Source organism: Paenibacillus sp. XY044 (assembly GCF_002257645.1).
GTDB lineage: Bacteria > Bacillota > Bacilli > Paenibacillales > Paenibacillaceae > Paenibacillus_AQ.
This window is the reverse complement of record NZ_NQMO01000019.1, coordinates 1-41,595: the sequence shown is the minus strand read 5'-3', so window position 1 is coordinate 41,595 and position 41,595 is coordinate 1. Positions and strand designations below refer to the sequence as shown.

Here is a 41,595-nt window from a genome sequence, read left to right as displayed (position 1 = left end):
GAGAACTTACTGACTATAGAGGTGCATATAGAACTCCCGAATAAACGGGGGTTTTATTTTTTTGCTATTAAACTGTCATGAATATCAAGATAGTTAATTGTTTGATTTTTTGGGTAAGTAAGTATAGGAGGATTATGTATTTTATTACCCTATATTCCCATTGCAATAAAATGGTAAATCATTAGAAAAATAAGGAATAGGATGATACATTTAACTTGCGAGGTATTAACAGCGCTGTTAGTTCTTCACCTAGAGTACTTTTCCTCCGGTCGTGAGCGGCATCGCCACTCATACCTTACTGTCTAAAGGAAACTCGTAGAGGTCATCAATATAACATCCAATAGCTTCGGCAATAGTTTTCGCTGTCCAAATCATCATGACTTTACGATTGTTGGCGTAATCAGAGATTTGGGTTTTGCTTATGCTGGTCTTTTCACTAAGCCATTGTTGGTTTTTGTTGATCTCTTTAAGCCTTTGTGACAGTAGGCATCGACCAGGTTTGTACCCCATGATCATGCCTCGCTTAACTATTTTGTTGTTGAATAAGAACGTTTGTTCGCTTAATATAGATATAACACGAGCGATTACTTACGAACGGAGCTGGACGCTATGTCAGACGAAGAAATAATAAGGTTCATACTTCAGACAAGCAAAGGCCAACTCATTGAACTACTCCAAGTTTCAACAGCAGATAATGAGTTAGAACAAGCAATCCTAAGAGTTGTAAACTTAATGGATTAATTTAGTCTGAGCCGGTCTTACCCGGGGAGATCGGTTTAATTATTTTTATTTTGTAATGTTCTAATCATATCCTCGATTAATCTTCTCTCATGTTCCGGCAGAGCTAATATTTGCTCCGCTAATTTCATCTTTTCCTCAATTATCAATTCTTCTTTTGTTTTCTCTCCGTACTTTCTTTGGCTTTCGTTCTCATCGAATCCAGTAAGGTAGTCTACAGATACCTCATATAAGTCTGCTAACAATTTTAATGTATCGATATCTGGCTCAGTTCCACCATTTTCATATCTACTTAATGTCTTGTTGTTTATTTTTGTTCTTCGGAAAACTTCAATCTGGCTTAGACCCTTTTTATCTCGGGCAGCCCTAAGACGATCTCCCAATACACTCATGGTTTCCCTCCTCTTGAGAAATATTATCACATTACTCATTTTTTAAGAAATCTAATCTCAAAAAATAAGAATTATATATTGACATCTCATAAAATGAGAATTATATTATAAATATAAAATCTCACAAATTGAGAAAAGAGGTGATATGAAATGAAGATTAATGAGAAAATCAAGGAGTACATTAATTCAAACGGTTTAATTATGAAAGTAGTTGCTAAACGTTCTGGTATTGGTCTTCAACGTTTTTATCGTATCGTAAACGGGAATTCTTCCATGACTGTTGAGGATTACGAAAAAATTTGCAGAGATGGATTGGAAGTAGACCCCTCGATTTTTTTTAAGAAAAATATCTCAAAAATTGAGAAGTTAAAAACAGCTTAAATAATCCAGATAAATTATACCTTCCGTTCAATTAATTGTATATAAGGAGGCCCACCATGAAAGCGACAATGACGATCGGCCCGATGGCAGAACAAATCAAGAAGACCATCCTTAAAGACTTCGGAAATAACAAGAAAGCTGATTATGTGAAGCTGATGACCAAGCTGCCGAAAGTGGTGAACCAATGAAGATCACGGAAAAGCCCGGCCCTAACTTCAAAGAAGCAATTATTCAAGCTCTTCGTAAATTTGGACAAGCCAAGTCAGACAAAGAAACCAAAACAGGAGGTAAGAAAAGTGGCTAAAAACCTGAGAGATATCGAAAATCCAATGTTGGCTCCAGTTGTTCCTTTAAATTCCTTACCGGTTCGCTTCTGCACATGCGGCTGCCGGGACCAGATCAACATTTACCATGACGAATACATCGTAATCGACGGGGATTTCTTCAGCACGGATCGGTGCGTATCAAACTTCTTCATTAAAGAGGCGGGAGGTCATCGATATGACGGCGGCGCCATCATCAGCTAATCAGTTAACAGAGTTCAGAGTTCAAACGGAATGCGGTCGGCTCTTTGGATGGTCTGCAATAGATGAAGAGAGCCTGAGACGAGAGATGAAGGAAAAGGGCTACCAGATCATAGAGGTGCAACCCATGAAGGAATGGGAGTTGAATAAATCAGCGTGAAGGTCAAGACGTTCAAAAGCTTGGAAGATGTACTAGCCTACTACGGCTGGGGAGGTGAAAACAAAAAGGAGGATAAGAACGATGACAACCACAAGGACATTCCTAGAGCTGGCGAAGATTGCGAAAACACGAGGGACACTGGACAACAAGCTTTATCGGATTTATAAGTACAACGCTTATCTGGCTCATAAACGATTACAGGCCGCTGCAGCAACAGCGACCCGGGAAATGCATTTTCAAAATGAAATTACTTCGATTATATCACAAAGGAAGGTTGGACGGTATGGAAATTAAATATCGGTACGTACCTCAGCATAAAGATGGGCATTTTGTAGACCTTCACTCTCAACCAGTAGAGGGTTTCATGGATGCGGTTTGGTTTTCTCGGATTGATGATTTGGAAGTGTGGCTTCTTGGAAGATACGGCCCAGACGATCCCCACAATTTTAGAACGGTTCCAGTCAAGGTCACCTATGAATTGGAGAGTGAAGCTCATGTGCAGTAAAAGCGAAACCATTAATAAGATCGCGGCGGCGCTGGTGGCCTTCAATGGAGAGGTAAAATCCATCTCTCACGACTCCACGAACCCACATTTTAAATCACAATATACATCTCTGGACCATATGATTGATGAAACCAAGCCCATTCTTCATAAGCACGGCCTAACGGTGATGCAGTTCCCGGGTGGGGACGGGGAGAAAATTACGGTTCGTACCATGATTCTCCACGACTCAGGAGAATGGATTGAGACTGAGCCCCTGACGCTTAAACCGGTCAAACTCGACCCGCAGGGCGCCGGATCTGCAATCACATATGCACGACGTTACAGTTACGCTGCGGCCTTGTCCCTATCTCTTGGAGACGATGACGACGGCAATGCAGCAAGCGCAGGTCCGGCACAGACATCCAGACCAGCTGCACCACCAAGCGCACCGCGGACAAGCCAACCGCCAGCAGGTAACAACCTGATAACTGAGGCCCAAATCAAATATTGCCACAAACTGAAGAACGACAAGCACATACTCGAAGATGACTTCCGTCGAATGATTGAGGAAATCAGTGGTCAAGAGAGCTTGAAAGAACTGGGCAAAAGCCAAGCGCATGAATTCATCAATCTTCTTACCAACTATGTAGGAGCGTGATTGTATGGCACTCCAAAAGAAAAATAAGTCAGTAGCCCCATGGCGGAAAAATATCCTGGACCATCACAACCGGAAACCAAGTAAGGCAATGCGCAAAGTGTTAAATAAATCAAGCAAAGAGAAGACCCGGGCCATCGTGCAGCAGAGAGACGGAAACCACTGTCTGCTGTGCGGAGAGCCCGGCCCGGGCCTTCACCTTCACCGTGTTGTATACGGCGGTATGGGAGGCGGTGGAGGCGTCTATGAGCCTGATAACTGTGTGCTCCTCTGCTATAACCATCATGCCATGGTACACAGCAATAAACGGATATGGCAGCCCATTTTACTGGACAAGATCGCAAAGGCGAATAAAAGAACCGGAGGCATAGCTTGAACGCCAATCCACCGGTTATTAAAAAAATATTTGGTTTTGATGTCCCAAAAACAAAAATTCTTGTCCCTATATTTACTGAAATCGCTCAAAGAAGTGTACGGAATCGATTCGGGCGGTGTTTAAAGGGACAAATCACAAAAAAAATTACTGAAAGTGTACGGAATCAAATTTGATGACGGCATATCAGGTAAATAAACCAAATGGAGGGCTGCCCAATGGGAGCATTAAAACCAATTAGTAGAATCGACAAACGGATGGATGACCTTTTTATCACGATCGACAAATCAAATCGGATATGTTTAAACGCGAATCTTCAAAAGGAACTGGCATTGAAAGGAGGCAACGACGAACTTTATCTGTTTTACGATGAGGCGGAACGAAGACTAGGGATTTCGAAGTCATGCCCTGACAAAAGCGTCGTACCTTTCACGTTTGATACTCGCGGTTACTGCTCGCAGGCTAAAAGCTTCCTGACCTGGTGCGGAATAGCCACAAGCAGATGGTCTTTATAGATTAGGAGGGATACAAAGATGCGTGAAATTAAATTCAGAGCGTGGGATAAGAAATTCAATATTATGTTGGATCCGGAGGCGTTCAACCGGAATGACATATGGATTAGTGGTGAAGGCAGTATCTACGAAATCGAGGAATGGTGTACTTTCGGTGGCGGTGGGAAAGTGGAAATAGATTGTTCTGAACAGTATGTCCTCATGCAGTCTACAGGCCACATAGACCGTAACGGAAAGGATATCTATGAAGGGGATATAGTCCAAATTCAAGGACATCCATTCGAAGGGCCGATGCAGATAAACGGAAATTACGAAGTCGGATACAACGATCGAATGGAGCTATGTTGTGGCAGCTTGCTTTTACATCGAGAGAGGCATTATGCCGAGGTCATAGGTAACAAATTCGAAAATCCATCTCTACTGGAGGTAACCAATGAATAAAGAAACCAACATTTTAGATGACATGGACCGGATATTCACCAAGATCGGAGAAATGCAAGGCGATTGGGACGGACAATGCTCCTGCACTGAATGCTATTGGAACATGTATCACCCAATCCGAAACGAAGATAGGAATGAATGCGTGTCAGAAAGCCTCAGTGATACCAAGATGGCTCCAAATAGCAAAGAGTGCCCATCGTATTGGTCTTATGAAGAAGCCTGTGGAGAGCCAAAGGAGGGCCGCTAAGATGTCAGATAATCGGGACTGGCAAGCAGATATGACACGGGAAGAGATAAAGGTCGGTGACATCATTCCAATGCAAGAAGAGAACGGGCGCTATGACTGGACTGTTCGCTGCAAGGAGTGGCACGAAGAATCTGAACAACATATTTACTTGATGACAAGACCGGGGTTTGAAGGATGGTATACTCGTGAATTTCTATTAGCAGTAATGGATAAGGAGGCTGAAGCATGAAAAAGAGATGTGAAGACTGCGGAGTAAAAGAAGCACTTCCTAACGATGATCTATGTCAAGAATGTCGGGAAGACATGAACGAATTTTCCGATCGAGTGAAAGTAGTATATAAAATACCTTGGAAAAAGTATGATCCAAAGAATCCACCGGAAATAGGAAGATCATATCTTGTCTCAGATGGGCATGCTGTCGATGTTGCCTCTTTTGAACGCTATTGGGATGAGGAACCTCCTAGATGGTTTCCGCCTGATAGAAGTGGAATTGATGAGTTTTCAGTGTTTTATTTCGCGACTATTAACCTCCCAGGGGAGGATGAAGTATGAACAATGAAAAGCAGGAATGGTTGAAATCACTTAAAGTAGGCGATGAAGTATCGTATTCAACGAGATGGCGCGGGGATGTTATTACGAAAATCAAAAAGATTACACCAAAAGGATGGATCAAAACTGAGGACGGTAGAACCTTCATAAACGGATATAGCAAACTCGACAATTGGGAGGGAATTTTTCTTTATCCAGTTACAGAGGAATTAAAAGCTAAATTATACTATATAGCACTTTTCAATAAAGTGAGCAAAACCAATTGGAATGAAGTCGAACTAGATAAAATCGAACAAATAGCCGGGATCCTGGGATACATCAAGGAGGCTGAAGCATGAGCGAAATCAGAGAAGTAAGCGACCGAATCAGGACTGAACATAAATCATTCTGGATCAATGACGATCTGTATACCAAATACTTCCCTAAAATCATCGTCAATGGCAAAGAGGCATTCATAACTGATAAATCCACCCCAACAGGCTTTATAGAATGCGATACAAGGGATGATGCCAGGCAGTTGGCACGAGAATATAGGGACAGGGCGAAAGCGCGTCTAAAGAGCCGTGAGGAGGCTGAAGCATGATTAACTGGATCGGCAACATGGCAATCACAGTCATCCAAGCATCAGCCGTTACGATCGGTATCGCATTATTCGTTTACGCATTCATCATTTTATTAGTACTTTAGGGGGCAGCCCATGAATAGAGAGCAGATCAGAAAAGATATCGCCGCATGGAAAGAAAACCAGACGTATTGGGAAGGCGAACTTGAAGAGTCGAGGAAATACGGAAATGTAGGACAGCGTGAAACTGCTGAAGAGATGATTAGGTTCTCACAACAACGGATTGACGAGCTCGAAAGGAGTTTGGTTAGGCGCCTCGCCTAATCCGGAACGTACTCCAGGAGCTCGCCAGGCTGACAGTTGAAGAAGGTGCAAAGGGTGTTGAGCGTAGCATACTCAATACCTTTACCTTCACCATCATATAGTTTTGTGAGCGCAGCCCGAGAAATTCCCGTTTTCTCAGACAACTGCCGGATGCTTTTAATTTTATTTTGACCCATTAATATATGCAACTTTGGTTGTATCATATCAAAATTTCAATTCCTCACTGTTTTTTCTTCACTATAAATTATGACAAAAAAAGAATAAACAAATGATATCAAAATTGCAATGAAGTAGTAGCAATTTAGTAACTAACATGTTACAATCTAATTACCAAATTGATACGAGGTGGTTACCAATGACTCCTAACAAAATTAAAACATTTCCACTCCGGATGGATCAGTACTTTCACGAAGAGATTCAAAAAGCACTTGAAAAATCAGTAATCAAAACTAAACACGATTATATTGTTAAAGCCATTGTTGAAAAGATCGAAAGAGACAGCCACAAGGCGGTGTAAGCCATGGCAGAAAAAAGAATGATTAGTAAGAGCATCAGCATATCGGAGAAGGTAAACACATTGCCTAATATTTTTGACATGCTGCTGTTCACGTGGATCATCCCACACACTGACGATTTCGGTAGGTTGACTGGGTCACCGGCAAAAGTTAAAGCTCTTGTCGTTCCGATGCTGGATAAAACCATTAAGGACGTTGAACGAGCAATACAATCTCTGCATGATGCTGGCTTGTTAATCTGGTACGAGGTTGGTTCTGATAAGTACATCCAAATCGTTAATTTCGATAATCACCAGCAAGGATTGCACAAAAGAACTAAGTCCAAATTCCCGGAACCACCTTCAAACCATAATGATATTCCTGGACTTTCCCGGAACTTCCCGGAATTTCCTCCTGAACAGAACAGAACAGAAGAGAATAGAACTGAAGAGAAGGGAACAGAAGGTGGTGTGTCTGATTCTGATAAAGTCATGACACTCGTTAATAAATACAACCTCATCTGCAAAGGTATTTTCCAACTCGAAGAGCTTTGTTCTTATCTCGGTGAGTTTGATTTTGAGGTAGTGGAATCAGCCATTAAGCAATCAGAGGGTAAGAACGTTGCTTATGCAATGTCCATCCTTGATCGGTTGAGAAGAGAAGGTAAGACAAAGAAAGAGTCTCTTGTAAAACTTGAGGTTGTTTCTAAAAAGGACAAGCTGAAGGAAAAAGAGATTAGTTACCAGCAGCATTTGATGAATCTGCAAAAGGAGAATGAGAATCGGAATGAATTCACAAACGGAGAAGCCGTTAACCTTTAATCAGTCAATCGAGGCCGAGAGAGGTATTATTGCGTCGATCCTGGTCAATTCAAAGGCGATGGACGAAATCGCCGCGTCTCTCTCTGATGATGATTTTATAACTGATTCATACCGGCACATTTGGTCAGCTGCAAAAAAACTCTATGATGCAAACGAACCGATTGACGTTATCACTATTTCAAACAGACTTCAGCAGGATAAAGTTTTGGAGGAAATGGGTGGCCTTTCATTTCTCACTTCGCTTGCAAATAGCGAGTATACAGCATCATACGCGCCACATTACGCCAAACTGATAAAGAGGGAGTCTGTTAAGCGCAAAGGAATGACTTTATCAGAGGACATCCGGCGCCTGACCTTGGAAGATGACTTTGAAACCATAGAAGAGTATATGCAACTCCTGGACTCGTTATATACCTACATGCGGCCGGATACGAGCGGAAAGATGAAAAGTTTTTCCGAGACCCAGGAAGATTACTTTGAATTTTTGTCGAGCACGACTGAAAACATCCAAACCGGATTCAGGAATTTTGATGAATGGTCCGGAGGTATCGGCAGGGGGTGGCTTTATATCCTTGCTGGCCGTCCGAGTATCGGTAAAACTGCAAAAGCTATGCAAATGGCGGCGAGTATATCCAAGCAGAATGTAGGTGATGTGTTGGTTTGGTCTCAAGAGATGACCTTCAACCAGCTAAAAAACCGGATCTTATCGACGGAGAGCGGAGTTAACTTCTCGAGAATCCGAAAGAAAACCCTTGACCCCTTTGAGGTAGATCGCTTGAAGGAAGCGCATGCCAAATTCAACAGCAACGCTTTCTATGTGGAGGATTCGGCCGGCGTAACGATTGATCATATCGTGGCTACTGCAAGACAGATCAAACGCAAGAAAGGGCAGATAGGGGCAATCCTGGTTGACTACTTAACGCGGATGAACATTAAGCAAAACAAAGGTGAAACCTGGAGCCGAGCAGTAGGCGAGGTGGCCAAGCGTTTCAAATGGCTAGCCCAGGAGATTCAATGCCCGATTATTATTCTGGCGCAGCTGAACCGGGAAGGCGCGGAAGGAGCCCCACAGCTCCAACATCTCCGGGACTCAGGAGAAATCGAACAAGAGGCAGACATCATTGAATTTCTTTGGCAGGATCCGGACGACCAAAGCCGGGATGGGGTCGTTGTTCAATCAACAATAGCCAAGGGCCGGGATACAGGAATACAGAGCTTTCGCTATCTGTTCAAAGGCTGGATTCAAAAATACGAGGACTACAACGGTTAGGAGTGACGTTATGGATCGATGGACTGTTTACGAATACCTGAAGCAGCACAGATACATGAACGAGTGCATTCCGAATGCCAAAATGTTGTACAACCTGTTTCCGGATGCCGGAATGCACGAAATTCAGGAGGGAATTGAAGAGTATAAAGCAGCTAGATGGATACAGAAGGATTTGAAAATCAGTTGAATGGAGGAGGCCGCATGATTATCAGACACGAGCCCGTCGAATATCAGCTGCTAGTGCAGGGGCGCGTTGTTGCCAAGGGCGATATGGATGCAATATCTGAGAAGGCAGCGAAATGGGCAAAGATTATTGTTGATGTTAGAACAGAGCCGGTCACAAAGGAGGGGCAACATGAGAGCAAACAAGTACGGCGCAAAAAGAACCGAAGTTGACGGCATTCAATTCGACAGCAAGATGGAGTCCGAGTATTACCGGCAGCTGATGCTCTTGCAACGTGCCGGGGCGATTACGGACCTGGAGCTGCAGCCGCGGTTCACATTGCTAGATTCATTCAAGAAGAATGGCAAGAACATTCAAGGCATCGTTTACCGTGCAGACTTCCAGTACAAGGAGGCGGGACAGACGGTGGTCATAGACGTGAAAGGGGTGAGAACAAAAGACTTCAACATCAAGAAGAAGTTGTTTGACTCTAGGTATCCGGATCTTGAGCTTAAGTTGGTCACCAAAGAAAACGGAAGGTGGGTATCGGCATGAGATACGGCCTCTATATTAACCATGGGCGAGATTATACGTTTGTGGACGAACGTGGGGCTATTACAGGCATCTTAATGACCTGGGACGACCGAATAGCCGGACGGGTACAAAAAGCCTACTATGGGCCTCCTAGCAAGTCTGAGAGGGAGGTGGGGAAAAAGATATTGGTTCCAAATTCATATTTGAAGATATCCTGAAGCAAGAAAAATGTACCAAAATCAAAGAAAATGTGGTAAAATTATAAGTAAATAAGAGTAATTCGGAGGAAATCGATAATTAGTTACACAAGGTGGTCGTAAATGAAAAATTCTTACGAAATAATAGGGAATGAAGCGATTATCACTGTGAAAGTTCCAAGAACTAGGATAGTTCTAAGGACCAAAATTGATCTATGCGATCTCGAAAAAGCGAAATCACTCGAAGGAACGTGGACTTGCACTTATTCAAGGAGAACAGAATCTTACTACATTGTTGGATGGGCGAAAGGATATGGCGGTAGGGAAAAAGGAATGACCGTAAACTTATCGCGTTATCTGTTTGATGAAATACCAGAGGGAATGGTAGTGGACCATTATAATCACGACACCTTAGATAATAGGCGCTCGGTTAATTTAAGAATCGTCACTCAACAAGTGAACAGAAACAATAGAAAACCAAAAAATCTAAAAATTCGGAAAACGGGGGATAAGAGACATGTCAATCCAGGAGCTTGAGCAAAAAGTCGAGGAATTGCGGTATAGCATCCATTCGGAATATCAACGTGGAGCCATGCGGGACGAAGATAAGATTGCAGACCTACAGCAACAACTGGATGATCTGACGCAGCAATTGGATGTGGAACAACGGCTTGCACAGCATGAGGAACGGGTAGAAGAAAACCAAACGCAAATTGCATATATCCTGGACAATCTGACGGTCGAAGACGTAAGCATGCGCGAGCTTTGCAATAATGAGGCAGCATATCAGTTGCTTCGCACTGTTGTTCAGCAAACGATGATGGATCGGGAAGAAAAGTTGCTCAGCGAGATCAAGAGTACGAAAGACCAACTGGACGCGGCCAAGACTGAAAGGGATAATACCCAGAAACAGTATGATGAAATGTACGAAGTGAGCGCCCAACAGGTGAAAGAGATTGCTAACCTGAAGGCAGAACTTGAAGATACGGAGCGCAAGCGTGATGCGGCAGCTGCTGAATTGGATGAAGCCAAGGCAGAGATTGCACGCCTGAACAGTCAGGTGGATGACCTCCGGAAGGAAATTGCTGTTGGTGCGGTAAATGCGGTCCAAGTTGTGGACGTGAAAGACGCTCTGGACAATTACAAGAAGCAAAAGCAGCTTGATGAGGCGTCTAAGCCGGCAATTTATGATGTTCAGCAAACAGATTTGAAAGGATCAACATTCACGGCTAAGCTTGCGGAAACGAACGAACAAATTACCTTCGGGTGGATCGAGAGAAACAAGTATAAGGAGGTAACTGCCCAAGAGGCAGAGGTGTTTCGCGCCGAGTACCTTGCAAGACAAGCCGAGAAAGAAACGGAACGTAATCAGGACGATTTGGCACTGGGCAGTGGGGCAGTTGTAATTCCAACTGATTCGCAGTTTCAAAAAGAAAGCGAAAGCCAGCTCGACGGAGTGGATCAAGGGGACACTGACGGAGCGCTGGAAACAGAAGCAGCTGGAAGCGTTGCGGAACGCCTTCAAGCGCTCGAGCAACGGGTAACATTACTTGAACAACAGGCACTTACGAAAGGAGAGGCGGCGTAAGCCGTCTTTTCTCTAGGGAGGACAATATGCTTGTTCACATACACAAACTTAAAAAGGTAAAGGTGTACAATGCACCAATGTACATGCGAGGGGCGCCGCCAAGCTTTATCGAATCACAAATTGAAGCAATCAAAAATGGCTTGGATTACTCGGAGGAAATAGATAATAACGATCCGGTCGGCTCTTTGATCGAGACCCAAGAAACGGACGTTCAGTACACTATGGGAGCGAAGGTTTATGTGCATAGCCTGGGGCGAGTATCGGATATAAAGTTTTTGATATTTGGTAAAGAAAAAGACCTCATATGCGTTGTTGATGAGGGAGAGGTTGTTGAAACGGAAAAAGCAGCGGTGACAATGAAATGGGCAATAGATAGACTCGAGATCATGTTAAAAATGGCAAGAGAACAGGAAAAGGCAAATGAGCAGTATTATTCCTTTCTGATGGACTTGCGGAAAGACGAAGAACGACAGAGCGACAAGGGATTTTGGAAAAGGCTTTTCATGGGGTGATGAACATGGAAAAGAAAGACCGGGTCAAGTTAAAGTCAGGCGCAGTCGGGACGGTCGCATCCATAACGAAAGATTGGGTATATGTTGTATTAGATGGTGGTAGATCGGCGTTCCCGTACAAAAAGGAATGGCTGACGAAGGTAGAGGAGGGAGAACATGAACCAGGACAAAGTCGTGGAGATGCTGAAGAATTACCGGAGCTATAAGTTCGCAATCAGCAACGGTATTGCTGGCTATGATCCATACGACAATACAGGGATGCCCAGAGCCGGAGGATACGGGAGCAGAGAGCCGCGTTTGGGTGGAGGAAATACATTACAAAGCGAAATGGATTACCGCCATTACACGCAAATTGTGCGCGTTATAGACGCCGCGGTAAATGAACTTCTGGATGATAATCAACGGACGGTTATCCAGCGAAAGTATATGGACCGGAACCGGCAGACATTGGAACAAATCGCAGAGTACGTCGACAAGGACGCACGGACAATCCGGAGATGGCACAAATCAGCCCTGAAGGAACTGAGCATAGCATTCGCACTAATCGATGTGCCGGAAATACTAAATCTGGACGATGTGGTTCTAAGAACCGCGTAAATGTCCGTAAAATGTCCTATATGTTGTATGGAAAATGTCCGGTACGATTCTGTAAACTGATAACATAGGAACAAGTGATGAATACGTGATGGCTACACGCGCGGTCCGTGTTCACATTGATTTCTACATCCATCTACCGGGCGTCGCGTCCTGCGGCGCCGAATAACACAATAATTAAAGTGACGGATACCAAATAGGAGAGGAGAACACTTCCTAATTGCGTAATTAGCAGCCGTCACTTTTTTTAGGTGTTTATGATGGAGATTCCAACATGGTAAAATATCCCTAAAGGGGGGTGGACATGCTGGATCATAAAGAGTGGATATATAAATTAGGACAATTTCAAGAACTTGTCAGATATGCTTATATGGACGCTGAAAATTCATATAAGGTAATCGATAAACATGAAAAATCTCAGAAATATCAACTATCACTGGGATATCTTAATTTGTCTTTTGCGAGTTATTTGGAATTAAAACGAATTTACAACGACTACGAAGATATTCAACACTATGAATACGAACCATTCTTCAAAGCATATGATCATTACATTTTTCAGTTAAAGAAAGTAATTACTGAAAAGGATGAAAATACTTCTTGGCTGTATAGCGCTCATGAAGATTTGAAAGAAAAGTGGATATACGTAAATGAATTTATGAACAATACAATAACAAAATCTTAACTCATCGTCCAAAATGTAAAATGACACATGGAGGGAGGTGAGTAAATGTCGGATGAGAGAGAAGTAGTGGTTGTATTTGATAAAGACCACAGAATAAACATTTCTACGGATGATCCGGAGGAACTACTTGATCTGATTCTATCTAAAGACACAGGGTGGGTACGGCATAATGATGTAGTTTTCAGAAGAGAACCGATTAAATATGCCGGAATCTCTAATAAGAAGTCGAATAAGATCAACCAATCCAATCATGCAAGAAATATAAGATCATCACTGTAGTTAGAAGCACCTTCGGGTGCTTTTTCTTGTTACCCGAAAGGCGGGTAGTACACATGTTTGTTAAAGTCTTTCTATACCTCTTATTTTGGTATGTGGTGGTAAAGGTACTGATGAAATGGATCAATAAAAAGTGAAAGGAGTGATAACCATGGCATTGACGGATAAGCAAATGAACTTCGTAAATGAATACATGAAGGACATGAATGGGACAGCTGCTTATCTGCGTGCTGGGTACAAATGTACCGAGGAGGCCGCAAGACGTGCTGCAAGTCGTTTGTTGACAAATGTAGACGTAATGTCCGAAATCGGACAAAGGACGGACAAAATGCAAGAGGAATCCGGCATGAGCGTTCAATGGGTATTAGATCAGTATAAGGAGATCATTGAAACCAACCTTAAGGCAGATCCAGCCGTGGCGAAAGGTGCACTGGATAGTGTGGCCAAACATTTCGGGATGTTCAAAGATCGGACAGAGATTGACCTGAAGGTAAGCAAGAAGCTCGAGGAGTTCTTCTCATGAAGACGTGCAGAGACATCATCAACCGGCGTAAGGAACTGTGGGACACAACCCACAACATCGAGCGTGACAATGAATTCGTCATGGCCGCGGTCAATTATATCGTTGATCCCCAAAACGCTGCGGTGAGAGAGGAGATCAAACGATACCCGGAATATTTGATCGAGATTTCCTTTGTCATCGTAGATAAGGACAAGAACACGATCCCGTTCTTCCTGAACGAGGTGCAGCAAAGCTTTCTTGCCGACATTAACAAGGCCAAAGACGGATACCGCGAGGGCAGGCGCCTACATCTGAAGTTCCTGGTGCTGAAAGGTCGGCAGCAGGGATTTACGTCATTTATCACGGCCTATCAGCTTTCGAATGCCATTATCAGCAAGAACTTTTCAGGGTTCACGCTGGCCGACAGTGGCGACAACACGAATACGATATTCGAGGACAAGGCCAAGTACATTTACAATCAGCTGCCGGATCCACTGAAGCCCACGGAGAAGTACAACAACCGCCGTGAGTTCCACTTTGAAAACCTAAATAGCCGCTGGCGAGTAAACACAGCCGGCAACAAAGAGGTTGGTCGTTCTAAGACGATCAACTTTTTTCATGGTTCTGAGGCCGCGTTCTGGGACTCTATAGACAGCATCATGACTGGTTTGGGTGAAGCCTTGACCAAGGACAGCATTCAGATCCTAGAAACCACAGCAAACGGCCTGAATGAGTTTAAGGACTTGTGGGACGGTGCTGAGAAAGGCGCCAACAACTGGGAGCCGAAGTTCTATCAATGGTGGCTGACGCCGGAATACATCCTGAAGTTTGAGGACGCCGAGCGTGAGGAACAGTTTAAGCATGATGTGCTGAATCCTCCCACTGAGTTCTTCGAGAAACTGAAGCTGCTGCTGGATCATGAGGGCCTGACCTGGAACCAACTGTATTGGTACTACGGTAAGTACAAGGATCTGAGGGAGAAACTTCCCCAAGAGTATCCATGTACACCAGAAGAATCATTCTTAGCATCAGGCAGACCACGCTTTGATGTGAATGTGCTCATGGAGTACCTGAAACATTGTGTACCTGGAGAGCTTGGAAGGCTGGAGAGCCATGGTGGACGGCCTGTGTTCGTGAAGGATGAGCATGGTAACCTGGAGGTTTGGAAACGGCCGCAACCCGGTAAGGAATACTTTATCGGCGCTGACGTTGCGAAGGGCAAGGCTGATGGTGACTTTTCATGTGCGCCAGTGTATGACGCTGACAAGAACCTAGTAGCCATGTGGCACGGGCATATTGATCCGGATGCCTTCGGTAATCCCATTCTGGTTAACCTGGGCAACTGGTACAACGAAGCCATGATAGCTGTAGAGGAAAACAATCACGGCCTAACGACAATCAACGCCATGAAGAATACGTATTGGAACCTCTATAAGCGCACGAAATACGACAAGGTGACCGATGTCGAGCGTCAAGAACTTGGATGGTGGACGGATGTCCGGACCAAGCCGCTGATGATCGATAACCTAGCAAAGCTCATACGTGAACGTACGCTTGGATGCAAGTCCGAACGAATGATTAAAGAATGCATTAAATACGTAGTCGGTGACAACGGGGACACCAATGCCGCAACTGGCAATGATGACACCGTAATGTCATCGGCTATTATTTTGCTCGTTATGGACGCCTACATCACTGAGCTGGCAGACATAACGGATACATCAACGGAAGTTACTGAGGCCATTGCAGGCAGTTCATATGTCCAATCAGGCGGCAACTGGGTTCACATTAGTGAGATCGAAGACGCCGCGGACGATGACGATGTTTGGTTTAGAAAGGCGGGATGGTAATGCTTTATACACTCTTATGTGTCCTTATCGTCGCCATACTGGCCGCTGGATCGTATTACGCAGCTCATAACATTGCAACCCTTCGGTTGAATCACAAGACTCTCACAGACGAACACAATCGGGCTGTAGAGTACATTCAGCAATTGGAGGATGACATCAAGCAATTGGTGTTTGAACGCGATCAGGGGCAGAGCCAGACGGCAGAGGAGACACAACGAAGTGGATGGGAAAACTTTAGATAGGAGGTGAGCATGTTGGCGAACGATCAAGATAAGCCAATTGATATCATAGACGAGCATCGAAAAGATGACGGTCTCATACCACGGCAATCTGAGGAGAAAGAAGAGCTAGCGCAGCGCGTGCAGCAATTATTCCGTGCGGCATGGGATGCTAAAGAGAACCTTGGATTACCAACGATGTGGCGTAAATGCGACGACTACAAGCAGAGCAGACAGAACCCACAGCAGAGCCATGACCACCCTGGCAGCGTAACCAATATGATTCATTCGATTATCGAGAGTCAGATTGGTGATCTGGTGGACAAACCTTTCAACGTTTCCGCCAAAGGCTGGGAGCCATCGGACGATATGTATGCAGAGCAGACCCAGAACCTTATGGACTTTGTGTTGTATCGCAATAAGTTCCCTACCAAAATGAACGTTGCTGAACATGACCGTTTGGAACTCGGGACCACAATCATCAAAGTGTGGTTCGATGATGATGAACTGGATGGGCGTGGCCTTCCTAAATTTGATCCGGTGAGCCCGGCCAACTTCTTCCCTGATCCTAAAGTAGCTCGTTCCGACCTGCTGCAGGATGGGGAATTTGTCATTCATGCCGTTCCGCGGCCTTTGAGCTGGATTAGGAAGAAGTTCGAGAAGTGGGGTAAATATGTACGCCGTGAGGTAACGGTTCCGTATGATCCTGAGTCCACCTTTGCGGACGCACAGTCAGACGAGGTAAGTCCTGAAACGTCTCAACGTGCTTTGGTGCTGGAATGCTATATGAAGGACGAAGACGGCGAACTGTACTGCGTTCATGTGGCTAATAACATCGTCCTGGAAGACAGCCGAGATAAGGATGTGAAGGTACAACGCCGGAATAAATATCCATTTGTCATGATCCCTTGCTACCTGAAGCGCGGTACAGCATGGGGATATGGTGACGTTGAGCTGCTGATGCCTACGCAGGACCTTATCAATGAGCTTGACGACCAAATTCGGATGAACAGCCGGCTATCAGGCAACCCACAAATCGTTGTGGGGCAAGGAGCCGGTAAAAGGTTCGACTTCCGGAAATGGGACAACAGACCGGGATTACGTATTCCTATGCGCGACCATAACGCTTGGTCGATCGTACCTCCGCAAAATGTTGGCTCAGACGTGATTGTTCGCCGTGAGAAGGCTTTTGCCGAGGCGGATATGGTAAGTGGACGGTCAGACGTTACAAGAGGCGAGAAGCCCGGTCAGGTTACGGCTGCAGCGGCTATTGTGGCATTGCAGCAGGCCGGACAGAAAGGCGTCATTCATAAGGCCAAGATGTTCAAGGATGGTTGGTCTGAGGTGCTGGAGCTTCTTTTTGACGAAGTAATCGAGAACTGGGATGACGAAATGTGGGTAAGGATCGACGGGGAGGAACCGGATTATCAGTTCTTCAACCCAGCCGAGCTTAAAGAACGTCCTATCCTGATTCCAAATGATGTCCCAGGCGAAGAGAGTCTGGTTCCTTTAACTGATTATGAGGAAGATGGGGAAGGCAACACGAATGAAAAGGCCATGACTCGTGATGCACAGTATGATTTCATGCTGAATATTGGTGATGGCTTGCCGACCGACAAAGCGTTTATTTACCAATCGCTGCTTGATCTGTGTAATATCACATATCCTGAGGGCCGAGTCATCAAGTACAACGAGCTGCGGGATTATCTCCGGAATCAAATGGGGCTGCCGCTTAAGAACGATGACGAGCCGGATGCAGCGCAACAAGCACCACCTGGAGCACCACCGGGCGCGCCTCCAATGGATCCTAGCATGATGCCTCAACAACCAATGCCGGAACCACAAGGGGCGCCACAAGTACCGCCTGAGGTGCTGCAAGCTGCGGCAATGCAATTACAGCAGAGTCAACAACAGCCGGCCCCTGTACCGGGAGGTGAGTTAGTTGGCTAACACAAGGTATATGACTTCAAAGGAAGAGCGTTATATGTATCACCTACTGAGCGGTGACCCTGTGATTGGTAGCTTCATACGTAATCAAATGCGGCATGGAGCCTCTGATCCACTGGCTAATTTGCCGGTTTGCCCTAAATGCGAACGACCAAGTCTTTATCACGAAAACGGAGCAATATGCCCGACATGCGGCACCTTTTCAGTAAAGGAGAAAACACACCGCGTCAAGGACCACATCAGACAAGGGTATTACCGATGACTGATAAGAAGAATACCGAAAGGTGGTGAGGACATGGCCGACAAGAAGACCAATGCAAGCACCACAACCCAGAAAGGGTACGGTGAGAACAATCGGACGATTGGGCTGAAAAAGGATTACAAGGTTACCGGAAAGGTTGACAACAAAAAAGCAGGTAAGTAGGGCTGTCCCAGAGCAGGGATGGCCCTTTTCTATACGCACAATTCGGTGCTGACCGGGCGAACAGTGCTCACGGGCATGACATGGGTTCTGATGCCGGGAACCAAACAAGGAGGAATTGGCAATGAATCTGCAAGAATGGCGTGAACAAGGTGATTCGGGCATGACCGCTGAGGACACTCAACCGGACGTACAGGATGCCGCTGTACAAGAGGAAATAGAGCCGGAGATCGTCGACGACTATGAACAAGTTGAAGACACTTCCGACTATGAGGATGACGATATCGATCCTGACGCATCAGAAGACACACCAGACGATTCTGAAGATGAGGGGGATATCAATCTACCCGAAGCGCAAAAGACAGCCTTCCAGAAGGCCCTAGAGCGTGAGAAACGTAAGCTTGCTGAGCGTGAGGAGCAGCTGAAAAAGGAATACGAGGAACAGTTCAATCCATACAAAGCATTCTTTGACCAGCTTGGTGTTGATCCTGCGACAGCACAGCAAGCCATTGAACGTAACAGAATCCAGCAGCAGGCCGCGCAGTTGGCTTATGAACAAGGTTGGGATGAGGATCAGGCGCAAGCTTACCTTCAAGGACAATTGGAACAGCAACGTCAGTCCGATGAACTGCATGACCTGCGAGTAACGGTTCAAATCGGTGAATTGGCAGACAAGCCAGAGTTTACCGGAATCAAGCAAATGAAAGAGCCCATCAAGCAGCTTATTAAGGATTCTGGCGGGCGCCTGACAGCCGAACAAGCGTATTGGGCTATTGGTGGTCCAGAGAGAGCCAAACAGCTGCAAAGGGAAGCTCAACAGCGAGAAATCGCTAAGCGTTCAAAAGCAAAGCGCACTGTCCAAAAGGACGAGACTGGTTCTATTCCGAGCGAAAAGCCATTGCCGCCTGAAATTCAACTGGCCGCAAAAGAAGCCGGTATTTCCGATAAGGAAGCACGGCGACTGATGGATATGCCGAATGACCTGGAATCGTACCGCAAATGGAAACAAAAACAAAGGAGGGCCTAATACATGGCACGATTTATTGAGATGATCGACGGCCGTAACCAGGCGGTAGTCAAATATTTTAACGTTGGTGCGAACCAAACCATCAAAGAAGGGGATGCGCTGCAAATTAATGCGGCAACAGGCAAAGTGGTTGTCGCTGCTTCCGGTTCTACAACACTGATCGGCGTAGCGAACAAGGACATTACGACTGGTGGAACGGTTTCATCCAATGACAATATTGGAGTGACGCTCTTTAAGAACTCTGTCTTTCGGTTCCCTTATGCGGGCACAACCAAGGCCTCCCTGACGGAAGCTGATCTTTACACCACAAAGTTTGATCTTGGAGGCAAAAACTCCATCAACCTGGACGATACAACCGATGGCATGTGCCAAGTTATCGCCTATGACAACACAAACAAAACAGCAGACGTGGTTATTTCCACTGGTCTGGTATTTTAAGGAGGATGATCCGATATGCCGATGAGCACAGGACAGTTTAACAACCTTTATACACGAAAAATTGACGAAGCATTCTTCGAGGGCTGGGACGAAGAGCCGGAACAATGGTCCCGGGTTGCCAATAACAAATCGGGTGACAGCAACAACCACACCACACAAATCATTGCCGGCATCGGTGCATGGCAATCCAAGAAAGAACTTGAGAACGCCAAGGAACAACGCTTTAAGCAAGGTCCATTGATCGTAACGGAGTACGAGCCATTCGGCGTTGAAGTGGTTATGTCGCGTGAGCAAATCGATGACGCCAAGTATGGTGAAGTTGCTGATATGGCTCGTGATGCTGGTCACGGTGGGCGTGAGACGGTCGAACAAAACTTTGGCCGATTCCTCAACGAGCTGTACGATCGGCCGTTTTATGATGGCGTTCCAATCATCTCTGACGTTCACCCTAACTTCGGTGACTCCGGAGGTACACAGGACAACAAGCTTACTGAGGAACTTTCTGATGGTTCTCTTAAGAATGCAATCATCCTTTTCCGTACACAGCGCGACGAAGGCGGAAAGAAAATTTCCTCTACGCCTCGTAAGCTGGTCGTTCCGGCAGCTCTTCAGTTCACAGCAGCAACAATCCTGCAATCTGCACTGGTGGCCGGTACAGTGAACAATGACAAGAACGTACTACCGGATATGGAACTGGTGGTCAACGACTTCTGGGATACAACGGACCGCTGGTTGATCATGGGCCCACGTCACAAGATCAATCACATCTGGCGCGTACAGCCTGAGTTTAAGAAAAAGGCAATCATGGAGGACAACGGGGCTCAGAAATGGCTAGGTTACTTCCGTGAGGCTAACGAAGCTGCCAACTGGCGCCACATCGTAGGTTCAGATCCAGTCTAAGGAGGGATGAACGTTGTCTAAGTTACCTGATCAATCAGCACCCATTCCAAAGTCGGCACCAACTGACTTCGAACGTCTTTTTGTTAAGGGTAAAGAAATCCTTCCCGGTCAGGGCGGGGAATCTTCTCCTAGCAAGAAGATCAAGCATATCAAACCCATCAATGTTAAAGGCGATGTAGACCCGGTATTTGTGGCAAAGAACTTCAATTTGCTGCTTACTGAACTACAGAATGCCGGTCTGATGGAAGATAAATAAACGTAGGGAGGGCTTCGGCTCTCCCTTATTTTTGTACTGTGAGGTAAAACATGAACCATTTTCGTGGAGTAACACCAGAAGAACGCTGGAAAAATGATTTGCTGAGCGAACTTCGACAACTAAACGTGAACTTGAACCAGTTGCTGCAGGGGGCAGAAGAACCTGAGCAATTGGAATTGATCGCTGAAGGACTGCAAAACAAAAGGGGTCGAAGAGGACGTGTCTCAAAGAGTGAATGAATAGTGAGGTGGTAACGTGAATTCAGTACCTTCTATGGTCAGCCAGCAGCTAGGTTTACTCAGATCTGGTGCAACGCCTGAGGATGTGCGAGAAGGCCAATCCTTCGTATCTCCGGGCTCTCTGGCGATCCAGACAGGGACGATGAAAGATAACGGGGATTTGGGCACCATCGTTCCCGGAACGGCTGATATTCCTATTCCAGAGGGATACACAGTAGGCGGAACGGTCGCGGGTGACCCTGACCTTGTAGCGGCCAACATCAAATCAGGCGTTGATATCTTCGGAGTGACAGGGAGTGCCATTCTGGCCGAAGGAAACGCGACAAACGCGGATGTACTTGAAGGCAAGACGTATTCAACTACATTGGGCGCCGGAACAGGGACAATGCCCAATAACGGTAGTCTTGGAACGATTACACCAGGAACCACAAACCAGACCATCCCAGCAGGGTATACATCCGGCGGCACCGTGGCCGGTAGCGACAAGCTTATTGCAAGCAACATCAAAAAGGATGTTCAAATATTTGGAGTGACGGGCAACGTCATTCAAGCAACCGGTTCTGCTACGGCTGACAAACTGCTTGCAGGGCAGACTGCATCGAATGCAGCTGGTTCTATCACGGGAACGATGCCTAACAACGGATCCCTTGGGACCATTACACCCGGCACCACGAATCAATCTATTCCGGCTGGATATACAACCGGTGGAACCGTGGCTGGCAGCGGTAACCTTCAGGCAGGTAACATTCGTCTTGGCGTTCAAATCTTCAATGTCACAGGTACGCTGGATCCGGGAACGCAAACCGGTGGTACGGCCAAACCTGATCAAGTCATTGCCGGCGAAACCTTCACCAATGATAACGGTGTTCAAACAGGTAATATGCCTGATAATGGCGCGGTAACAATTACGCCTGGAGCAACAATCAAGCCGATTCCTAAAGGGTATCACGATGGAAACGGGTCAGTTCAGGCGGTTACGTTTGACGCTTCCAAGGTTCTTACTGGAACAACGATTGCCGGGACGGCAGGGATGATGCCGAATAACGGGGCGTTGGGAACGATAACACCAGGCACTGCAAGTAAGAATATTGCAGCAGGATACACATCCGGAGGTATGGTAGCCGGTGATGCAAATCTTGTGGCAGCCAATATCAAGAGTGGAGTTTCCATATTTGGAGTCACTGGTACTTTGACTGGTGGAAATATAAAAAGCGTCCAACGTGGAGTCACGCGGTTTTACGGGGCTGGCATAATATCAATTGATGTTCCTGTGTCAGCAATAGATATTGCTAATACTGTCTTGAAAACAGATGTGGTTTCAGATACATCCTCTCCGGCACAAGCTGAGGTGCTTGGGGAAATAATTGATTCTACCACAATACGGTTTTCAATAAACTCTGAGACAACCACATTTGAAACAAGTGCACGGTGGGAATTGATAGAGTTCCAAAACTTGAAAAGTTTACAGAAGGGAACAATAGCAGGCTCAGGAAATAGTACCACAAGCGTGACTATTTCTATCGTTAATACGGCTAAAACGATTACTTTTATGAGTTATAAGTCTACAAACTCGTCAAGTTCAGCAGTTTTAAAGAGGGCTAGTTTCGTTTCGAACAGTAGTCTGACCTTATATACAGTCACTGGAGCGAGTACAATTAACTACTTTGTAGTTGAATTTCCATAAGGAGGAGATAGTCTTGGTAAATTTAGCACTTATTAATGAAAATAACGTGTGCATCGGTGTTCAACAAGCCCTTGGCATGATTGATGACGGTAAACATGTATTGATCGATAATTATGACTATGATTATTACGTTTACCGCAAATACGAAAACGGTCAATGGTCAGAAGAAAAATACGTTCCTGACGTTGCACAAGTCGAATTAACCAGAATGGAGAAGTTGGAAAAGTCTCAAGCCGACCAGGACGAGCTTATCATGCAAATCATATTAGGAGGCGCGTAAAATGAGCGATGCAGTGTATAACCTTTTCCTTCGTAACTGGGTAAACAACCGGGCAACCGTTGAACAGATTGACCTTGCAGTACAGAAGCAGCTGATCTCGGCTGAGCAAGCAGATACTATCAAGGCGACAGAACGTGCCCCAATCACAGGCGGTGAGTAACCATGTTGGCATCTGAACTGCTGCCGGATATCAACCTTCGATACCGGAATACATTCACTGATACCCAAAAGTACGGGTGGATGAACGACGAACAAAACGATATCTTCAATAACTTCAAGATCGAGCGAGACCCGGTGCCAATTCCCTTGGTTACTGGGTCTAAGCTTTATTATCGGCCTGATGAGCTTAAATACATCGATCAGGTACGGGCAGCGACGATTCAAATAAACGCTGACAAGGATAATCCGGTATTCGATGATCTTCCGTATTACCGGGATTTCAACAACGTCGTGGCGGAATACTCCCCATGGTACACGTTCCTGGGATCGGATAAAATCTACATCAACGTCCCTAACGCGGATTTGACCGGGCGCTATGTTTACTTCTTCTTGGATGCTAGTCCATCGCCCATCGTAGATGGTACTTCACAGATATCCGTACCTGATAAGTACTTGGAAATCCTAAAGTATGGTGTCCTGCGGCGGATTGCTGAGGCCAGAAAGGATATCGTGATGGTCAGCAATTACGCGAATTCAAGAGAGGAATTAATCAATGATTTCTTGTGGAAAGAGGTTACAGACGAGCCTGAGTGGATAACGCCGATCGACGTGATGCCTCGAGCCGGAAACCATGGATGTAGGTGGTGGAGATAATGGCACAATGGCAGATGTACCCTAGAAACCTTGATACCCGGGGCGACAGCCGGCAAGAGGTAATGTTATCGGGCGGCATCTTCACCGGGATCAACAGCTTTGACATCAAGGACGAACAGTCCGTAAATGAGTACGGATGGGACACAGACGAATTTTACCCGGCAAAGTCCACGGCCAAGGCGCCAGTTGCTTACGGTGCATCAGGGAATGCAAGGACGTACCTGTTAACCAACTTCGGAAGCACGCAGCTGGTCCGGGCGGTAGGGTCAACGCTGCAATACAATTCATCCGGAACATGGAACAATATCAGCGGATCATTCAGTTCAATTGACTGGAGCGCCGCAAACTTCGATATAAACGGCCCAGCGCTCATTCTGACGAACGGAAGCGACACGGTAAGGTATTGGAATGGGTCAACACTAAACACGCTCTCATCGGCTCCTAAAGGCCGTATCGTGGCAGCGGATAACCTTCGGGTGTTCATCTCCAATGTGCCAAGTGACGAATCGCAGGATCAGATTCATTACTGTGCGTTCCAAGATGCCACGGATTGGAGTTCAGCCGAGAACAGCGGCATTGTTCAGTATTACACGGCCAACGGCGGTCCGGTAACGGCCATGACCACCTTTGGCGGCTGCATATGGGTATTCAAAAAAGACGCGTTCGCATTGATCTACCACACAGGAGATGCGAGGGCGTTTTATCGTTTGGTGCCATCTTCGGATAATATCGGGTGCGTCAATCCCAAAACGCTGGTGGATATGGGCTCTTTCCTAGCATGGCTCGGGCAAGATGATGTTTATATAGGAGCAGCCGGTGCAGCGAACCGGATTGGTGAGCCAGTGCGCACGTTCATCAGCCGGATCAATCAGACCTATCTGAGCAAATGCTGTGCTTTCACGGACGGACTCCGGTATTACCTCAATCTTGTTATCGATACTGCAACAGAGCCTAATATCCGTCTGGTGTATGATACCCGATTTAAAACGTGGCAGGTGGCCGGAATTAACGAACAATACTTATACGGTGTCCGGTTCAATAATGCCGTGTACGCCGGGAATGTGGCTGGCATGACCTATAAGCTGAACGCCGCAACGACAACAGGCGCCTGGATGGTTGAGACAAAAGACTTTGACCGTTCTGAGGCTGAGAAGGAATATAATGAAATCCATGCCCAGATGTACGCGCCGACAGGAACAACGGTAACTTTCCAAGTATCGACGGACCAGGGGAACACATGGCAGACCATAGGCGATCCGATACAAGGTTCATCGTCAGCACAGAATCAGAACATCATTGTGCCATTGGACGTGGTACCTATCGCCAACTGGATCAGGTTCAGGTTCTCAGGTACCGGCCCATTCCGTTTATACAGCTTTGAACGTTACTTTAAAACTCATCCTGTTCAAATATAAGGAGGATATTATGGAAAATGTAAATACAATGGCGAAGAAGAATTACATTGAACTTCCGGCAGAGCAAAGAAAATCAATGATTGAGCAGCGTCTTATTCAATACAAACAGCAAATATTCAGCCTGCAGATGGACAGAGCGGCCTTAGAATCCGTTGAAGATTGCGAAGGCATCAAGTCCATTGACCAGCGCATTGAAGCGATCAGAAAGGCGTACAGTGCGGTTGAAAGGATGATGTGATATGCCAGTACCGGATTTATCGGGCGTACCTCCTTGGGCAGAGTTCCAGGACCTGAAGGATAAGATTAACGATATCGTATCCAAGTACAACAACCTGCTGGTTAACCTGGATTCATTGAATGTCGTATCGCTTACGGCTGACCACATAACAGCAGGAACCATAGATGCCAACGTTGTAACCATCCGTTCAGACCTAGCTGCCGGCGCCTTCATTCAGATTGACGGTGGCGGCATGCGGATTAATAACGGTTCGTATGACACTTTCACGGCCAACATAAACGGATATGTGACCATGACGGGAGCATTGATCCGTAGCCAAAGTGGGTATCCGATGGTCGTAATGGACCCCAACTCTGATTTGATTGGGGCTTATGCTTCGCCAAGTAGTTACATTACAATTAATCCAACGGCTTCTCCGGTGGGTTCGCCTCAGTTCCTTGTTGCAGGCGGCGGAGGTTCGATGTTCATGTATCAACAGTCATCGCAATCAATTATTTCTTCATCCTACGATCTAACAGTCAAGGCATCAAACGATATAAATCTTATCCCGGGAGTACCTGGAGGGCATGTCCGTGTCGGCTTTGACGAATTGCTTGATACTAATACGAGCAATACTCTCTATCAACAACTATTAGGTAAAGCATCATCTGGTGTACAGACGAGTTCGGCCGGTCCTTTTAACGGTGGAATCCCCACAGGAACTCAACTAATGGTTGCTGGTGGAGGAACTGTAACATGGGTTGGAATTGCTGCACATTCCCACGTTCAGAATTAAGTGCTATAATGGTGCCAAAATCTAACAATGAGGTGCGGTAGATGAAGAAGTTTCGCAATCTTTCATTAGTTTTGGCTGGTTTTGCATTGGGGGTTACGGTGGCTTTCTCGCCACAAATACACGCGGCTGCTAACAGTTTGTTGGGAAGTAAGGTTGGAAAAGTCCTTGATGTGAAAATCAATAACAAATCTATCGGTAGTGGGGCCGTGATTAACGGTACGACATATGTTCCGTTACGCGTAACTGCTAACGAAATGGGGTTGGAGGTAACCAAAGTGGATTCGAAAGAAGTCAATCTGTCTTCTGGAAGTACATCCACCATTCAAGATAACTCAGATCAAATAAGAGTGAAAATAAATGAATTGGATGGACAAATTGGCGAAGTGAAAGTCAAACTTCGCAACGCTGAAAATGTAATATCGAACAAACAAAGCAGCTTGAATTTCATCAAACAGTGCCAAGAGACGTTGGATGTTTTAGAGAAGCTTAAAGCTGAAGGTTCTCCAAGATATAGCGAGGCTGAGTATAATGGATATGTTCAAAAAATTGAGACCACTCAAACCAACCTCGACAATGCCGAACGCGACCTTCCAATCCTGAAACAACAACTCGCGGACCTGGAGAAGCAAAAAGCAGATCTCGAGGCTGAGCTGCAGAAGTAACATGAAAAAGTATGTTGCTTTTGTCGTATCCGGATTGATCCTGATGATTGCATTTGCATTCCTAATTTATCCTACGCCTTATAAGTACGTGGAATACACCAATGGAAGTGGATTCAAATATCCAGTCAGAGTAAATATTATAACGGGTAAAACAATGATATTCACAGTAAAAGATGGCTGGGAAGTAATAAAAAATTCAGGGCAGTGATGAATGGATGTAAGAAAAAAAGGACTCTCTATTGAGGGTCCTTTTGTGTTGGCTAAATTTCGTCATTAGAAAAATCTCTAAATATACCTATCAATCTTCCGACTATCTTAACTTTATCTTTATCAACTAAGAGAGGTGCCATTTTAGTAGTGGATGGTGAAAGTACAATCTTGTCATCTAAGTAAGAAATAGTTCTAACCAAGATTTCATCATCCAATTTAACAACAACAATATCTGACTCATTAATATCATTTGTCATCTTTGCTACTGCGAAATTTCCCTTATGAAGTCCCAACAATGTCATTGAGTTATCCGGCATTCTGTATATAAAAGTCGGCTCACCCTCTGTATATTCTTTAGGTAACGATAATGAGGAACTTTCATCGAATATCAATTTCTCGTCAATGACATCTTTAAGCATTGGCACAGCTTCGGTTTCAATACGTTGAGGTTCCTTGCCAAATAAATAATCTATACTGCAATTTAATATATCACTTAATTTATATATGTTTTCTAAGTTTGGTTCCCGAGTTCCATATTCATATTTCGAGTAGTTAGATTGAGACATGCCAAGCATTTCAGCCAATTCTTTTTGTGTTAAACCGGCCTGTTCGCGTAGCATTTTTAGGCGATCAGAAAAAATAGACAAAAAAATTCCTCCTAGCACTTGCAAGTATTCCTAATTGAGCGTATTATTATTTATGTAGTCCAAAACGAACTAAAAGGTGGTGATTAACATGAAACGTAATCTAAATAGGATTACTATTCTCCGATTAACTAAGGGCCTTTCACAAAAAGATATGGCGGATAAGTTGTCAATTTCTCAGTCTTATTATGGGAAGCTTGAAAGAAATCCGGAAAATGTTTCACTTGATGTCGCACGAAAAATAAAAAACATCCTGGAAGTAAGTCATATTGATGACCTTTTGGAAGAAGCGATGTAATTCAAAATGTGCGCACCACTATTTTACATTCCATTTAGGAATATAACAAGGAGGATTAAATGTGGTTGAGGCATTCAACGCTTGGTACGAAGAACGAAGAGCAGCATATGAGATGGAAAATGAAATTATCAAAGATAAACTGTCTCAAGGCGTCAATGGAGTCGAATGGCTAGTGATGCAAAAGGAAGTTAGACAAGAAGATATGATGGGTTTTGATCGCTGGATTGTAATAATTAAAGATATTGAGAAAAAGAACATGGATTCTTTAATGATTGACACACTGCTCATGAATAATGAGGATTTTTATGAAAAACATGAATTGAATTGGTGGATAAGTGTTAGCAACACGCTGACATACCTGAACTTACTGAAACAACGAAATTATGATAGGTATTCTGATTTTATTCAAGTTCTTAAAATGAGAGGAGAAACGCCATGAGTAAACATCCAATTATTTATAAAGAGCAAAGAGTCTTAACATCACATCAACTTGCGGAAGCTTATGGAACAGACAATAAATCAATCAGCAACAATTTTAACAATAACAAAGATCGTTATAAAAGAGATAAGCATTTCTATGTTTTACAGGGAGCGGAATTAAAATCGTTTAAGAGCAAATCCGAAAATTTAGGAATCGCAGTAAATGCAAATATTGTCTACCTATGGACTGAAAAAGGTGCCTGGATGCACGCGAAATCACTAAATACTGACCAAGCGTGGGAAGCATATGAAATGCTGGTTGATGAATATTACCGCGTGAAGGAAGTCACTCATTTACACTCGTATATGATTGATGATCCAATTATTCGAGCAGAAAAGTGGATTGAAGAAGAAAAAGAACGACGGATCTTGCTAGAGGGGAAATTGCTACTTGAGAGAAAGGTATCTGAACTTGCTCCGAAGATCGCGTACTATGACATCATCTTGAAGTCAAAAAGCACAGTGAACACGACTCAAATTGCAAAAGATTACGGACTGACTGCAAATGAACTCAATAAGATTTTGAAGGATCAAAATGTACAGTATAAAGTTGGTGATCAATGGGTTCTTTACAAAAACTATGCTGATAAAGGATACACACAGTCTGAAACATTTAATTTCACCCACAGAGACGGTGCGCCGGACGTTAGAATGATGACTAAATGGACGCAGAGAGGTAGAATCTTTATCCATCAAATACTAACAGAACTTGGTATCAAGCCGAATATCGAAAAAGAGTATCCTGATGCGAGATAATGCCGTACTTATTTAGGTATTTATCAACCCCTACATTGCATGATAAACTGTATAGTACAGGAAGGGAGTGATTACATGAAATGTTACAAATAAAAAAAGCCGCTATATAGCGACTCTTCTTGTTACCTAGTGCTTCTTGGCGGATCCACAGGGTAACAGACTGGAAAAAATGGGTAACACTTTTCTAAACCCAATTGTAACATATTGACTATAGGCAATGGAAGCATTGTAAATGCGGAAAATTGTCCCAAACACCTAGAGAATTACATAACAATTATGGAGTTGAGATCAGTGTTCCCCTAAAATTTAGGAGGTGCACATGAGCGAGGATGAATTACAGAAGTTCATCTCTACAGCATCACCAGAGCAGTTTATAGCTCTAAGAAATAAAATTGAGAAAGTAAAGAATACAACGTTTGAAGAATTTGTACTAACACTTAACAATCTTATTGATCTCATAGTTTAAATAACCCAAGGGTGTCCAGTTTAACTGGCTCCCTTTTTTTATGCCCTAGATTAAACCTAGACCGTCAGGAGATGATCCCATGAGAGCCAGAGACGGCCCCAAAATAGCGGATTTCAAAATAAAATTAAAGGGAGTGAACATATGGCAGTTAATGTATATGACCAAAGTATACGTCAGTCGCTTAATCAGAAAGGAATCGATAACAGCAAGATAGGATATTCCAACGGATATGTAACAGTTAACGGGCAGAACTTTATGAAGGCAGATAAGAACTATAATGGTTCTGCTTATACGAGCGCACAAAACTTCAACAATGCCTGGAATAGCTATTCCCAACCAAAGACACCAACAACGCCGACAACTACAACATCACCAACATATCAGGCTCCATCGTACTCAGCTCCTGCCGGGAGTGTGGCGGTGCGTTCGGCCTTGCAGTCTGCTGGCTATAATCCGAGCTCAATCGGGTATAGCAATGGCACTGTTACCTTAAACAATCAACCGTTTGTTACTCCATCGGCGAATGTCAATGGCACGACCTATGCTAATCAGAGCGTTTATAACAATGCTTTGGCTAATACAAGGATTGGAGACCTTCAAAACCAGATCGTTAACAATACGAAGCTCCCTGACAATCCATACAGTTCACAGATCGACGACACCATTAAATACTTGATGGATTATGCAAAGAATCAGCAGGTTTCAGATCCACGCAGCACACCGGAATATGAAGCTTATAAAGCACAGGCTGACAAACAGGCCCAGGCCGGCATACGAGCTGCACAAGAATCGATGGGTTCTTCCGGATTCGGACGCTCTACAGCGCTTGGCGAAAGGGCACAGGGCATTCAGAACGATGCGACTGCTTATCTGGAGACACAGGTAATACCTCAGATTCTAGCGGCTGAGCGTGAACGCCAACAGCAGCAGTACAACAACGTGATGAGTATTCTGAACCCACTGATGAGTCAGCAACAATACGCAGACACCCGTTCTCAAACTGAGCTTGGTAATGTGTATAACGCGCTGAACTCCGTAACGGGAGAGCAACAACGCGGTTATGATAACGCCCGGGCCGATGCTGCATTAACCGGTAATTATCTGACACCAGACCAACAAACAGCCATTAACACGCTGTTAGGACTGAAACAACAGGCTGAGACCAAAGGTATTACCAAGGAACAACGTGATGCACTGAGCGCTCAGGCTGATACTGTTCGTAATCAAATGAGAGCAATGGGCTTGGATCCTACTCAGTTTGGCGCTAATGTTTCCTATAATTCAGCAAGTCAGGTGAATCCAGGTAGAACGTTACAGGGACAACAGTTAGATATGCAGAAGAGTCAACAGCAGTTGGATCAACAGCAACGCGAATGGGATAACAACTTTAATTTGGAACAATTCGCTTATCAAAAAGCCCGAGATGCGATCACAGATCAAAAATGGCAAGCTGAATTTGATGAAAACAAACGTCAATATGGCCTTGATTATGCGCTTAAAGAACTTGCCCAGAATGATCAGAAATCATATCAAGATGCTATGCTTGCTATTAATCAGAGCAGCAACGATTTGGATTGGGAGAAATATAAGAGCTCATTAACTCAGGGTACACAACCAGTTACTGCTGAGGATTACGCTACAAGTTATTTGGATAAAGCAGCAAAATATGATCCTGATGACGGTTCGCTACTTAATGCAGATGCTATTGAAAAGCAGATTCTCACGGCGCCATTAAGTGAGTATGACCAATACAAGCTTTATCAACGGTATGGTTTGCCATGGGACGGACCAGCCCCAAGTCCAACGTCGGGAAAGTAGTAGGCCCCACTCTCCCGAAAGGCGCGGTAAGTGGGGCTAACTTGAATAAAACGTTGAGTGGCGCATTAAAAGGCCAAGGAAACGCTTTTGTTTCAGCAGGTCAAAAGTATGGAATTGATCCTGCATTACTTGCTGCTATTGCGATTCATGAGACAGGTAATGGATCTAGCAGTGCTGCAAAGAACAAGAACAATGTGGGCGGAATGATGGGTAAGAATGGACTGATGACCTTTAGCTCACTTCAAGACGGAATCGATAAGATGGCGTCCAATCTTAAGCGTAATTACATTGATAAGGGTCTGACGACGATTGAACAAATACAAAAGAAATACGCTCCGGTAGGCGCGTCCAACGATCCAAATAACCTTAACAGTAACTGGATCAACGGTGTGTCTAAGTACTATAAGATGCTTTCATAAGGAGGTGCAGCATGGCGGATTCGTTTATCGAAAAGAGAAAAAAACAGCTTGGATTATCTAGCGATAGTTCAACTGGCGGTGGTCTAAGCTTTGTTGAACAAAGAAAGATGGACCTTGGAATGATTCCAGATACTCGACCAAAGCCAAAGGCGCTTGAGCCTAACAAAGGTAAAAGTGTAGCTGAATTGAAAAAAACATTACCTCCACAGTTGACGGCAACTAATCCCGTTACTTCATCTACCCTTATGAGGGCAGTTAATGGCGATCAGGCAGCGAAGCAATCATATGAAAAGACCACAGGGGTTAAATTTCAGCCAAGCACTACCCCGAAAACAGAATACCAAAAAGCCCAGGAGGAGATTGATAAACTTCCTCCTGGTGTTAAACAATTCGCGACTGTAATGAATGCCGTTACTCGTGGATGGTCAGGAGGCAACCTCTTATCACGAGCAACTAATATACCAGGCGTTTCTATGAATACCGTGGATTCGACAGGTAATAAAACCGTGGATTCGGCTGCCGACTGGATTGGGCGGAACATTTCACCTATGTTGGTCCCATCTGGTGCGCCATTTGGCACCGGAACGGTGGCTGGACCATACAAGATCGTCGGAAACTTACTTGAGACAGGCAAAGGACAGAGGGCCGTTAATGCGCTCGCTAAAACGATACCAGGTGTAAGCCAAAAGACGGCGCAAGGCATTGCCAGAGGCGCATTAACTGAAGGGATCGCTGGTACCATTCAGATGCCTGCACAGAACTTGCTTAATGACGGTAATGCAAGCGGTAGGGAACTTCTCACGGACGCGGCTATCGGCGGCGTAGCAGGTCTGGGGTTAGGTGCATTAGGTGGTGGTATTGGAGCAGCACTTAACCGGGCAGGTTCAAGAGCAGCATCAAACGTAATTAATTCCGTCGATTCGGTGGAGCCAACGGTTAAAATACCGGAGATTGCAGAGCGGACGCCGGCACCACTTAAGACGCCGGAGGTGGTTAATCAAAATATTCCTCCGGCTGAAACGGGAATAATCACGGATCCACTGAGCATTAAAACGGAGGACATCCCGAGTTTCATGTTAAGACGAGGGGCAAATCAGGCGAATCCTTTGCCGGTTGAAAGCCAAGTTCCGATTATCGAAGGACAAGCGCCGATCATTAACAATTCACCGACGAAGCCGAAGGAAAGAGGATTTGCGGAAACATTGAAGGCATCTGAAAAGACGCCTGAGGAGTTTGTAAATCGTCTTCAGTCCGAATACACGCCAATCAACAATGCAGAAACGGTCCAAAAGGCAAACAGCAAGGTGTCCAAGGACATCGACGAGGCCACACGCTACGTCCTGAACGACTCCAAATTTGATGCAACGAAGTCAGCAACAGCCCAGCGTCTGATCGACCATTATAATCAGCAAGGCAATTATGACATGGCAGTATCCATCGCTGACAAAGTGGCTACGGAGGCTACAAAAGCCGGTCAATTTATTCAGTCTCTGTCTATCTATAACCGTTTGACCCCTGAAGGTGTGTTGATTCGGGCCAAACAGATAGCAAATAAGGCTAACGAGGGACTACCGGCAGGTAAGAAGGGCGTTGAGGTAACTTCCGATATGGCTGCTCGACTTACTGAATTAGCAGGCGTCACGCAAAAGATGACTGGTGTTAAGGGCTTGGCTAACGATGTGATAAGCATTCTTGAACGCGCTAAAACCGGGGAAAAGCTTACGTCTGCTGAAACAGACGCCCTTAAACGGTTTGTGAATGAGTCTAAACAGTTTATCAAAGAGACTACCAAGAAGACCCATCCTAAGCATGTTAAATTGCCCGGAGAGATGAAGGACAAGAGGGTAAGGGATAATGTTGTCTCCTTCCTTGAAGCCCAGGAACAGGCGGCGAGAGAGCGTCTGAAGGCGCGTGGTAATCGCCTAAGCTCGACCCCACTGGACGTATATGCAGACTACGCCATTATTGGAGCTTCAAAGCTCGGAAAGGGCATTGTAAAATTCGCTGATTGGTCTGAAGAGATGGTAAAAGAATTTGGTGAGGATATCCGTCCTTATCTTGCCAACATCTACAATCGGTCTGAAGAAGCATTGAGAATTTCAGCAAAGAAAATCACTAGTGAGACGGTAAGCAAGGCTGAGAGACTCACTGAGAAAGTAATCAAGACTAAGGACATTGACCCTGCAGAAGCAGAATCACTCATGGTGCTGGCCCGGAGAGTGTCCAGCCTATCAGGAGAAGAAAAGCGCTTGGCTTCTCAGGATCTTCAATCCATATTGCAAGCGCTAGATAACCCATCCATATGGAAGAAGATCAGTACGACCCAAACCATGGCACAGCTGCTTAACCCTAAGACCCAAGTTCGTAACGTATTGGGGAACGAGCTCTTTTATCGTGCTGAACGCCTTAACAAATTGCTGGCTACCCCAATCGATTTTGCCCGGTCCAAACTCACAGGCAGTGACCGTTACGTCACCTTCCGAACGCATAACCAGGGTCAATTCTGGAAGAACTGGTTTGAGGGAGCAAAGGCAGGGTGGAGAGGCGTCAATATCAACGGTCTAGAGACGCAATTTGACCTTTCTGGGCAAGCTTTCCGCGGAAAGTATAATCCAATGACTTACCTTGAAAAGTCTCTTGGTGCGGCTCTCAGAAGCTTTGACAACGCTGCTTATATGCGGGCATATAATAATACGTTGGGTGAACTCGGTACACTTGATGCAATTAATAAAGGCATCAAACCAACAAAGCAATATGTTCAGGATTTCATTACTCGAGCAGATGAAAACATACTACAAATTGCTGATAAATACGGTAAATATGTGACATTCCAGGACAATAACCTCATATCCCGTGGCATGACAACCTTTAAAAGAGGATTGAATAAGGCAACAACAGGCTCTATAGACTTTGGCGCCGGTGATTTGATCTTGAAATACCCTAAAACCCCGGGTGCATTGCTCATGAGAGCGTTCGAATATAGCCCAGCAGGATTTCTTCGTTCAGCATATATTCTCTATAAAGGAGCTCGTTATGCTGAAAATGATCCCGCCGAAGCAACGATGGCACTTACCCGTGCAATAGTCGGTACTGCAGGATTTACTGGAATGGGCTATTACTTGATGGATAACGGTATTTTGACTGGACAAGCGAGTAAGGACAAGGATATTAGGGCCTTACAGACATCAGCAGGACAAGGACAGTACCAAGTCAATCTATCGGCTCTTCAACGGTTTGTTGAGTCTGGATTTGATCCTAAAGCTGCTGCTCTCAAGCCTAATGATCTACTTTACACTTACGATTGGATGCAGCCGGTTTCCGTGGCGTTATCTATGGGTGCGAATATCAACAGCAACCTTAAGGATAATAAAGACGCCCAACAGACAACAACAGGGGCTCTTGGTGCAGCATTTAACAGCGTTGCTGGCGGGGTAAATACCTTGTCTGAGCAATCGCTCCTTAAGGGGCTTAATGACGCTTTTTCCGGTTATCCTGGACAGACTGTAACAGATAAGATTGTCGATATTCTTTCCGACATTCCATCATCGTTCGTACCAACTGCTTTTAATCAGGTCAAGCAGCTTGGAGATAACTACAAGCGCGAGACTTATTCGCCTGATAAGCTTGAGCAAACACTGAACAAGGCACAAGCCAAGATTCCAGGACTGGCCGAAAAGCTTCCTAAGCAATTCGATACCTTGGGACAACCTAAAACGCATTATCAGGACAACAGCTTGACTAACGTTTTCCTTAATCCAGGGTTTGCGTCCCGTTACAAGCTTTCTCCGGAAGCCCAATTAATTGTGGACCTTATCACTGAGACAGGCGATGATACATTGGCACCGCGGGTACCTGGAAAGACGGTTCAAGGTAACAAGCTTACTGGGGAACAATTCTCGAGATTGTCGCAACTGCAAGGTGAGGAAACGGCTAAACGAATCAGCAAAATCGATCCAAACAAGAAGACCTCAACCAAGGTTAAGAAGGTTGAGAAGGCCCTTGATAAGTCTGGTGAGGTAGCCCGTAAACAACTGATGGATGAATTTGGTTTACAGAAGATAAAATAGATTGACGCAATATCCCTAAAATGGTAAATTAAGAATACAAATCGCAAAGTATGCGTCGTAAAGAGCTCAGGGAAAGCGTCCCGGGCTCTTTTTGTGTTGGGGGAACGATGGAATACATTGAATTGGACGAATCAGAGTCTCTAGGCAGTACCGTTTCAGAGGGAACCCTCCGATTGGTAGCTGCCATACTCGGGCCCGAAATTAGAGACTTGCTGCTGTATCCGGTGGTGGAAGAGCTTGTGGAACCTCATAGAACTGCTATATGAAATCATTTATTACATCATTAAAAACCTGAATAACTGGAAATGGGAAGTGTTTCTGATCTATATTTTCTACCTCTTCGGCAAGCGTTCTGGCATGAAGATGGTACGAAAGTGGATGCAGAGCCACTTCCCTGTTTATTTTACCGATGACAATGAAGAATGGCGCAAATGGGCGACAGAAAATATAGAAAGTTTAGGTGGGTCTAAGTGGCAGTCGAAGAAATTAAGTGGTCCTATAAGACCATTAAGGAAAGTGGCTCGGACGAGCTTAAATACATCATCGAAATTATTACCAGAGGGAACGAGCCCGGGAGACCAATCAGAGAGGATGAACAGAATGAAAAGACTAATCGTCATTGATGCCGGCCATGGAGCTAAGGATCCGGGCGCCATCGGATACAGCAAGAAGAATCAGGAGAAGGCGTTCAACTTGTCCGTTGCTTTGAAAGTCAACGAGCTGCTGAAAAATGATACAAACCTTGAGGTTAGACTGACCCGAAGCACGGACGTATTCCTGGAGCTTAAAGAGCGTTCAGACTTCGCTAATAAGGCCAAAGCAGACGCCTTTATCTCTATCCATGCCAACAGTGCGAGCACAACTGCAACGGGCACTGAGACGCATTATACGCGTGCCGACAGCAAAGCCTTGGCCGAAGTCATCCATAAGCACGTACTCAAGGCAACTGGGCTGAAGGACCGCGGACTGCATACCGGAAACCTGTACGTCACCAAGCATACCAACATGCCAGCAATCCTACTGGAACCGGGATTCGTGAGCAATCCGACAGAAGAGGCCATACTGTTTGACGGGAATTTTCAAACCAAGCTTGCTCAAGAAATCGTGTCAGGCTTGAAGGAGTACTTCAGGGTAGATACCAAAGCACCAACGCCAAGCAATACCCCTTATCCTGAAATGACCGTAACGGTCGATAACCAGTCCTTTATCGGGTATAACATCAACAACTTCACCTGGATTCCTTCCCGTCCAGTTGGCGAAATGTTGGGAGGTACGATCGACTATGTCAAAGGTAAGGTTACCATCAATGGCAATGCAGTCGATACCAAACTGATTAACGGCGTAGGATTCGTGACGGCCCGGGACTTGACGGACCAGTTGGGCGCCCGCATTTATTGGGAAAAGTCTGAACCATATAACGTTATCATCTATCCAAAATTATAAGGAGGTCTTTATCATGCAAAGCATTTGGGATCAAGTTTCACCGTTACTGTCTGGTATTATTGTTGAAATCATCAAGCTGCTATGCGTCTTGGTTCTTGCCGGCTTCGGTTATCTCCAGATCAAAGCCAAAGCATCAATCGATACAATGAAAAATAAGGCGCAGCGCGAATTGTTTCATAAGATCGCTGATGAAGCCTTTGCATATGCTGAGGCGACATTCAAGAACGAGTCCAGCCGGAACAAACTGAACAAGGCCTTTACCTACGCATCAAGTAAACTGAGTGACGTAGGAATCAAACTGTCTGTCGAGGAAATCACCGCGGCGATTGAAAAGGCGTGCCTGGAGTACAATGCCAATAAGAATAAGACACTGAAGGATGGAGATAAAGCAAGCTAGGAATAATTTTCGGAATAATTTGACTTGATATTGACAAAAGCTTATTGCAACCATCTCACTAAAAAAACAAAGATTTTGCAACCGGCCTACCTACATGGTGGGCCCTTTTTTTTGTTGGATAATTGTCGGAGAATAGTCTTATTTTCCTATTATTTAAGAAATTATTCTTTCTTTTTTAAAAAACTAGTGTAATATGATAGGTAAGTTTGAGCCAAATTATGGGTTTTACTAACTGCCAGTTAGGTTAATGGGATATATATTTCCTTCATAAGGGTTAGACTTATGAATAAAATTAATCTAAAAAGGGCGGTGAATTCCATGGCTCGAATAATTTATATTGATAAGGTGAGGAAAATGACTACAGAAACAGCTTCTGCAGTGAATGTTCACAGCATAGCTAAGACCTTTCTGAACTTTGAGCCCATGACACCGAAAAAGCTTCAAAAGCTATGCTATTACGCTTACTCTTGGTATCTTGCCCTGAACGACAAACGCCTTTTTGACAATAACTTTCAAGCTTGGATTCATGGCCCGGTTGATCCCGATTTGTACAATACATATAAGAGTTACGGATGGAGCAACATCGAACGCGAACAATACATACCTTCTGAAATAGGCTCCGATCCGGAACTTCTTGAATTTATCGAGGAAGTATACGAATCTTACGGGGACCTTGATGGGAATCAATTGGAATATCTGACTCATCGAGAGTCTCCTTGGCTGAATGCACGTGGTGATTTGAAGCCGTATGAGCCATCTAACAACGAACTTTCTGATTACGATATTTCTACGTTTTACAAAAAGGAACTGGGATTATGAATAGACCGCGGCAACAAAGACAAAACAGAATCCCACGACCAAACCTTGACGGATATCGTCAAGGTTCTTTTGTAACCCCGTCTTTTAAGGAGTCATTAGAATCATACAGCAAAGAAAAAATCGTATTTTCATGGAGATACTTCGATGGAAAGCATGAAGCCTTTAATTGCGGAAACGCTGATAAAAGTTGGTTTATGGATCTTATGGAAGTAATGAAGAACGTATCCAACATGTCATTAAATGAGTACATGCAGTGCAAGCCATTAAGAGTACACTCGCATGATTGGAGCAAGGTAACTTATAAGTATGATCATTTGACAGCTGAGCAAGTAAAGCAAATAGAGAACGATACAACACAGTTTTCGATATCCCAAGCTAAAGGAAGAGTACACGGTTTTTTGATCGAAAACCTTCTGTTTGTCGTTTGGTTTGATCCTGACCATAATCTTTATCCAGGTGACAGAGATCTGGTCTTAGCAAGACAACCGTTATCTTCATACGAGATACTTCAATTGGAACATGATACACTTAAAGAAGAGTACGAGTCATTGCTTAAAGAAAAAGAAGCCCTTGAGACTAATTTACTCCAGTGTTTGTACGATAAGGAAGAAGGCGCATAAGGTGGTTATCACATCCCCGTTTATGTTGGAACTATGCGAATACATTGCCCAGCATATGCGAGCTAAAGGAGTATGGCCAGACTGCACCGGCGCAGACATAGCCAATGCAGCCGAAGATAATGATCAGGTAACTTCATGGTATTATGATGCTCTGGCGTACTTCAAAGAAAAGAATTGGTACTACTCATTGGATGAGGTCAAAGATCCTGAAGAGTTCATGACAGTCAACATTCGGACTAAGGGACGGGTAGATACGTATTGGTATCTTGGTGGAGTCTGGAAGCATGCAGGGAGTATGGACTATTAAAGAGTCGTGAATATCGGCTCTTTTTTTATTTGGGCAAGAGGACAATCCGTAACTGCATATCCTCAATCGAGGTGATGCAAAGGTGCATGTTGAATTTACGCTTGGAGAATCTCATGACAAGATTCGGTTAGACTGCTATCATTACCTTATCGAGAAGTATGGGAGGGTAATACATGATCGGCATTTACGGCAGGGTATCGACCGAAGAACAAGCAAGATCGGGATTCTCGATAGACTTCCAGATCCGGGAGGGGAAGAAGAAGGCCGGGACGGATGAAGTCAAAATATATATGGACGAGGGCATATCCGGTGAGTTTTTGGAGCGTCCAGACCTAAACCGGCTGCGGCAGGACGTGAAAGACGGCATCATTACAAAGATCATTGTCCTGGATCCGGACCGGTTAGCACGTAAGCTGATGCTGCAGCTTATCATAACAGACGAATTTGAGCGCCGCGGGGTTGAATTGGTCTTTATCAATGGTGACTATGCCAAAACACCAGAGGGCCAACTATTTTACTCCATGCGTGGTGCTATCGCGGAATTTGAGAAAGCCAAGATCAATGAGCGTATGACACGCGGCCGGCGAGAAAAAGCCAAGCAAGGGAAGGTCATTAAGGGCAGCCCTATATATGGATATAATTTCGACAAGCAAAATTACGAGTACGTCATAAATGATGATGAGGCCAGGGTGGTTCAACTCATATTTAACCTGTTCACTCGACCAAATGACATCGCCAGAGGTATCAACGGTATAGCTGTTTACTTAACTGATAACCAGATCCCTACAAAACGTGGCGGCAAGGTATGGCATAAGCAAGTAGTCCGGCAGATTCTCATGAATGAAACGTATACCGGCCGCTTTGCGCAAAACAAATGGAACACCGAGGGCATGCTCGGGAATAAACATAAGCCCAAAGGCGAGAAAGTTAAAATGAAACTACGACCTGAGAGCGAATGGATATACGTGGATTGTCCACAAATTATTAGCAAGCTACAGTTTGAACAGGCACAGAAGTTATTAGGGGAGTCCAGGCGCCGGTTTGCCAAAGATAGCCTTCGTCAGTATTTGCTTTCTGGCCTTGTGCGCTGCGGAGAGTGTCACAACACGATGACGGGACGCCGGTCCAAGAACTGGGGCAAGTATATATTAGAATATTCAGATGTCAAAAATACATCAGGCGCCAAATTCAAAGGCTGCGGCATGAAGGTTAAATGCGAGGACCTGGACAATGCCGTATGGGAAAAGGTTCATGAGTGGTTATCTCAGCCGGAAGAAATCGCAGCAGCCAGCTTGGAGGAAAGCCAGGATACATTCGCTGACAAAGAAATTGCCCGGATCGAACGGGACCTAGAGAAAACACGGGCAGCCCGGAAGAGACTCATTAAGTTGTTCTCCAGCGATATAGGCATGGGTGAGGATGAAATTCGGGAAGAGCTCCGGGAGTTGGCGGACAAAGAGGAACATCTGAAAGCTCAGCTGGAACAGCTCACTTCAGAACTTGATGAGATGCAGCAGATGGAAAGCAGCAGAAACTTGTTGCAGGAGACATTGGAGTATTACCTTACCTTGAATCCAGATGAACTTACATTTGAGGATAAACAAAATCTAATCCGGCGTGTGGTGAAAGAAGTCCGGGTATTTAACAATGAGGAAGTCAACATTATTACTTTTTAATGCTCATATGCACCTCTATTGTCATAATGATCGA

At 44.8% G+C, this 41,595-nt stretch carries 61 protein-coding genes; 57 read left to right on the top strand and 4 right to left on the bottom strand.

Annotated elements, in window-relative coordinates; all coding sequences use genetic code 11:
• Positions 1-288: 288 nt before the first annotated feature.
• Together CJP46_RS35550 and CJP46_RS35545 are read right to left on the bottom strand one after the other, a co-directional pair.
• The gene (locus CJP46_RS35550) at positions 289-510 is read right to left on the bottom strand and encodes a helix-turn-helix domain-containing protein (RefSeq protein ID WP_094600306.1); all 222 of its coding nucleotides are present in this window, start codon (positions 508-510) and stop codon (positions 289-291) included.
• Between the two features lie 266 nt (positions 511-776).
• A complete protein-coding gene (locus tag CJP46_RS35545; RefSeq protein WP_094600305.1) occupies positions 777-1,130 on the bottom strand; it encodes a helix-turn-helix domain-containing protein in 354 nt (117 codons plus the stop codon).
• Positions 1,131-1,280: 150 nt separating this feature from the next.
• Here CJP46_RS35545 and CJP46_RS35540 point away from each other — a divergent pair, with 150 nt between their 5' ends.
• From CJP46_RS35540 to CJP46_RS35470, 15 genes are all read left to right on the top strand, one after another.
• Entirely contained in the window at positions 1,281-1,511 is a 231-nt protein-coding gene (locus tag CJP46_RS35540; RefSeq protein ID WP_094600304.1) for a helix-turn-helix domain-containing protein, read from the top strand.
• Positions 1,512-1,567: 56 nt separating this feature from the next.
• Positions 1,568-1,699 (top strand): hypothetical protein, encoded by a 132-nt coding sequence (locus CJP46_RS37340; protein ID WP_256992671.1) that lies wholly within the window; start codon positions 1,568-1,570, stop codon positions 1,697-1,699.
• A 108-nt stretch (positions 1,700-1,807) separates the two neighbouring features.
• Positions 1,808-2,038 (top strand): hypothetical protein, encoded by a 231-nt coding sequence (locus CJP46_RS35535; protein WP_094600303.1) that lies wholly within the window; start codon positions 1,808-1,810, stop codon positions 2,036-2,038.
• A 238-nt stretch (positions 2,039-2,276) separates the two neighbouring features.
• Positions 2,277-2,489 (top strand): hypothetical protein, encoded by a 213-nt coding sequence (locus tag CJP46_RS35525; protein WP_094600301.1) that lies wholly within the window; start codon positions 2,277-2,279, stop codon positions 2,487-2,489.
• On the top strand, positions 2,479-2,700 hold the full coding sequence (locus tag CJP46_RS35520) for a hypothetical protein (protein ID WP_094600300.1): 222 nt from the start codon (positions 2,479-2,481) through the stop codon (positions 2,698-2,700). Before CJP46_RS35525 ends, CJP46_RS35520 begins: the two co-directional genes overlap by 11 nt.
• Complete coding sequence (locus CJP46_RS35515) at positions 2,690-3,337, top strand: ERF family protein (protein ID WP_094600299.1); 648 nt, start codon at positions 2,690-2,692, stop codon at positions 3,335-3,337. The genes CJP46_RS35520 and CJP46_RS35515 overlap by 11 nt, the downstream gene beginning before the upstream one ends.
• Before the next feature lie 4 nt (positions 3,338-3,341).
• Complete coding sequence (locus tag CJP46_RS35510) at positions 3,342-3,710, top strand: hypothetical protein (RefSeq protein WP_094600298.1); 369 nt, start codon at positions 3,342-3,344, stop codon at positions 3,708-3,710.
• A 215-nt stretch (positions 3,711-3,925) separates the two neighbouring features.
• A complete protein-coding gene (locus CJP46_RS35505; protein WP_094600297.1) occupies positions 3,926-4,222 on the top strand; it encodes a hypothetical protein in 297 nt (98 codons plus the stop codon).
• Positions 4,223-4,240: 18 nt separating this feature from the next.
• Complete coding sequence (locus CJP46_RS35500; RefSeq protein WP_094600296.1) at positions 4,241-4,660, top strand: YopX family protein; 420 nt, start codon at positions 4,241-4,243, stop codon at positions 4,658-4,660.
• Entirely contained in the window at positions 4,653-4,907 is a 255-nt protein-coding gene (locus CJP46_RS35495; RefSeq protein WP_256992670.1) for a hypothetical protein, read from the top strand. Before CJP46_RS35500 ends, CJP46_RS35495 begins: the two co-directional genes overlap by 8 nt.
• A 1-nt stretch (position 4,908) precedes the next feature.
• Positions 4,909-5,136 carry a hypothetical protein gene (locus tag CJP46_RS35490; protein WP_094600295.1) on the top strand — a complete coding sequence of 76 codons (228 nt, stop codon included), beginning with the start codon at positions 4,909-4,911 and terminating at the stop codon, positions 5,134-5,136.
• Positions 5,133-5,459 carry a hypothetical protein gene (locus CJP46_RS35485; RefSeq protein ID WP_094600294.1) on the top strand — a complete coding sequence of 109 codons (327 nt, stop codon included), beginning with the start codon at positions 5,133-5,135 and terminating at the stop codon, positions 5,457-5,459. Before CJP46_RS35490 ends, CJP46_RS35485 begins: the two co-directional genes overlap by 4 nt.
• A complete protein-coding gene (locus CJP46_RS35480; RefSeq protein WP_094600293.1) occupies positions 5,456-5,794 on the top strand; it encodes a hypothetical protein in 339 nt (112 codons plus the stop codon). Before CJP46_RS35485 ends, CJP46_RS35480 begins: the two co-directional genes overlap by 4 nt.
• Entirely contained in the window at positions 5,791-6,039 is a 249-nt protein-coding gene (locus CJP46_RS35475) for a hypothetical protein (protein ID WP_094600292.1), read from the top strand. Before CJP46_RS35480 ends, CJP46_RS35475 begins: the two co-directional genes overlap by 4 nt.
• Positions 6,040-6,153: 114 nt before the next feature.
• Positions 6,154-6,342 carry a hypothetical protein gene (locus CJP46_RS35470; RefSeq protein ID WP_094600291.1) on the top strand — a complete coding sequence of 63 codons (189 nt, stop codon included), beginning with the start codon at positions 6,154-6,156 and terminating at the stop codon, positions 6,340-6,342.
• Here the strand turns inward: CJP46_RS35470 and CJP46_RS37695 are convergent.
• Positions 6,339-6,545 (bottom strand): helix-turn-helix domain-containing protein, encoded by a 207-nt coding sequence (locus tag CJP46_RS37695; protein WP_094600290.1) that lies wholly within the window; start codon positions 6,543-6,545, stop codon positions 6,339-6,341. The two genes, CJP46_RS35470 and CJP46_RS37695, sit on opposite strands and share 4 nt — an antisense overlap.
• 152 nt (positions 6,546-6,697) lie before the next feature.
• On the opposite strand from CJP46_RS37695, the gene CJP46_RS36805 reads away from it, so the two are divergent.
• The 29 genes from CJP46_RS36805 (at position 6,698) to CJP46_RS35340 (ending at position 27,141) form a co-directional block, all read left to right on the top strand.
• Positions 6,698-6,859 (top strand): hypothetical protein, encoded by a 162-nt coding sequence (locus CJP46_RS36805; RefSeq protein WP_179281463.1) that lies wholly within the window; start codon positions 6,698-6,700, stop codon positions 6,857-6,859.
• Between the two features lie 3 nt (positions 6,860-6,862).
• Positions 6,863-7,657, top strand: coding sequence for a hypothetical protein (locus CJP46_RS36800; RefSeq protein WP_179281462.1), 795 nt, complete (start codon positions 6,863-6,865; stop codon positions 7,655-7,657).
• Positions 7,623-8,927, top strand: coding sequence for a replicative DNA helicase (locus CJP46_RS35455; RefSeq protein WP_179281461.1), 1,305 nt, complete (start codon positions 7,623-7,625; stop codon positions 8,925-8,927). Before CJP46_RS36800 ends, CJP46_RS35455 begins: the two co-directional genes overlap by 35 nt.
• A 10-nt stretch (positions 8,928-8,937) precedes the next feature.
• A complete protein-coding gene (locus CJP46_RS36795; protein ID WP_179281460.1) occupies positions 8,938-9,114 on the top strand; it encodes a hypothetical protein in 177 nt (58 codons plus the stop codon).
• Between the two features lie 14 nt (positions 9,115-9,128).
• Positions 9,129-9,323, top strand: coding sequence for a hypothetical protein (locus tag CJP46_RS36790; protein ID WP_179281455.1), 195 nt, complete (start codon positions 9,129-9,131; stop codon positions 9,321-9,323).
• On the top strand, positions 9,283-9,645 hold the full coding sequence (locus CJP46_RS35450) for a DUF1064 domain-containing protein (protein ID WP_256992669.1): 363 nt from the start codon (positions 9,283-9,285) through the stop codon (positions 9,643-9,645). Before CJP46_RS36790 ends, CJP46_RS35450 begins: the two co-directional genes overlap by 41 nt.
• Before the next feature lie 299 nt (positions 9,646-9,944).
• Complete coding sequence (locus CJP46_RS36925) at positions 9,945-10,358, top strand: HNH endonuclease (RefSeq protein WP_094600286.1); 414 nt, start codon at positions 9,945-9,947, stop codon at positions 10,356-10,358.
• Complete coding sequence (locus tag CJP46_RS35435) at positions 10,339-11,409, top strand: hypothetical protein (protein WP_094600285.1); 1,071 nt, start codon at positions 10,339-10,341, stop codon at positions 11,407-11,409. The genes CJP46_RS36925 and CJP46_RS35435 overlap by 20 nt, the downstream gene beginning before the upstream one ends.
• Before the next feature lie 26 nt (positions 11,410-11,435).
• Complete coding sequence (locus CJP46_RS35430; protein ID WP_094600284.1) at positions 11,436-11,921, top strand: hypothetical protein; 486 nt, start codon at positions 11,436-11,438, stop codon at positions 11,919-11,921.
• Between the two features lie 156 nt (positions 11,922-12,077).
• Positions 12,078-12,518 carry a hypothetical protein gene (locus tag CJP46_RS35425; protein ID WP_094600283.1) on the top strand — a complete coding sequence of 147 codons (441 nt, stop codon included), beginning with the start codon at positions 12,078-12,080 and terminating at the stop codon, positions 12,516-12,518.
• Between the two features lie 301 nt (positions 12,519-12,819).
• A complete protein-coding gene (locus tag CJP46_RS35420) occupies positions 12,820-13,200 on the top strand; it encodes a hypothetical protein (protein ID WP_094600282.1) in 381 nt (126 codons plus the stop codon).
• 45 nt (positions 13,201-13,245) lie between these two features.
• Positions 13,246-13,479, top strand: a complete 234-nt coding sequence (locus tag CJP46_RS35415) for a hypothetical protein (RefSeq protein WP_094600281.1) — start codon at positions 13,246-13,248, stop codon at positions 13,477-13,479.
• A gap of 148 nt (positions 13,480-13,627) precedes the next feature.
• The gene (locus CJP46_RS35410) at positions 13,628-13,999 is read left to right on the top strand and encodes a terminase small subunit (protein WP_094600280.1); all 372 of its coding nucleotides are present in this window, start codon (positions 13,628-13,630) and stop codon (positions 13,997-13,999) included.
• Positions 13,996-15,828: a terminase large subunit gene (locus CJP46_RS35405; protein ID WP_094600279.1), complete on the top strand. Its 1,833-nt coding sequence runs from the start codon at positions 13,996-13,998 to the stop codon at positions 15,826-15,828. The genes CJP46_RS35410 and CJP46_RS35405 overlap by 4 nt, the downstream gene beginning before the upstream one ends.
• A 251-nt stretch (positions 15,829-16,079) precedes the next feature.
• Positions 16,080-17,996 carry a portal protein gene (locus tag CJP46_RS35395; RefSeq protein WP_094600277.1) on the top strand — a complete coding sequence of 639 codons (1,917 nt, stop codon included), beginning with the start codon at positions 16,080-16,082 and terminating at the stop codon, positions 17,994-17,996.
• Between the two features lie 292 nt (positions 17,997-18,288).
• Positions 18,289-18,417 carry a hypothetical protein gene (locus CJP46_RS37335; RefSeq protein WP_256992668.1) on the top strand — a complete coding sequence of 43 codons (129 nt, stop codon included), beginning with the start codon at positions 18,289-18,291 and terminating at the stop codon, positions 18,415-18,417.
• A 121-nt stretch (positions 18,418-18,538) separates the two neighbouring features.
• The gene (locus CJP46_RS35390; RefSeq protein WP_094600276.1) at positions 18,539-19,441 is read left to right on the top strand and encodes a hypothetical protein; all 903 of its coding nucleotides are present in this window, start codon (positions 18,539-18,541) and stop codon (positions 19,439-19,441) included.
• A gap of 3 nt (positions 19,442-19,444) precedes the next feature.
• Positions 19,445-19,879: a hypothetical protein gene (locus CJP46_RS35385; RefSeq protein WP_094600275.1), complete on the top strand. Its 435-nt coding sequence runs from the start codon at positions 19,445-19,447 to the stop codon at positions 19,877-19,879.
• A 15-nt stretch (positions 19,880-19,894) separates the two neighbouring features.
• Positions 19,895-20,779, top strand: a complete 885-nt coding sequence (locus CJP46_RS35380; RefSeq protein ID WP_094600274.1) for a Mu-like prophage major head subunit gpT family protein — start codon at positions 19,895-19,897, stop codon at positions 20,777-20,779.
• A 13-nt stretch (positions 20,780-20,792) separates the two neighbouring features.
• On the top strand, positions 20,793-21,035 hold the full coding sequence (locus CJP46_RS35375) for a hypothetical protein (protein ID WP_094600273.1): 243 nt from the start codon (positions 20,793-20,795) through the stop codon (positions 21,033-21,035).
• A 50-nt stretch (positions 21,036-21,085) separates the two neighbouring features.
• Entirely contained in the window at positions 21,086-21,274 is a 189-nt protein-coding gene (locus tag CJP46_RS36345) for a hypothetical protein (RefSeq protein WP_143813082.1), read from the top strand.
• Between the two features lie 16 nt (positions 21,275-21,290).
• Complete coding sequence (locus CJP46_RS35370) at positions 21,291-22,958, top strand: hypothetical protein (protein WP_143813081.1); 1,668 nt, start codon at positions 21,291-21,293, stop codon at positions 22,956-22,958.
• Positions 22,959-22,971: 13 nt separating this feature from the next.
• Positions 22,972-23,238 (top strand): hypothetical protein, encoded by a 267-nt coding sequence (locus CJP46_RS35365; RefSeq protein ID WP_094600271.1) that lies wholly within the window; start codon positions 22,972-22,974, stop codon positions 23,236-23,238.
• 1 nt (position 23,239) lies between these two features.
• The gene (locus tag CJP46_RS36785) at positions 23,240-23,398 is read left to right on the top strand and encodes a hypothetical protein (protein ID WP_179281459.1); all 159 of its coding nucleotides are present in this window, start codon (positions 23,240-23,242) and stop codon (positions 23,396-23,398) included.
• A 2-nt stretch (positions 23,399-23,400) separates the two neighbouring features.
• Complete coding sequence (locus CJP46_RS35360; protein ID WP_094600270.1) at positions 23,401-24,051, top strand: phage adaptor protein; 651 nt, start codon at positions 23,401-23,403, stop codon at positions 24,049-24,051.
• The gene (locus tag CJP46_RS35355; protein ID WP_094600269.1) at positions 24,051-25,466 is read left to right on the top strand and encodes a hypothetical protein; all 1,416 of its coding nucleotides are present in this window, start codon (positions 24,051-24,053) and stop codon (positions 25,464-25,466) included. Before CJP46_RS35360 ends, CJP46_RS35355 begins: the two co-directional genes overlap by 1 nt.
• 10 nt (positions 25,467-25,476) lie before the next feature.
• On the top strand, positions 25,477-25,704 hold the full coding sequence (locus tag CJP46_RS35350; protein WP_094600268.1) for a hypothetical protein: 228 nt from the start codon (positions 25,477-25,479) through the stop codon (positions 25,702-25,704).
• 1 nt (position 25,705) lies between these two features.
• The gene (locus CJP46_RS35345; protein WP_094600267.1) at positions 25,706-26,479 is read left to right on the top strand and encodes a hypothetical protein; all 774 of its coding nucleotides are present in this window, start codon (positions 25,706-25,708) and stop codon (positions 26,477-26,479) included.
• Between the two features lie 41 nt (positions 26,480-26,520).
• Positions 26,521-27,141 carry a stalk domain-containing protein gene (locus CJP46_RS35340; protein WP_094600266.1) on the top strand — a complete coding sequence of 207 codons (621 nt, stop codon included), beginning with the start codon at positions 26,521-26,523 and terminating at the stop codon, positions 27,139-27,141.
• A 260-nt stretch (positions 27,142-27,401) separates the two neighbouring features.
• On the opposite strand, the gene CJP46_RS36780 is transcribed toward CJP46_RS35340, so the two are convergent.
• Positions 27,402-27,998: a helix-turn-helix domain-containing protein gene (locus CJP46_RS36780; RefSeq protein ID WP_179281458.1), complete on the bottom strand. Its 597-nt coding sequence runs from the start codon at positions 27,996-27,998 to the stop codon at positions 27,402-27,404.
• Positions 27,999-28,086: 88 nt separating this feature from the next.
• Here CJP46_RS36780 and CJP46_RS35325 point away from each other — a divergent pair, with 88 nt between their 5' ends.
• From CJP46_RS35325 to CJP46_RS35270, 13 genes are all read left to right on the top strand, one after another.
• Positions 28,087-28,293 (top strand): helix-turn-helix domain-containing protein, encoded by a 207-nt coding sequence (locus tag CJP46_RS35325; protein ID WP_094600264.1) that lies wholly within the window; start codon positions 28,087-28,089, stop codon positions 28,291-28,293.
• A gap of 61 nt (positions 28,294-28,354) precedes the next feature.
• Positions 28,355-28,732 (top strand): hypothetical protein, encoded by a 378-nt coding sequence (locus CJP46_RS35320; protein WP_094600263.1) that lies wholly within the window; start codon positions 28,355-28,357, stop codon positions 28,730-28,732.
• Complete coding sequence (locus CJP46_RS35315; protein ID WP_094600262.1) at positions 28,729-29,529, top strand: phage antirepressor KilAC domain-containing protein; 801 nt, start codon at positions 28,729-28,731, stop codon at positions 29,527-29,529. The genes CJP46_RS35320 and CJP46_RS35315 overlap by 4 nt, the downstream gene beginning before the upstream one ends.
• 319 nt (positions 29,530-29,848) lie before the next feature.
• Entirely contained in the window at positions 29,849-29,995 is a 147-nt protein-coding gene (locus CJP46_RS36775) for a hypothetical protein (protein WP_179281457.1), read from the top strand.
• A gap of 141 nt (positions 29,996-30,136) precedes the next feature.
• Entirely contained in the window at positions 30,137-31,813 is a 1,677-nt protein-coding gene (locus tag CJP46_RS35310; RefSeq protein ID WP_143813080.1) for a hypothetical protein, read from the top strand.
• Between the two features lie 41 nt (positions 31,814-31,854).
• Positions 31,855-32,232 (top strand): glucosaminidase domain-containing protein, encoded by a 378-nt coding sequence (locus tag CJP46_RS35305; RefSeq protein WP_256992667.1) that lies wholly within the window; start codon positions 31,855-31,857, stop codon positions 32,230-32,232.
• Between the two features lie 11 nt (positions 32,233-32,243).
• Positions 32,244-36,299, top strand: coding sequence for a tetratricopeptide repeat protein (locus tag CJP46_RS35300; RefSeq protein WP_094600259.1), 4,056 nt, complete (start codon positions 32,244-32,246; stop codon positions 36,297-36,299).
• A 600-nt stretch (positions 36,300-36,899) separates the two neighbouring features.
• A complete protein-coding gene (locus tag CJP46_RS35295; protein ID WP_179281456.1) occupies positions 36,900-37,742 on the top strand; it encodes an N-acetylmuramoyl-L-alanine amidase in 843 nt (280 codons plus the stop codon).
• Between the two features lie 13 nt (positions 37,743-37,755).
• On the top strand, positions 37,756-38,139 hold the full coding sequence (locus CJP46_RS35290; protein ID WP_094600257.1) for a phage holin: 384 nt from the start codon (positions 37,756-37,758) through the stop codon (positions 38,137-38,139).
• Between the two features lie 282 nt (positions 38,140-38,421).
• Positions 38,422-38,958, top strand: coding sequence for a Panacea domain-containing protein (locus CJP46_RS35285; RefSeq protein WP_218831078.1), 537 nt, complete (start codon positions 38,422-38,424; stop codon positions 38,956-38,958).
• Positions 38,955-39,578, top strand: a complete 624-nt coding sequence (locus tag CJP46_RS35280; protein WP_094600256.1) for a hypothetical protein — start codon at positions 38,955-38,957, stop codon at positions 39,576-39,578. The genes CJP46_RS35285 and CJP46_RS35280 overlap by 4 nt, the downstream gene beginning before the upstream one ends.
• 1 nt (position 39,579) lies before the next feature.
• Entirely contained in the window at positions 39,580-39,885 is a 306-nt protein-coding gene (locus tag CJP46_RS35275; protein ID WP_094600255.1) for a hypothetical protein, read from the top strand.
• A gap of 173 nt (positions 39,886-40,058) precedes the next feature.
• On the top strand, positions 40,059-41,561 hold the full coding sequence (locus tag CJP46_RS35270) for a recombinase family protein (protein ID WP_094600254.1): 1,503 nt from the start codon (positions 40,059-40,061) through the stop codon (positions 41,559-41,561).
• Positions 41,562-41,595: the final 34 nt, after the last annotated feature.

Coding starts and splice junctions, on each gene's coding strand:
- CJP46_RS35550 (WP_094600306.1), bottom strand. CDS start 510: ATGGGGTACAAACCTGGTCGATGCCTACTGTCACAAAGGCTTAAAGAG.
- CJP46_RS35545 (WP_094600305.1), bottom strand. CDS start 1,130: ATGAGTGTATTGGGAGATCGTCTTAGGGCTGCCCGAGATAAAAAGGGT.
- CJP46_RS35540 (WP_094600304.1), top strand. CDS start 1,281: ATGAAGATTAATGAGAAAATCAAGGAGTACATTAATTCAAACGGTTTA.
- CJP46_RS37340 (WP_256992671.1), top strand. CDS start 1,568: ATGAAAGCGACAATGACGATCGGCCCGATGGCAGAACAAATCAAGAAG.
- CJP46_RS35525 (WP_094600301.1), top strand. CDS start 2,277: ATGACAACCACAAGGACATTCCTAGAGCTGGCGAAGATTGCGAAAACA.
- CJP46_RS35520 (WP_094600300.1), top strand. CDS start 2,479: ATGGAAATTAAATATCGGTACGTACCTCAGCATAAAGATGGGCATTTT.
- CJP46_RS35515 (WP_094600299.1), top strand. CDS start 2,690: ATGTGCAGTAAAAGCGAAACCATTAATAAGATCGCGGCGGCGCTGGTG.
- CJP46_RS35510 (WP_094600298.1), top strand. CDS start 3,342: ATGGCACTCCAAAAGAAAAATAAGTCAGTAGCCCCATGGCGGAAAAAT.
- CJP46_RS35505 (WP_094600297.1), top strand. CDS start 3,926: ATGGGAGCATTAAAACCAATTAGTAGAATCGACAAACGGATGGATGAC.
- CJP46_RS35500 (WP_094600296.1), top strand. CDS start 4,241: ATGCGTGAAATTAAATTCAGAGCGTGGGATAAGAAATTCAATATTATG.
- CJP46_RS35495 (WP_256992670.1), top strand. CDS start 4,653: ATGAATAAAGAAACCAACATTTTAGATGACATGGACCGGATATTCACC.
- CJP46_RS35490 (WP_094600295.1), top strand. CDS start 4,909: ATGTCAGATAATCGGGACTGGCAAGCAGATATGACACGGGAAGAGATA.
- CJP46_RS35485 (WP_094600294.1), top strand. CDS start 5,133: ATGAAAAAGAGATGTGAAGACTGCGGAGTAAAAGAAGCACTTCCTAAC.
- CJP46_RS35480 (WP_094600293.1), top strand. CDS start 5,456: ATGAACAATGAAAAGCAGGAATGGTTGAAATCACTTAAAGTAGGCGAT.
- CJP46_RS35475 (WP_094600292.1), top strand. CDS start 5,791: ATGAGCGAAATCAGAGAAGTAAGCGACCGAATCAGGACTGAACATAAA.
- CJP46_RS35470 (WP_094600291.1), top strand. CDS start 6,154: ATGAATAGAGAGCAGATCAGAAAAGATATCGCCGCATGGAAAGAAAAC.
- CJP46_RS37695 (WP_094600290.1), bottom strand. CDS start 6,545: ATGATACAACCAAAGTTGCATATATTAATGGGTCAAAATAAAATTAAA.
- CJP46_RS36805 (WP_179281463.1), top strand. CDS start 6,698: ATGACTCCTAACAAAATTAAAACATTTCCACTCCGGATGGATCAGTAC.
- CJP46_RS36800 (WP_179281462.1), top strand. CDS start 6,863: ATGGCAGAAAAAAGAATGATTAGTAAGAGCATCAGCATATCGGAGAAG.
- CJP46_RS35455 (WP_179281461.1), top strand. CDS start 7,623: ATGAATTCACAAACGGAGAAGCCGTTAACCTTTAATCAGTCAATCGAG.
- CJP46_RS36795 (WP_179281460.1), top strand. CDS start 8,938: ATGGATCGATGGACTGTTTACGAATACCTGAAGCAGCACAGATACATG.
- CJP46_RS36790 (WP_179281455.1), top strand. CDS start 9,129: ATGATTATCAGACACGAGCCCGTCGAATATCAGCTGCTAGTGCAGGGG.
- CJP46_RS35450 (WP_256992669.1), top strand. CDS start 9,283: ATGAGAGCAAACAAGTACGGCGCAAAAAGAACCGAAGTTGACGGCATT.
- CJP46_RS36925 (WP_094600286.1), top strand. CDS start 9,945: ATGAAAAATTCTTACGAAATAATAGGGAATGAAGCGATTATCACTGTG.
- CJP46_RS35435 (WP_094600285.1), top strand. CDS start 10,339: ATGTCAATCCAGGAGCTTGAGCAAAAAGTCGAGGAATTGCGGTATAGC.
- CJP46_RS35430 (WP_094600284.1), top strand. CDS start 11,436: ATGCTTGTTCACATACACAAACTTAAAAAGGTAAAGGTGTACAATGCA.
- CJP46_RS35425 (WP_094600283.1), top strand. CDS start 12,078: ATGAACCAGGACAAAGTCGTGGAGATGCTGAAGAATTACCGGAGCTAT.
- CJP46_RS35420 (WP_094600282.1), top strand. CDS start 12,820: ATGCTGGATCATAAAGAGTGGATATATAAATTAGGACAATTTCAAGAA.
- CJP46_RS35415 (WP_094600281.1), top strand. CDS start 13,246: ATGTCGGATGAGAGAGAAGTAGTGGTTGTATTTGATAAAGACCACAGA.
- CJP46_RS35410 (WP_094600280.1), top strand. CDS start 13,628: ATGGCATTGACGGATAAGCAAATGAACTTCGTAAATGAATACATGAAG.
- CJP46_RS35405 (WP_094600279.1), top strand. CDS start 13,996: ATGAAGACGTGCAGAGACATCATCAACCGGCGTAAGGAACTGTGGGAC.
- CJP46_RS35395 (WP_094600277.1), top strand. CDS start 16,080: ATGTTGGCGAACGATCAAGATAAGCCAATTGATATCATAGACGAGCAT.
- CJP46_RS37335 (WP_256992668.1), top strand. CDS start 18,289: ATGGCCGACAAGAAGACCAATGCAAGCACCACAACCCAGAAAGGGTAC.
- CJP46_RS35390 (WP_094600276.1), top strand. CDS start 18,539: ATGAATCTGCAAGAATGGCGTGAACAAGGTGATTCGGGCATGACCGCT.
- CJP46_RS35385 (WP_094600275.1), top strand. CDS start 19,445: ATGGCACGATTTATTGAGATGATCGACGGCCGTAACCAGGCGGTAGTC.
- CJP46_RS35380 (WP_094600274.1), top strand. CDS start 19,895: ATGCCGATGAGCACAGGACAGTTTAACAACCTTTATACACGAAAAATT.
- CJP46_RS36345 (WP_143813082.1), top strand. CDS start 21,086: ATGAACCATTTTCGTGGAGTAACACCAGAAGAACGCTGGAAAAATGAT.
- CJP46_RS36785 (WP_179281459.1), top strand. CDS start 23,240: ATGAGCGATGCAGTGTATAACCTTTTCCTTCGTAACTGGGTAAACAAC.
- CJP46_RS35360 (WP_094600270.1), top strand. CDS start 23,401: ATGTTGGCATCTGAACTGCTGCCGGATATCAACCTTCGATACCGGAAT.
- CJP46_RS35355 (WP_094600269.1), top strand. CDS start 24,051: ATGGCACAATGGCAGATGTACCCTAGAAACCTTGATACCCGGGGCGAC.
- CJP46_RS35350 (WP_094600268.1), top strand. CDS start 25,477: ATGGAAAATGTAAATACAATGGCGAAGAAGAATTACATTGAACTTCCG.
- CJP46_RS35345 (WP_094600267.1), top strand. CDS start 25,706: ATGCCAGTACCGGATTTATCGGGCGTACCTCCTTGGGCAGAGTTCCAG.
- CJP46_RS35340 (WP_094600266.1), top strand. CDS start 26,521: ATGAAGAAGTTTCGCAATCTTTCATTAGTTTTGGCTGGTTTTGCATTG.
- CJP46_RS35325 (WP_094600264.1), top strand. CDS start 28,087: ATGAAACGTAATCTAAATAGGATTACTATTCTCCGATTAACTAAGGGC.
- CJP46_RS35315 (WP_094600262.1), top strand. CDS start 28,729: ATGAGTAAACATCCAATTATTTATAAAGAGCAAAGAGTCTTAACATCA.
- CJP46_RS36775 (WP_179281457.1), top strand. CDS start 29,849: ATGAGCGAGGATGAATTACAGAAGTTCATCTCTACAGCATCACCAGAG.
- CJP46_RS35310 (WP_143813080.1), top strand. CDS start 30,137: ATGGCAGTTAATGTATATGACCAAAGTATACGTCAGTCGCTTAATCAG.
- CJP46_RS35300 (WP_094600259.1), top strand. CDS start 32,244: ATGGCGGATTCGTTTATCGAAAAGAGAAAAAAACAGCTTGGATTATCT.
- CJP46_RS35295 (WP_179281456.1), top strand. CDS start 36,900: ATGAAAAGACTAATCGTCATTGATGCCGGCCATGGAGCTAAGGATCCG.
- CJP46_RS35290 (WP_094600257.1), top strand. CDS start 37,756: ATGCAAAGCATTTGGGATCAAGTTTCACCGTTACTGTCTGGTATTATT.
- CJP46_RS35285 (WP_218831078.1), top strand. CDS start 38,422: ATGAATAAAATTAATCTAAAAAGGGCGGTGAATTCCATGGCTCGAATA.
- CJP46_RS35280 (WP_094600256.1), top strand. CDS start 38,955: ATGAATAGACCGCGGCAACAAAGACAAAACAGAATCCCACGACCAAAC.
- CJP46_RS35270 (WP_094600254.1), top strand. CDS start 40,059: ATGATCGGCATTTACGGCAGGGTATCGACCGAAGAACAAGCAAGATCG.